The organism is Actinomycetota bacterium (assembly GCA_040754375.1).
Taxonomy (GTDB): domain Bacteria; phylum Actinomycetota; class Acidimicrobiia; order Acidimicrobiales; family AC-14; genus JBFMCT01.
On sequence record JBFMCT010000030.1, the window covers coordinates 1 to 40,991 of the forward strand.

Consider the following 40,991-nt stretch of genomic DNA (forward strand, 5'->3'; position numbering starts at 1 on the left):
GCCCAACTGGAGGCCATGGGCCACAAGGTCACCCTCGAACCTGCCGCCTGAGCCGCAAACCAAGGTCAACCCCCGCCTTGTTGGCGCGCGCCCATGCGGCGGTACCAGCGAGTGATTCACACCTCAGCCGCCGGGCCACCTCCGCTCGCGATCCAGCCCGAGCCCGATGGCGCCACGGCACGGACGGCGATCCCGAACGTGTCCCACGTTGGCTTGATGGGGAGGTCGAACGCCGATGTCGACGCCAGCCAGTCGCGCCCGTCGGTCGATGACCATATGGTCGGGTGAGCCCGGTCCCCCGTACGCTCGTAGCCGGCGATCAGGAAGCCATCGGGTGTGCGGACGAGGGTTGCCGGATGACCCTCGGCCGGGTTGCCGGCGAAGGTGGCCCGGTGCCACTGGTCGCCTTCGGCATACCAGGCGGCGGCCTCGGCGCCCGATCGGCCGATCACCAGCGGGCCGTCGGTGGTGGAAAGCAAGGCGGCCACCGCCGAGCTTCCCTCGCCGCCGTTGACGGCCTGCTCGGCACCTGCCAACCTCTGCCACTGACGGCCGTCGGGTGACCGCCAGAGGGCCACGTTGCCGTCTACTCGCCCCCTGGCCAAGAAGCCGGCGCCTCCGCCGCCCTCCTCGCCGGTCACGCCCGTCATCGAGCCGTTGGAGCCGCCTTCGACCGCGGGCGTGAGCCGCACACGCACTGGGTCGCCGCCGCCCTCGGCCAGCCATACCGCCGCCCGCCCGGTGTCGGTCCCGCCCCGCTCCTCGCCCACGACCACGAGCCGGTCGCCCTGGCGGGCCGCGCCGTGGGCCACGAACCGCCCAGGCGAGCCCTCGAAACGCGTCGTCCACCGCACGGCGTCCGTCGACTGCCAGATCCCCAGGGTGCTCGCCCGTTGCGGGAGGGTCACCGTCCCGACGGCCAACCACGGGAACGGCCCCGAGGGCGGGAGAAGGCCGACCAGTTGAACGCTTCGCTGGGCCTCGGCCGCGATCGGCAACTCGACCTTCTGCCAACCCATCGAGTGCCCGACATCGCGCCCCGATCCCGTCTTCACCTCACACCCGCTCGCCACCGCGGCGAGGACCACCACCGTCACCGTCCACCGCCCAGCCCGCCCCACGCTCTTTCCTTACCTTCCGCCCCCGACAACCGCTTGAATCTCCCGGGCCGGGAACCCATTGATGGTGCCAGTGGTGCGAAGCTCCCGCAGGGTGCCGCTATGGCCGGCGAGGGACCATGTCGCGGTCCACCGTTGGGTCACGACGATGTCGTAGGTCCCCGACCAGATGTAGTCGTGGGTGATGTGCCCGTGGGGCCAGGGCCCACCCTCGGCCCCGAACGGCCCGCTGGACTCGCCGTCGCCCCAGTCGACGTAGTAGCGCCCGGTGGCCTGGATCTCGAGCGGCCCGATCTCGGTGTCGTTGGTGTACACGTGGCTGGTCTGGCCCCGGGTCTCCAGGTAGACCGTCTTGCCCACGATGGCCCAGCCCGGTGCCGCATAAGGCTGGGGCTCGGGTAGCGGGATCCTCTCCCAATAGAACGCCGCCAATGCGTAGGGGCTTGTATCCCCCTCCCGTGCCGGGCAAGGGGGGACCAAGCCGTCCGGGACCCGGGTGCCACCATCGTACACATCGACGAGTTCTGCGAAGATCCCACCATCGCCAGGATCGGCATACCGAGTATGCATGCACGGCTCGCCATCATCATCAAACGAAATAGCATTGTACGGTACCCAACCGTCTGGAACCGTGAGAACCTGCGGAGCGCCAGAGTCAGGGATAAACAGGATCAGGCCGCCGCGGCAGTTCATGTAACGAGGGATCGTGGTCGTCCACGAAGCACCCGTCGATGTCGTAGTCGACCTGTGTCGGCTGCGCAGCGGATGGCCACGCTGGTCCCAGCTCGACCAGCAGAAGTAGCAGAACCGCTATGAGAACTCTGCGCACGGGTTGACCGTTGGCGGGCCGCCGCTAGGGGTTACGCCGTTATACTGGTAGCCCCAGCCAGTCGGATTGACGTGTGATACAGGCATAGGGCGGAGAGCTACCCATACCGGACGCCGGCCGGTAGTGTCCGGACCAAGCATACTGTTGTCCCTCTCAGCGCTCGCGTATATACATGAGCTAGTGGCTCGGATCAAGTCGACAACGTCGGTGGATCGGTTCCCCGGTGTCTCATAATACCCTGTGAAGTTGCGACCCATCTGAATCTGATAGAAGTTGATTAGTACCTCTGCGGTGGCGAGGTTGGTGTGGAAGGCCGTTATCCGGTCAATCGTTTCAAGGGTGAGGTTCTTTGTCGCGCGTACCTCGCGGAATATGTCGCCTTCGATGGCGTCGAGGCCGGCGAGGACGCGGTTGACGTAGGCGGCGTCGATCTGGTCGGGGACGGCGTAGGGGTTGGTGGTGGTCGTGGTGGGGGCGGCAGTGGGGACGGTGGCGCCCTGCAGGGGGGCCGTCTGCGGTTGGGCGTTGTTGGAACACGCGGTGACCACCGTCACCGCCACGCCGACCGCCAAGGTTTGCCAGACCTTCCGCCTACGCACTACCTACTTGGATATCGTGGTCTTTCGCACGAAGCAATGGGCAAGTCAGGAGAAGTTGTCGCCCCGGCCTACGAGGCTGAGGGCGGGGACCTCGACCCGGCGGTCGGGGCCGTCGACCACGCGGCCGATGACCTGGCCCTCGCCCATGGCCTCGATGGCGGCCTGGTCCGCGCCGGCGGGCACGACCACGCACAGGCCCGTCCCCATGTTGAAGGTGGCGTACATCTCGGCTGGGCCGATGCCGCCGGCCCGGGCCACGGCCGCGAACACCGCCGGTGGCTCGGGCAGGGCGTCGAGCACGTAACCCACGGGGGCAGCCAGCCGCAGCACGTTGAGCAGGCCGCCGCCCGAGATGTGGACCATGCCGTGCACCTCGACGCCCGCCGCCCACAGGGCGCGGGCCGCGCCCACGTAGATGCGGGTGGGCTCGAGCAGGGCGTCGGCGTGGGTGGCCACGCCCTCCTCGCCCAAGGCCCGGCGGGCCAAGGAGTAGCCGTTGCTGTGCAGGCCCGAGCTGCGCAGACCCACAACCAGGTCGCCGGGGGCCACGGCTGACCCGTCGAGCAGAGGACCGGCCTGCACGCCGATGGCCGTGCCTACGAGGTCGAACACGGGTGGGGCCCCGGGCGCCCGGGGCGCCAGCATGGACGCCACCTGGGCGATCTCGCCGCCCACGATGGCGATCCCGGCGGCCTGCGCCCCGATCGACATGCCCCGGGCCAGTTCGCCCATCACCGTCTCGTCGACCGAGTCGAGGGCGACGTAGTCGACCAGGGCGATGGGGTCGGCCCCTACGCAGATCAGGTCGTTGACGTTGTTGGCCACGCAGTCGATCCCGACGGTCTCGAACCGTCCCACCTGGCGGGCGACCTCGATCTTGGTGCCCACACCGTCGGTCGTGACGGCGATGGCCACCTCGCCGTCACCGCTGGCGACCGCCAGGACGGACGCGAAGTGGCCCGAGCCGATCCCCGCCAGCACCCGGACGCCGGGCCGGGCCACGGCCGTGCGTTCCAGCCAGGGCCTCATCGAGGACCCGAAGGCGGCCTGCTCGCGTTCCTCGTCGACCCCGGCGGCCGCGTAGTCACCCACGGCCGCACCCTATCCGGGCCGGCACCCAAGCCCCAGGAACGAGCAAGAACCGGCTCTGTGCCTGGCCCCCTCAGCGCCCGGCGGGCCCGGTCCACCCCACCCGGCCTGGCCCGGGAGGGAAAGAGTTGTCGGCGAGCCGCGTTCACGAAAGACTACGGCGCCCATGCTCGACGCCGTCTGGCTCATCCCGGCACTACCCCTGACTGGCTTCCTGGTGCTACTGGTGGCCGGGAAGCGCCTCGGTGACCCGCGCGCCGGCTGGGTGGCCACGGCCGCCATCGGCGCGTCGTTCGTCGTCACGCTGCTCGTGTTCCTCGACCTGCTGGGCCAGGACGGGGAGGCCCGCTCGTTCACCCAGACCCTGTTCACGTGGGTGCCGGCCGGTGGGCTGCAGGTGAATGCCGGGCTGCTGGTCGACCAGTTGTCGATCACGATGGCCCTGTTCGTCACCGGGGTGGGCAGCCTCATCCACCTCTACAGCGTGGGCTACATGCACGGGGACAAGCGCTACCCGACGTTCTTCGTCTACCTCAACCTCTTCGCGTTCTCGATGCTGATGCTCGTGCTGGGCGACAACTTCCTCATCACGTTCCTGGGATGGGAGGGCGTGGGGGCGTGCTCCTACCTGCTCATCTCGTTCTGGTTCGAGCGCGACTCGGCGGCCACCGCCGGCCCCAAGGCGTTCATCACCAACCGGGTGGGCGACTTCGGGTTCATGCTGGCCATGTTCCTGATCTTCACGGCCACCGGTTCGTTGACCTACACCACCGTGTTCCAGGAGGCCGAGACCCTCACCCGCACCACGGCTACGGCCATCAGCCTGCTGCTGTTCGTGGGGGCCTGCGGCAAGTCGGCCCAGCTGCCCCTCTACGTGTGGTTGCCCGACGCCATGGAAGGCCCCACGCCCGTGTCGGCCCTGATCCACGCGGCCACCATGGTCACCGCCGGGGTGTTCTTGATGTGCCGGGTCAACCCCATCCTCGACCTGGCCCCCACGGCCCTGACGGTCATCGCCGTGGTGGGGGCGGTGACGGCGCTGTTCGCGGCCACCGTGGCCTGTGCCCAGAAGGACATAAAGAAGGTCCTGGCCTACTCGACGGTGTCCCAGCTCGGGTACATGTTCCTGGCCGTCGGGACCGGGGCCTACGTGGCCGCCATCTTCCACATGGTGACCCACGCCTTCTTCAAGGCCCTGTTGTTCCTGGGGGCGGGCTCGGTCATCCACGGCCTCCACGACGAGCAGGACATGGGGCGCATGGGCGGCCTGCGCAAGTGGATGCCGATCACCTACGGCACCTTCATCGTGGGCTGGCTGGCGATCGCGGGGGTGCCGCCCTTCTCGGGCTTCTGGTCCAAGGACGAGATCCTGGCCGCCGCTTGGGACGTCTCGCCCGTTCTGTGGGCCGTCGGGCTGGTCACCGCCCTGCTGACCGCGTATTACATGAGCCGCCAGGTGTTCCTGGTCTTCTTCGGCGAGGAACGCTGGAAGAAGGCGCCCGCTCCCACCACCCAGGCGGCCGCGGCCACGCCCGAGCACGAGCCGGCGGCCACCGTGGGCCACGCCGGCGGCGACCACGACGGTCACGGCGTCCACGGCGACGGCGCTCACGGGGATTTCAAGCCTCACGAGTCCCCAGCGACCATGGCCGTGCCCCTGGTGGTACTGGCCGTCCTGGCCGCCCTGGGGGGCCTGCTTAACCTGCCCTTCGGGGGATACGTGCTCGAGCACTTCCTCGAGCCGGTGTTCGGCGACCGGCTCCACCACCTGGGCCTGACCAGCGGGGCCAAGGTGGTGCTGGCCATGGTCGCCATCGCCGCCTCGCTCACGGGCATCACGATCGCGGCGCTGACCTACCTCAAGGGAAGGTTGAGCCCGTTCGAGCCCAAGGTGCTGGAGCGGGCGTGGTACGTCGACGACCTCTACTCCGAGGTCGTGGGCGAGGGCGGGCGCAAGGCAGCCACGGCCACCGCCCGGTTCGACGCGGCCGTCGTCGACGGGGCCGTCAACGGCGCGGCCGCTGCCGTACGGGCCGCCGGGGGCCGCCTGCGTTCGGTGCAGACGGGCTATGTCCGCCACTACGCCCTGGCCGTGGCTGCGGGTACGGTCGGCATCCTGGCTTTCGTGGTGTCCCGCAGCTGATGTCGGGCCCGGGCTTCCCGCTACTCACGCTTCTCGTGGTGCTGCCCGCCCTGGGCGCGGCCGTCGTCGCCCTCGTGCCCCGGGACAGCGAGGGGGCGGTGAAGGGCGTGACCGCCGTGGCCTCGGGCGTCACCGCCCTGCTCAGCCTCTACCTGCTGGGGGCCTTCGACACCGGGGCGGGTGGCTTCCAGTTCGTCAGCGACCACGAGTGGATCGCCTCGTTCGGGATCTCCTGGAAGCTAGGGGTCGACGGGATCGCCCTGTTCCTGGTGGTGCTGACCGGCATCATCTTCCCGATCGCCATCTTCGGGCCCCACGTCCACCACGACTTCAAGGGCTACGCGGCGTGGATGCTCGTGCTCCAGGCGGGCTGCATGGGAGTGTTCCTCTCCCTCGACCTCTTCTTGTTCTTCGTGTTCTGGGAGGTCGTGCTCGTACCCATGTACTTCCTGATCGGCGGGTGGGGGTACGAGCGACGGGTCTACGCGGCCCTCAAGTTCTTCCTCTACACGATGCTCGGGTCGGCGCTGATGCTCGTCGGCATCCTGACGCTCGTCTTCCTGCACGCCCAGGCCACCGACAGCGCCGTCACCTTCGACCTGATCGCGCTGGCCGAGGGCCAGTCGGTCGTGGGTAACACCGCCCGGTGGCTCTTCTTGGCCTTCGCCGCCTCGTTCGCCATCAAGGTGCCGATCTTCCCGGTCCACACCTGGCTGCCCGACGCCCACACCGAGGCGCCCACCGGTGGCAGCGTGATCCTGGCCGCCATCCTGCTCAAGCTCGGCACCTACGGGTTCCTGCGCTTCGGGCTCTACCTGTTCCCCCAGGCGGCCGTCGACCTGGCGCCGTGGTTCCTCACCCTCGGGGTGATCGGCATCCTCTACGGGGCGATCGTGGCCACCATGCAGAAGGACCTCAAGCGCCTCGTGGCCTACTCGTCGGTGGCCCACCTGGGTTTCATCGTCGTCGGCATCTTCGGGTTCTCGACCCAGGGCCTGCAGGGCGGCGTGCTCCAGATGGTCAACCACGGCATCTCCACCGGTGCCCTCTTCCTTCTCGTGGGCATGATCTACGAGCGCCGCCACACACGGCTCATCGCCGAACTGGGCGGCCTGCAGAAGGTCGCCCCCGTGTTCGCGGCCGTGTTCATGGTGGTCATGCTGTCGTCGATCGGGCTGCCCGGGCTGAACGGGTTCGTCGGCGAGTTCCTGGTGCTCATCGGCACGTTCGTCACCCGCCGCTGGTGGGCGGTGGCCGCCACCGTCGGGGTGATCCTGGCCGCCGTCTACCTGCTGTGGGCCTACAAGCGGGTCTTCCACGGCGAGCCCACGGGCGAGAACGCCAAGTTCGCCGAGCTCACCATGAGGGAACGGCTGGTCATGGCCCCCCTGGTGCTGCTCATCGTGGTGATGGGCGTCTACCCCAAGCCGGTGCTCGACCGCATCGCCCCCTCGGTCGACAACCTGATCACCCACGTCGAGCAGCACTCCGATTACCGCCAGCCGGCCGTGGCCGTGGCCAGGGGGGACTAGGGCATGCCCATAGGACTGCCCGAGATCGTGTGGAGCCACCTTGCTCCCGAACTGATCCTCGTGGGCTCGGCCATGGTCCTGCTGCTGGCCGGGACGTTCTTTCGTGACCGCCACCTCGGGCCGGGGTACGCGGTGTTCACCCTCGCCGCAGCCGCGGCCGCCCTGGTGGCGACCTGGGCCCTGTGGGGTGAGGTTACGGGCAGCGAACCGGGCAGCGGCCCCCGCCTGGCCGTGGCCCAAGCCCTGGTCATCGACGGGTTCGGCCTGTTCTTCACGGTGGTCATATGCGCGGCCGTGGCCCTCGCCGTGCTGCTGTCGGACAGCTACCTCGAACGCGAGCGCCTCGACCGGCCGGACTACTACGTGCTCATGCTGCTGTCGGCCTCGGGCGGCATCCTCATGGCCAAGGCCAACGACCTCATCGTGGTCTTCCTCGGCCTGGAGATCCTCTCGATCGCCCTGTACGTGATGGCCGGCTACCAGCGCGACCGTCCCCGGTCGTTGGAGGCCTCGGCCAAGTACTTCCTGCTCGGCGCCTTCTCATCTGCCTTCCTGCTCTACGGGATCGCCCTCGTCTACGGCGCCACCGGTTCGACGAACCTGGGGTTCATCTCCGCCTTCCTGCGTGAGCAGACGGTCACCTCGGGCGTCTTCTTGGGCGGGATGGGCCTGCTGCTGGTGGGGCTCGGCTTCAAGGTGGCGGCCGTGCCCTTCCACATGTGGACGCCCGACGTCTACCAGGGCTCGCCCACGCCCGTGACGGGCTTCATGGCGGCGGCCGCCAAGGCCGCCGGGTTCGCGGCCCTGCTGCGCATCTTCTTCTCCACCTTCAACGACAACCGGCTCGACTGGCAGCCGATCATCTGGGCGCTGGCTGTGCTCAGCCTGCTCGTGGGCTCGGTCCTGGCCGTGGTGCAGACCGACGTGAAGCGCATGCTCGCCTACTCGTCGATCTCCCATGCCGGCTACGTGCTCGTCGGCCTCCAGGCCGGCACGGTCGAGGGTGTGGCGGGATCGCTGTTCTACCTGCTGGCCTACACGTTCATGGTGCTGGGCAGCTTCGGGATCGCCACCGTGGTGGGCCGCAAGGGGGACGACCGCCACAGCCTCGACGACTACAAGGGCCTGGCCGTGGCCCGGCCCGGGCTGGCCTTCACCTTCACCGTCTTCTTGCTGGCCCAGGCGGGGGTGCCCCTCACCTCCGGCTTCCTGGCCAAGTTCGGCGTGATCTCGGCGGCCGTGGAGTCGGGTTCTTACGCCCTGGCCATCATCGCCATGGTGGCTGCAGTTATCGCCGCCTTCTTCTACCTCCGGGTGATCGTGGCCATGTACATGTCGGGGCCGGCGGCCGCCGGGGCCGACGGCCTGGCCCTTCCGCGGCTGACCGTCCCCCTGGGCACGGGCGCCGCCCTGGGGCTGGCCGTGGTGTTCACCCTGGCGGCCGGCGTGCTGCCCGAGGCCTTCCTCGACTTCGCCCGCCACGCCACTCTCCTGCGCCTGTAGAGCGGGCGGCGGCGGCGCCCCGCCTCAGCTCAAGGCGCCGGGGTGGGCGAGGGCGGCGTGGTTAGACAGCCGGCTTCGCGACCCAGGGCACGGAGGCCGGCCAGGTCGCCGGAGTGGAACTCGGCCCGCCCCCGTTGCACGCCGAGATCGTCGTACATGACCTCCTGGGGGGAGCCGACGTGGCCCAGCCCCAGTAGGTGGCCCAGTTCGTGGATCATCACCCGGCCCCAACTGGCCCCCTCCCCGAAGCCGTTGGCCAGCCGGCGGCCGTCGGCGTCCACGGCGTCGACGTTGAGGATGAGCACGCCGCTCACGTAGACGTTGTCGACGTTGGTCGAACGGCCGCCGCCGGGGTTGTCGGGGTTGAGGCGGTGGGGGCGGCCCCGGTCCCAGGCGATCAGCACCGGCGCCCAGCGCGGACCGTAGCGGGGCTGGTAGGCGGGCCGTCCCGACAGCGGGGCCTCGTCGGTTGGGCCCTCGTTCACGAACGTCATGCCTGTGGCCTGGGCCAACTGGGCGAAAGCCGCCTCCAGGTCGTCGAGCGCGCCCGGAGGCGCCAGGGTCGCGTTGGTCACGTAGTAGACGGGCTCGCACGGGTTGAACCGCACCGGCTGGCAGCGGTCGTCGGTGCGCTGTTCCAGGAACGACCAGCGGTCGGGGACGGGCACGCCCGGCCGGCGTCGCCCCCCGAAGTCGGCGGCCAGGTGCCCGGCCATCGGGCAGTCGGGGCGTTCGGGGCCGGTCACGATCGGGTCCTCGGCGGGGCCGCCGGCCAGCGCGTCGTCGAAGCCGGCCTGCTCGTCCCCACCCCCCAGGACGAGCACGCCCACCCCGAGGGCGGCCACCGCCGCCACCGCGGCCACGACCTGCCACCGCCTCACCCGCTCACCCCACTGACCCCCGTTTGCGTGGGATCTCGACCGGTCCCATGACCATCTGTGCCCTCGTCTCGCCTCCGGGCGGGCGCCTTCGGTATTGTCGGGCGCGATGTCGGAGTTCCTTCGCCAGTACCTCACGGTAGCCATCTTCGGCCTGACCGCCGTGGTGATGGTCGGGGCCATGCTCGGGCTGGGCCGGCTGCTGCGTCCCGTCCGCCCCCAGCCCCAGAAGGGGATCAACTACGAGTCGGGTGTCGACCCCGTGGGGACGGGCTGGTCCCAGAGCCAGATCCGCTACTACGTGTTCGCCCTGCTGTTCGTGATGTTCGACGTCGAGGCGGTGTTCATCTTCCCTTGGGCCACCCGGCTCGAGGTCATGGGCCTGTTCGGCCTCGTCGAGATGGGCATCTTCATCGTCATCCTCGCCCTGGGTTTGGTCTACGCCTGGCGCAAGGGTGTCCTCCGTTGGGCCTGAGGGGACCATAACTTGGGAATCGTCGAGAAGGGGACCCTCAACAAGAAGGTCTTCAAGCCGCTCACCCACCTGCTCAACTACAGCCGGAAGTACTCGCTGTGGGTCTACCAGTGGGGCCTGGCGTGCTGTGCCATCGAGATGGGGGCGGCCTTTGCCTCCCCCCGCTACGACGTGATGCGCCTGGGGGTCATCCCCTTCCCGGCCGGTCCTCGCCAGGCTGACCTGGTCGTGATCTCGGGCACGGTCACCGACAAGATGGCCCCGCCCATCCGCCGGCTGTGGGAGCAGATGCCCGACCCCAAGTACGTCATCTCCATGGGCTCGTGCGCCAACTGCGGAGGCCCCTACTGGGACTCCTACTCGGTGACCAAGGGGGTCGACCAGATCATCCCCGTCGACGTCTACGTGCCCGGTTGCCCGCCACGGCCCGAGGCCCTGCTGGAGGGGATCGTGCTGCTCCAGCAGCGCATCCAGAACGAGGACATGGCCGAGCGCTGGAAGGGAGAACCGATTGTCGTCGGTTGAGCCTGAGACGACCGAGGCCGAAGAGCCCACCCCCGAGGCCCCGCCGCCCGACCCCTACCTCGACGTGCTCGAGGCCCTGCGGGCCGACCTGGGCGGCGCCCTCGTGGGCTCGCTCACCCAGAGGGGCGACCTGTGGGTGCGGGTCCACCCGGACCGGTGGAAGCGGGCCGCCGAGGTCCTGCGCCACCAACTGGGCTTCGACTACTTCTGCTTCCTGTCGGCCGTCGACTGGATGCCCCACACCTGGCCCAACCCCAAGGTCGTGGAAGGCGAGGGCGACGGCGACGGCGATGCGGAGCCCGAGCCCGAACCGGTGGCCGAGATGCAGACCGGGGTCACGGGCGGGGACAGCCGCTTCCAGGTGCTGGCCCGGGTCTACTCGACTACCCGCCACCTCGGGGTCTTCCTCAAGGCCGACCTCGACGCCGAGACCCCCCGGGTGGAGACATGGTCGGAGGTCTACGCGGGCGCCGACTGGCACGAGCGCGAGACCTGGGAGATGTACGGCTTCGACTTCGTCGGCCACCCCAATCTCTCCCACCTGTACCTCCCGGGCGACTTCGAGGGGTTCCCCCTGCGCAAGGACTTCCCCTTGCTGTCCCGTGAGGTCAAGCCCTGGCCCGGCCTGGTCGACGTCGAGGGGTTCCCGGCCGGCTACGGCGCCGAGGAAGCGGCCGCCGAAGGAGGCGCGAGCTGATGTCGGTCACCGAGACCCAACGCCTGTCCTACATCGCCGCCCAGGCGGCCGAGGCGCGGGTCAACGTCGAGCTCCAGACCGAGCAGATGACCCTCAACCTCGGCCCCCAGCACCCGGCCACCCACGGCACGCTGCGCCTGATCGCCAAGCTCGACGGTGAGCAGGTCGTGTCGGCCGACGTGATGTGCGGTTACATGCACCGCGGCTACGAGAAGCTGGCCGAGGTCCGCACCTACCCCCAGATCACGACGCTGGTCAACCGCATCGACTGGCTCTCGTCGTTCGCCAACGAGGTGCCCTTCATCCTGGCCGCCGAGCAGTTGATGGAGGTCGAGGCCCCACCGCGGGCGCAGTACATCCGCACCGCCCTGTTCGAGATGAGCCGCATCGCCAACATCACCCTGTTCATCGGGGAGATGGGCGTGCAGCTCGGGGCCATCACCCCGGTGTTCATGGCCTTTCGCGACCGGGAGTACGTGCTCAACCTCATCGAGGCGGCCACCGGTGGTCGCTTCCACCCCAACTTCGACCGCATTGGCGGGCTCAAGGACGACCTGCCCCGGGGCTGGGTGGCCGAGACCCGCCAGGTCATGGTCAAGATCCGCGAGTACTGCGACCAGCTCGAAGACCTGCTGATGGGCAACGAGATCTTCGAGAAGCGCACGAGGGGCGTCGGCGTCATCCCTGCCGAGGTCGGCTTGGCCTACGGGCTCTCGGGGGCCAACATCCGAGCCAGCGGGGTCGACTGGGACCTGCGCCGTGACGCGCCGTCGCCGCTGGTGTGGAAGGACCTCGACTGGAAGGTGTGGACCCACCCCGACGGCGACTCGTTCGCCCGGTACTGGGTCCGGCTGCAAGAGACCCGCGAGGCGACCAGGATCGTCGAGCAGTGCCTGGACGGGCTGCCCGCCGGGCCCATCCAGGCCAAGGTACCCCGCATCATCAAGGTGCCGGCGGGCGAGGCCTGGGTCGGCACCGAGAACCCCCTGGGCGAGATGGGCTACTACATAGTCAGCCAGGGCGGCCTCGGGCCCTTCCGGGTCAAGATCCGCTCGGCCTCGTTCAACAACGTCTCGATCATCCCGTGGGTCCTCAAGGGCGTGTACGTGCCTGACATCGTCACGATCCTGGCCAGCCTCTACTTCATCCTCGGCGACATCGACCGCTGACCATCCCCTCGTAGGGGGACGGGCCCGGGCGAGCACGGCTGCAGGCCCGCGTGCGCTCCGCGAGCATCTCGACGCGGTGAGGACCACCATCAACCTTGACGATGCCCTGCTGGAGCAGGCCAAGTCGTCGCCGCCCGCACTCACCCGGACCCATCGGGTCTACCGGGAGCCGACCCCGCCGTCCGCCAGTCTTCCGCGGGATCAGCCGAAGAAGGCTTCGATGGCGTACTGGTCCGGGCGGTGGTAGGTGCGGATGATCATGCCGTCCACCACTTCGTGGGCCAACACCTCGACACAGTCGAGGACCCGGTCGCCGGCGTGGGCGCGGACGTGCTGCACCTGCACCGCGCCCCAGTCGCTGCCCAGAGTGTCGATCAGCTCCAGGGCGAGGGTGCCACCTGACAGCTCGTAGGACCGGGCCAGGAAGCCGAGGATCTCGGCGCGGCCCTTGTACAGCCCGGCGATGCGGGATCGCCCTGGCAGGTCCCACGTCGCGTCGTCGGCGAAGTGGGCACCGACAGCGGCCAGGTCACCTCGGGTGAAGCTGTCGACGAGCATGCGAGCCAGCACGGCGTTGGGGTGTTCGTTCACGTTGGTCTCCTCTCACGTTGTGTGGATGGGAGAAGCATGCGCCGGGACCGCGCGCCCCACACCGGCCGGATGGCCGGTTTAGGCGATCGGTCGCCGCCCGATTCGCCTCGGGTCCGCAGCCCCCGAGGGAAGCTACGCGCGCGGGCGGACGGCCAGCGTGGCCAGCTGCGTGCGATTGCTGGCGCCGGTCTTGGCCAGGAGGCTCTCGATGTGCCCTTTGACGGTGCGGGGCGAGACGTACAGCCGCTCGGCAATGACGCGATTGGTGAGTCCCTCGGCAAGCAGTCGGAGAACGTCGACCTCACGGCTTGTGACACCCATGGCGGTGAGGTGGGCGGGGACGGCCGAAGCGCCCCGGCCGGCCCTCCGTTCGGGTACGCCCGCTCGCCGGGCGAGCGACCGGCATGCTCCCGCCGCTGTTACCAGCCCCCGCTCCCCGAACCAGGCGGCCGCCTCGACCAGCCACTCCGCCGGCTGTCCCCAGCCCTGATCGAGGGCGGCTTCGGCGGCCAGGCGCCGTCCCAGGTGGACGTAGCCGGCGAACGCAGGCACCAGGCGGAAGCAGGCGCCCGCCCGGTCGAGAGCGGCTTGCGCGGCCGGCGCGTCACCCGCTCGGCCGCGCGCCACCGCCTCCGCCATGTGCCACAGCCCGTCCGGGCCGGTGGCCAGGCGTAGGTCGGCAGTGTCAGTCTCCGCTCGCGCCCGGGCGCCGCCGTCGCCTTCGAGGTCGAGACAAGTGGAGAGCAGCGGCCAGAGGTACCAGGGGGGAAGGGGAGTCGGGCCGGGAAGCCGTCGCAGCGCTGCGATGGCCTCCCTCCACTCGGCGATCGCCCGGTCGCGGTCTTCGACGATGAGCGACGCCAGGCCCCGAGCGGTGCCGACGGCCACCCCGATGACCTCGGGGTCGTCGCCTGCAAGGGTGAGCGCCTCGGCGGCCGCGGCCGTGGCGCGGATGCGGTCCCCGGCGACGGCGTGGGCCTGGCCGATGAGGTTCCACGCCCAGGCCTCCTGGCGGCTGGCGCCCAGGCGCCGGGCGGTGTCGAGGCAACGACGGGCGGCCGCCAGCGCCGCCTCGGGTTCGAACCGCACGCCGTGGACGGCGGCGAGGTGGAACTCGACCGCCGACAGCAGCCCCGGCGCGCTGGCGGCGATCGCGGCCTGGCGTGCGTCTTCGAGCCCGGATATCGACAGCGTGCGCAGCTGGTCGATGGTCGCCAACTCGTGGTGCGCCCGGGCCCGCCAGAGGGCGAGGTCGTGCAGCTCGGCGGTGGCCGCGGCCCGTGAGAACCAGAATGCGGCCTCGTCGAGGTCGCGCCGGCGCCCTAGCCGGCCCAGCACCTCAGACGCCTCGCAGACCGCAGACGGCGGTGCGGAGCCGTCGGCCGCTGCACGTCGCGCCGACGCGTCGGCCTCCTCGAACCGCCCTAGCTCGAACGCCACCAAGGCTTCGAGCGAGCTTGCCGCACCGGGGACCTCGGCCAAGAGGGCGGCCGCCTCCGTCCAGCGCCCCGCATTGGCCGCGGCTCGCGCCATCGCCACGGTGCAGGCCCGGCGCCGCGCCGCGCTGGCGCCGGCGGTGGCCAGCTGGCGGCGGACGAGCTCTCCCTCGCTCCGGGCTCGCTCGGCGTCGCCGGCTAGGGCCAGGGCCTCGAGCAGCGCCTCTCGCCGCTCCAGCGAGGTGGCCGTCGGGGGGCTCAGCGCGAACGCCTGGTCGATGCACTCCACCGCGGCCGCCGGGTACCCCCGGTCAAGGTGGCGCCGTCCCGCCCGGTCGAGGAACGCTGCCGCCCGTTCGTGCTGACCGCCGGACGTGGCGAGCGCGGCGGCCAGCTCGAGGTCGCCGTCGCTGGGCGGGCGCGCCTCGAGAGCGGCCAGGAGCCGCAGCGCGATGGGTTGCAGCCGCGCCCCGGTCGCCGCCGCCAGCACCGCCTCTCTCACCAGGGCATGGGCGAACCGCAGCGGGCCGGTCTCCCCCGGGGCGAGAAGGCCCAGGGGAACGGCGGCGAGGAGCGCGTCGTCCACCGCCTCGGCCCCCCCGGCGATCGCGGCCGCGAGGAGGGTCGCGTCGAACTCCTGACCGAGCAGGGCCGCCGCCTCGACAACCACCCGGACGTCGCCATCGAGCTCCCGTAGGCGGGCGGCGACGTTCTCGCCGACGCTGGGAGGGAGGGCCGCGCGCCCCGGGCGGAAGGTCCACCTGCCGTTCTGGCGGCAGAGCTCACCGCGCTGCTCGTAAGCGGTGAGCAACTCCTCGACGAACAGGGGTACTCCACCGGCTACCGCCACGGCCTCCATGAGCCGACCCGGCGGGTCCGCGCCCAAGCACGCGCTCACCAGGTCTCGAACCTCCGCGTCCGCGAGGGGGCCCAGCTCGATGAGAGAAGCTACGTGCCGTTGCACGAGGCGGCGCACCGCCGGCCAGACAGGTCCTTCGGGGCGCAATGTGCACAGGAGCGTGACGGTGCTGCCGTGGAGGGCGTCGGCCAGCGACTCGACCACGGCGGCCGTCTGGTGGTCGGCCCAGTGCAGGTCCTCCAGTACGAGGAGGGAGGGCGCCTTGCGCCCGATCGAGTCCCGCAGGCGCAGGACTGCGTCGGCGACCTGCAGCGGCGAGACTGGCTCGGCATCGCCGGGCCCGCCCACCATCCCGGGAAGTAGTACGGACAGGGCGTTGCCGTGAAGCGCCAGGCGCGGGTCGAGGAGGTGCCCGCCAGCCCGGATGAGAGCCAAGGCGAGCTCGGCCAACGGCCGCAGGGCGGGCGCCGGCGGTGGTGTGGCTCGCCCCCCGGTGGCTTCGGAAGGATCGGACGCGGCCTGGCGGACGAGCGTCGACTTTCCCATTCCTGCCCCGCCGGCGAGAACGACCGTGCCTGTCGCGTTGGCGAGGAGTTGGAGCTCGCCTTGGCGCCCTACGACCCGAGTGGCGCGCAGCACTGCGCCTACCTGCCCCCGGGCCGGCCGGCGCGGGCCGGGCGTCCGGCCGGCGGCCGGAATGGCGAAGGCGCCGGAGCTCGGGCCGTCGTCTGCACCTGTTCATCATGGCCCGAGGCGGGGCCGACCGGCGCGGCGCCGACGACGACCGCCTCGAGCGCGAGCTGGCCTAGCGCGAGGCCCGCACCACCGGCCCGCCTCCGCGGTGATCGCGGCTTGGGGTACGGGCCGTAGTTCCCGTCGGCCTTCGACCTTGTACCCGCCGGGGGCCGTTCTGTAGGCTCCGCCGCGTGGCAGGGTGGAGGGGTCTGAGGATGCGCGGCTGATGCTCGCGCTCGACCTCAGTTACTGGCAGGCGACAGCGCTCAAGACGATCATCGTCTTGGCCATCATCCCTGGCAGCGCCGTTGTGATCGGCTATGTCTTCCTGCTGAAGATGATGGCCCACATGCAGAGCCGGCTGGGCCCGATGGAGCCGGGTGGTTACCACGGCTGGTTCCAGCTGATCGGCGACGGCATCAAGTTCATGCAGAAGGAGGACCTGATACCGGCCCAGGCCGACCGGCGGGTCTTCGCCTGGGCGCCGGTGGTGGTGCTGGCCTCGACGTTCCTGCTCTACGTCGTGGTCCCCGCCGGGCCGAGGCTGGTCGTCGAGGACCTCGACGTCGGCATCTTCTTCGCCCTGGCGGTGTCGTCGCTGTCGGTCGTCGGGATCCTCATGGCCGGCTGGGCCTCGGCCAACAAGTACTCGCTGCTAGGTGCCCTGCGGGCCGCCGGCCAGCTCATCGCCTACGAGCTGCCCCTCGTGCTGGCCGTGGTCGGGGTGGTCATCCAGGCCGAGACCATGAGCCTGCAGGGGATCGTGCGGGCGCAGGCCGACGGGGCCATCTTCGGGATCAGCGCCTTCGGCAACCCGTTCGTGCTGACCCAGATCGTCGGTTTCCTGCTGTTCGTGGTCGCCGCCCAGGCGGAGCTCTCGCAGTCGCCGTTCGACATGCCGGTGGCCGAGTCGGAGCTGATCGCCGGCTACATGACCGAGTACTCGGGTTTTCGGTTCCTGTTCTTCTTCATGGCCGAGTTCGGCACGGCCTTCGCCCTGGCGGCCATCGCCTCCACGCTCTTCCTGGGCGGGTGGTGGGTGCCGGGGATCGACCCCACGAGCGGGCTGGCCGACGTCTTGGGGCCCATCGTGCTGGCCGCCAAGATCATGTTCGTCTCTTTCCTGATCTTCTGGATGCGCTTCACGTTCCCGCGCTTCCGTGAGGACCAGCTCCAGACGATCGCCTGGAAGTTCCTGATCCCCATCTCGCTCGTCAACATTGTCGTCACCGGCGTTCTGAAAGTTGCCTTCTGATGCCTGAAATCCCCGGCAAGGGCCTCATCAAGGGCCTAGGCGTGACCTTCAAGACCATGCTCGAGGGCGCGGTCACCGTTCAGTACCCCCACGAGAAGGAGGCCCCGCCCACCCGGGCACGTGGGGTGATCGCCCTCAAGGAGGAGAACTGCACGGTCTGCATGCTGTGCGCCCGCGAGTGCCCCGACTGGTGCATCTACATCGAGGGCCACAAGGAGAAGCGCCCTCCCCGCCGGGCGGGCGGCAAGCCCCGCACGGTCAACGCCCTCGACCGCTTCGACATCGACTACGCCCTGTGCATGTACTGCGGGATCTGCGTCGAGGTCTGCCCCTTCGACGCCCTCTTCTGGAGCCCTGAGTACGAGTACTCCGAGCCCCGCATCGCCGACCTCCTCCACGACAAGGAGAAGCTGGGCGAGTGGATGGAGACCGTCCCCGAACCGCTGCCGCTCGAAGCCGGCGCGCAGAAGAAGAAGTAGGTTCGCCCCGGCCGATGGTTGCTCAGAGCATGGTGGCGCAGAGCATGGTCGCCCAGAACGTCGTCTTCGGCATCCTGGCCTTCGTCATGGTGGCCGCCGCCTTCCGGCTGGTGACGACCAAGAACGTGGTGCGGGCCGCCCTGTTCCTGGCCATCGTGCTGGCCGGCGCGGCCGGCCAGTTCCTGCTGGTGGCCGCCGAGTTCGTGGCCGTCGTCCAGATCCTGGTCTACATCGGGGCCGTGGTCGTGCTGCTGCTGTTCGGGGTGATGCTCACCCGTGCCCCGATCGGCCAGGACGCAGACCTCGACAACGATCAACGGTGGCTGGGAGGGCTCGTGGCCCTCTTCCTGTTCGGTGTGCTGGCGGCCGTGCTCACCGACGCCTGGGGGAGCCAGAAGATCGAGTTCGGCGAGATCCGCCGAGTCGACCAGGTGAGCGACGCCATCTTCGGTCCTTACCTGGTCCCCTTCGAGGTCGTGTCCGTCCTCATCCTGGCCGCTCTGGTGGGCGCTGTCGCCATCTCGAGGAGGGACTGAGGGGTATGTTCCTCAACCAGTTCCTACTTCTGGCGGCCGTGCTCTTCTGCCTGGGCGTCTACGGCGTGCTCTCCCGCAAGAACGCCGTGCTCGTGCTCATGTCGGTCGAGTTGATGCTCAACGCCGTGAACATCAACCTTCTGGCCTTCGGCGCCTTCCAGGACAACATCACCGGCCAGGTGTTCGCCCTGTTCGTGATCGCCGTGGCGGCCGCCGAGGTCGGCGTGGGCCTGGCCATCGTGCTCGTCATATTCCGCAACCGAGCGAGCATCGACCTTGACAAGGCCGATCTCATGAAGGGCTAGGCGGCCACCGATGCTCGAGAACGCCTGGCTCATCCCGCTCATACCAGCCATCTCGTTCTTCCTGATCCTGTTCTTCGGCAAGCGGATGCCCAAGAAGGGTTCGGAGATCGGGATCCTGGCCATCGCCTCGTCGGCCGCCATGGCCTTCGCGGCTGCCTTCGAGTGGATCAGCCAGAGCGATCCCCACGAGGTTCACCGCCATACCACCTGGTTCGAGATCGGGCGGGCCGACATCGGGGTCGGCATCCATGTCGACGGGCTCACGGTGATGATGCTCGTGGTCGTCACGTTCATCTCGCTGATGGTCCAGATCTACTCCTTGGGCTACATGCACGGCGACCGCCGGTTCACCTACTTCTACGCCGCCCTGTCGCTGTTCACGGCGTCGATGCTCCTGCTGGTCGTGGCCGACAACACCCTGCAGCTCATGATCGGCTGGGAGCTGGTGGGCCTGTGCTCGTTCATGCTGATCGGCCACTGGTGGGAGGAGGGCGTCAACTCCGACGCCGCCATCAAGGCGTTCATCACCACCCGCACCGGTGACGTCGGCCTCCTGCTGGGCGTGACCGTGCTGTTCTTCGCGGCCGGGCAGAACTTCGAGATAGCCAACCTCAACCGCCTGGCCCTGACCGAGGGCATCAGCCACGGTGTGCTGCTGGCCGGGGCCACCCTGCTGTTCATCGGCGTGATGGGCAAGAGCGCCCAGTTCCCCCTGCACGTCTGGCTGCCCGACGCCATGGCCGGCCCCACCCCGGTGTCGGCGCTCATCCACGCGGCCACCATGGTCGTGGCCGGCGTCTACCTGGTGGCCCGCCTCTACGGGGTGTTCTGGTCGGCCTTCTCGATCGACGTGGGGGGCATCAACCTCATCGCCCTCATCGGCGGGATCACGGTGATCATCGCCGCCCTGCTGGCCTTCGTGCAGGACGACGTGAAGAAGGTGCTGGCCTACTCCACGGTCAGCCAGCTCGGCTACATGGTCATGGCCCTCGGCGTGGGGGCGTGGGTGGCGGCCGTGTTCCACCTGTTCACCCACGCCTTCTTCAAGGCCAACCTGTTCCTGGGGTCGGGTTCGCTGATCCACGCCGTGCACTCCAACAACATGAGCGATATGGGTGGGCTGCGAAAACACATGCCCACGACCTTCTGGACGTTCATGGTCGGGTCGATCGCGCTGGCCGGCATCCCCCCCCTGGCCGGGTTCTGGTCAAAGGACGAGATCCTCAATGGTGCCCTGGCCGAGGGCTACCCACTGTTCCTGGTGGTCGGGCTCATCGGGGCCTTCATGACAGCCGCCTACATGACCAGGGCCTGCTACAAGATCTTCTGGGGTGAGTACCGGGGCCATGGCCACCCCCACGAGTCGCCCCCTTCGATGGCCTGGCCGCTGCGCATCCTGGGCGGGCTGTCGATCGTCGTCGGCCTGCTCAACGCTCCCGGCATCCTGCTGTTCGGCGACTGGGTCCACTTCCACGTCGAGGGCGCACCCGAGATCCTGCACCACCACGACTTCAACGTGGGGTTGGCCGCCACATCGGTCGTCGTCGCCCTTCTGGGCATCGCCGCCTCGGCCGCCTACTACATGAAGGGCTCGTTCAACGGGTTGACCCAGCGGGTGGGGGCCCTACGGACAGGGCACAAGGTCCTCGTCAACAAGTACTACCTCGACGAGCTGTTCATCGAGGGGATCGTCCGCAAGATCCAGTACCCGATCGCCAAGGCGGCCTACTGGGTCAACCAGAAGGTGCTCGACGGGGCGGTCAACGCCGTGGGCATCGGGGCCAAGCGGACGGCCCGGGTCACTTACGAGTACATCGACCAGATGGTCATCGACGGTGCCGTCAACGGTGCCGGGTTGTCGGCCGAGGAGGGCGGCGCCGCCCTCCGCAAGACCCAGACCGGGCGGGTCCAGCAGTACGCCGCCTACTTGTTTGGCGCGTCAGCCCTGCTGGCCCTGGTCCTGGTGTTCCTTACCTAGGAGACGGTGTTGAACGGATTCGATAGTTGGGCACTGACCCTGGCCATCTTCCTGCCGGCGGCCGGGGCGGTGTTCGTCGCCATGGTGCCCCGGTCGGAAGAGACGATCCTCAAGTCGGTGGCCCTGCTGTTCACGCTGGCCACGGCGGCCGTGTGCACCTACATGCTGGTCAACTTCGACTTCGACCAGACGGCCCGGCTGCAGTTCGTGGTCGACAACCGTTGGATCGAGGTCATCAACAGTCGCTACCACATCGCCCTCGACGGCATCTCCCTGCCGCTGATGTTGCTGTCGGCCGGGATCACGGTCCTGTGCGTCATCTACTCGTGGGACCACTTCCCCGAGCCGCACAACCCCAAGGCGTTCCTGATGCTGATGCTCATCCTCGAGACGGGCATGATCGGCACCTTCGCAGCCCAGGACCTGATCCTCTTCTTCGTCTTCTTCGAGCTGGTCCTGCTCCCGATGTACTTCATGATCGGGGTGTGGGGCGGGCCCAACCGCCAGTACGCGGCCATCAAGTTCTTCCTGTACACGCTGTTCGGCTCGGCCCTGATGATCCTGTCGTTCCTGGCCCTCTACTTCCAGGGTGGGCAGACGTTCGACATCCCCGAGCTCACGACCACTGGCGCGGCCATCGCCCGGAGCACCCAGATCCTGATCTTCGGCGGCCTCTTCATGGGCTTTGCCATCAAGGTGCCCATGTTCCCGTTCCACACGTGGCTGCCCGACGCCCACACCGAGGCGCCCACGGTCGGCTCGGTCCTGCTGGCGGCCGTGCTCCTGAAGCTGGGCACCTACGGCTTCATCCGCATCGCCATCCCCATCCTGCCCGAGGCGGCCCGGGCCTGGGCCCCGTGGATCGGGCTGCTGGCGGTGATCGGCATCATCTACGGGGCGCTCGGCTGTCTGGCCCAGACCGACATGAAACGGCTGATCGCCTTCAGCTCGGTGGCCCACATGGGCTTTGTGATGCTGGGCATCTCCACCCTGACCTCGTTCGGCATCAACGCCGCCGTGTTCGGCATGGTGGCCCACGGGCTCATCACCGGGATGCTCTTCTTCGTGGCCGGCTCGATCCAGGAACGGTTCAAGACCCGTGAGCTGGCCCGCCTGGGAGGGCTGCTGACCCAGGCCCCCAAGCTGGGGTGGATCCTGGGGTTCTCGGCCTTCGCCTCCCTGGGCCTGCCTGGGCTAGCCGGGTTCTGGGGCGAGTTCCCGGCCATCCTGTCGGCCTATCAACCGGCGGCCGGGCTGAGCGAGCCCATCTTCCGTACCTACATGGCGGTGGCCGCCATCGGCACGGTGTTTGCCGCCGGCTACCTGCTGTGGATGCTCCAGCGGGTGGCCTTCGGCACGGTCAAGACCGAGTTCGAGGCCGAGCACATCCACGACGTGCACGGCCCCGAGTGGATCGCGTGGACGCCCATCCTGGTCCTCATCTTGGTCTTCGGCATCTTCCCGGGCCTCATCTTCGACATCACCGACGGGGCCGTCCAGCTCGTGACCCGGGGCGTCGACGCCATCGGCGTCGCGGCCGGGCGTTGACGGGGAGCATGTCGCGCTGATGCTGGCTTTCACCGCCCCGACGCTCGACTACCACGCGCTGGCGCCCGAGATCATCCTGCTCGTCACGCTGTGCACGGTGTTGCTGGCCGACCTGTTCGTGAGCCGCGAGCGCAAGTGGATCGTCGTCAACCTGGCCAGCTTCGGCCTCCTGGTCGCCTTGGTCCCCGTGGTCACCCTGGCCGTGAGCGATGCCGACGCCCGGTCGATGTTCGGCGGGGCCTTCGTGGTCGACCAGTTCGCACTGGTGCTCAAGGGCCTGTTCCTGGTGACGGCCTACATCGTGCTGCTGATGTCGGCCCGTTACATCGAAGAGGGCGACTACTACGAGGGGGAGTACTACTTCCTCGTCCTGTGCTCGGTACTGGGCATGGTCGTCATGTCGTCGTCGCGTGACCTCATCACGATCTTCGTCGCCCTCGAGACGCTGTCGATCCCCGGCTACCTGCTGGCCGGCTGGCGCAAGCGCGACCTGAAGAGCAACGAGGCCGCCCTCAAGTACTACCTGCTGGGCGTGCTGGCCTCGGCCGTGATGCTCTACGGGATGTCGCTGGTCTACGGGTTCACGGGCTCGACCCTGCTCACCGATATCGGCAGCGCGGTGGCCGGCTCGGTCGCCGCCCAGCCAGTGGTGAGCGTGGCCATCCTGTTCATCGTCGTGGGCTTCGCCTTCAAGGTGTCGGCTGTGCCCTTCCACTTCTGGGCGCCCGACACCTACGAGGGCTCTCCCACTCCGGTCACCGCCTTCCTGTCGGTGGCCTCCAAGACGGGCGGGTTCGTCGCCCTCTTCCAACTCATCTACGTGGGCTTCTTCGGACGCGACGACGTGTGGGCACCGGTGTTCTGGGTGCTGGCCGCCCTGTCGATGACCGTGGGCAACCTCATCGCCCTGCGCCAGACGAACATCGTGCGCATGCTGGCCTACTCGTCGGTGGCCCAGGCCGGCTACATCCTGGTGCCCTTCGCAGTGGCCGCCACCAACGAGACGGCCGCCCGCTCGGCGTTCACCGCATCGGTTGTCTACCTGTTGGTCTACGCGGCCATGAACCTGGGGGCCTTCACCGTCATCATCGCCGTGGCCCGCAAGACCCGCTCGGGAGAGATCTCGTCCTATGGCGGGTTGTTCGAGTACGCCCCCGGGCTGGCCGTGCTCATGACGCTGTTCATGTTCTCCCTGGCCGGCATCCCGCCCCTGGCCGGTGCCTGGGCAAAGATCTTCGTGTTCCGGGCCGTGATCGACGCGGGGACGGCGTGGGCCATCGTCCTGGGTGTGATCGCGGCCGTGAACTCGGTCATCGCGCTGTTCTATTACGCGGCCGTGGCCAAGGAGATGTGGATGAACCCCGTGCCCGACGGCGACAAGACACCCATCGCCGTGCCGACGTCGCTGACGGCCGCCCTGGGCCTCACCGCCGCCGTGGTGCTGGTGATCGGGGTCTACCCCCAGCTCTTCGCCCGGCTCGGCGACCTCGCACCCTTCGTGCGCTGACCCTCCCATGGGGGAGGAGCTGACGGTCGCTCGGGCGGTGGCCGAGCGGGCCCGGCGCTCGGGGCCGTTGCGCTTCGACGAGGTGCTCGACCTGGCGCTCTATGGGCCCGGGGGCTTCTACTCGGCCGGTTCGGGCGCCGGCCGGGGCGGGGGTGACTTCATCACCAGCCCCGAGGTGGGCCCGCTGTTCGGCCGGGTCGTGGCCCGGGCGCTCGACTCCTGGTGGGCGGCCCTGGGCCGGCCTGACCCCTACGTGGTCGTCGAGGCCGGTGCCGGTGCCGGCGCGCTGGCGGCCGCTGTCCTGGCCGCAGCACCCGAGTGCTCGCCTGCCCTGCGTTACGTGCTGGTCGAGCGCTCGGAGGCATGGCGGCAGGCCCAGTCCCGGCGCCTGGCCCTCGAGCCCGCCGGCCTCGTCCTCGGCCCGGTGGTGGCGGCCGACCCCGACCTCGGTCCCCGGGCCGTGCCCGGGAGCGGGCCACTGGTCACGGCTTTGGCCGAGCTGCCGGCCGGGCCGTTCGAGGGCGTGGTCATGGCCAACGAGCTGCTCGACAACCTGCCGTTCCGTCTACTCGAACGTTCGCCCTCGGGGCGCTGGTCCGAGATCAGGGTGGGGGCCGACCTGGCCGAGGTGGTGGTGTCCGCGCCGCCCGACGTGGCCTCCGAGGCGGGCGAGCTGGCCCCGGACGCGCCCGCCGGGGGGCGCCTACCGCTCCAGCACCACGCCCGGGCCTGGCTGCGGGAGGCCCTGGCCGCCCTCGAACGGGGCCGGGTGGTGGTGGTCGACTACGCCGACACCACCGCCTCGATGGCCGCCCGGCCGTGGTCGCAATGGCTGCGGACCTACCGGGGCCACGGCCGGGGTGGCCACCCCCTCGAAGCCCTGGGCGCCCAGGACGTGACGTGCGAGGTGGCCGCCGACCAGTTGGCGGCCGTGGCCCGTCCCGTGAACGACCGCAGCCAGGCCGAGTTCCTACGGGCCCACGGGCTCGACGAGGTGGTCGACGATGCCCGCCGGCGGTGGGAGGAGCGGGCCCACGTCGGCGACCTCGAGGCCCTCCGCCACCGCAGCGTCCTGTCGGAGGCGGCCGCCCTCACCGATCCCCGGGGCTTGGGGGCCTTCCGGGTCTTGGAGTGGGAGGTTGGGTAGCTTCGGCCCCGTGGAACCTCCGTCGCGCGATCCCTCCGACCGACCGCCTCCGCCCTCGGTCCCGCCCCCCCCGCCGTCCTCGTCGTCCGACGGGCTCCCGGCCCCCGACGCCCGCCAGGCCGCCGACTGGCCGCCACCCCCGCCCGACGCCGCCCCCTCCAAGGTCGGGCAGCCGGCGGCGTGGTGGCGACGGGTCATCGCCTACTTCGTGGACGGGCTCATCGTGGGCGCGCCCCTCGTGGTACTGGGTATTTCGCTGGGCTTGGCCGAGTTCGTACGCGACGGGGACATGGTCCGCTTCGAGGCCCAGCCCCTGCTCCTGATGCTGTCGGTGGCCGCTACCGTGGGCTACTCGGCCCTCATGGACGGGGGCCCGCGCCAGGCATCGGTGGGCAAGATGGCCATGCGCGTGCTGGTGGCCGACGCCGACACGGGCGGGGCCATCGGCCCACGCCGGGCCGCCCTCCGCCGCCTCGTGTACCTCGGTCTGTTCTACGCCTTCGTGATCCCGGGAGTGGTCAACGCCCTGTCCCCGCTGTGGGACCGCCGCCGCCAGGCCTTCCACGACCGGGCCGTGCGCAGCGTGGTCGTCAACGCCCCGGCCTAGGCTCGGCAGTCCGGACGCGTCGCCCCAGGAGGTTCAGCCAGTGGCGGAGGACCAGGTCACGATCGAAGACCTCTACGTCGAGGACCGGACGTTCCCGCCGCCCGAGCACTTCAAGGGCCAGGCCCTGGTCGTCGACCAATGGATGTACGACGACGCCAACCGAGACTATGAGGGCTTTTGGGCCCGCCAGGCGGCTGACCTGCTCGACTGGTACGACGACTGGCACACGATCTTGGACTGGGCCCCGCCCTTCGCCCAGTGGTTCGTGGGCGGCCGGCTCAACGTGGCCCACAACTGCCTCGACCGCCACGTCGATGCCGGCCGGGGCGACCGCGTGGCCTACCACTGGGAGGGCGAACCGGGTGACACCCGCACGATCACCTACGCCGAGCTGCGCGACGAGGTGGCCCGCTTCGCCAACGTGCTCAAGGGCCTGGGGGTCAGCCGGGGTGACCGGGTGGCCATCTACATGCCGATGATCCCCGAGCTGCCGGTGGCCATGCTGGCGTGTGCCCGCATCGGGGCGGCCCACTCGGTGGTGTTCGGGGGGTTCTCGTCCGAGGCCCTGCGCGACCGCATCAACGACGCCGACGCGGCCGTCGTGGTGACGGCCGACGGCGGGTGGCGGCGAGGCCGGTCCGTCCCCCTCAAGGCCAACGCCGACGCCGCCCTGGAGGGCACGCCGTCGGTGCGCCACGCGGTGGTCGTGCGCCGCACCGGTGTGGACGTGACCATGGTCGACGGCCGCGATCTCTGGTACCACGACCTGATGGCCGGCGCGTCGGCCGACTGCCCCCCCGAAGCGATGGACAGCGAGGACCTTCTGTACCTGCTGTACACCTCGGGGACGACGGCCAAGCCCAAGGGCATCATGCACACGACGGGCGGGTACCTGACCCAGGTGGCGTTCACGCACCGCTACGTGTTCGACCTCCACGCCGACACTGACGTCTACTGGTGCGCGGCCGACATCGGATGGGTCACGGGCCACAGCTACATCGTGTACGGCCCCCTGGCCAACGGCGCCACCTCGGTGATGTACGAGGGCACGCCCGACCACCCCGGCCGTGACCGCTGGTGGCAGATCGTGGAGCGCTACGGGGTGACCAAGCTGTACACCGCGCCGACGGCCATCCGCACCTTCATGAAGTGGGGTGTCGAGCACCCTGCCGCCCACGACCTGTCGTCGCTCCAGCTGCTGGGGACGGTGGGCGAGCCCATCAACCCCGAGGCCTGGGTCTGGTACCACGAGAACATCGGCGGGGGACGGTGCCCGGTCGTGGACACGTGGTGGCAGACCGAGACGGGCGCCATCATGATCGCCCCCCTGCCGGGGGCCACCACCCTCAAGCCGGGCTCGGCCACCTTTCCCCTGCCCGGCATCGGCGCCGAGGTCGTGGACGAGGCCGGCCAGCCCGTGAAGGTGGGCGGCGGGTACATGACGCTCACCCACCCGTGGCCCTCGATGCTCCGCGGCATCTACGGAGACCCCGAGCGCTACCGCCAGACCTACTGGTCGCGTTTTGAGGGTCGCTACTTCGCGGGCGACGGGGCCAAGCTCGACGACGACGGCTACGTGTGGTTCCTGGGCCGGGTCGACGACGTGATGAACGTGTCGGGCCACCGGGTGTCGACCACCGAGGTCGAGTCGGCCCTCGTCGACCACCCGTCGGTGGCCGAGGCGGCCGTCGTGGGGGCCAAGGACGACACGACCGGCCAGGCCATCGTCGCCTTCGTGACCCTCAGAGGGGGTGAGCTCGGCGGCACCGAGCACGGAGAGGCCCTGCGGCGCCACGTAGCCGCCAAGATCGGGCCCATCGCCCGGCCCAGGACCGTCATCTTCACCGACGACCTGCCCAAGACCCGCAGCGGCAAGATCATGCGCCGCCTGCTGCGAGACGTGGCCGACGGGCGCGACCTGGGCGACACGACGACGCTGGCCGACCCGGCGGTGGTCGAGGAGATCCGCGAGCGCGCCCACGTGGCCCCCGCCGAGGAATGAGCCCCGAACCGGTGGCCGTCCCCTCGCACTGGCGGTGGCGTGAGGGTGCCCCGAGGCCGGCCGGGCCAGCCGTCGTGTTCGACATGGACGGCGTGCTCTCGGACGCCACCGGCCGCCAGCACTTCCTCGCCGGCCCGGGCCGCAAGGACTGGAACGCGTTCTTCGAAGCCTGTGGCGACGACCCGGTCGTCGAGGAGGTCGCCCGGCTGGTCGAGCTCATCGACCCGGCCGTCACCGTCGTGCTCCTGACCGGCCGCCCGGTGCGCGTGCGCCGCCCGACCCTCGAGTGGCTCGACCGCCACAAGCTCCCCTGGGACCTGCTGGTCATGCGCCCCTACGGCGACTACGGGGCGTCCCTCGAGTTCAAGCGGCGAACCGTGACCGACCTGCGCGAGCTGGGGTTCGACCCCCGCCTGGCCATCGAGGACGACGCCCGCAACCAGGCCATGTTCCGCGACGAGGGCGTCCCCTGCATCTACCTCCACTCCGGCTACTACCCATAGCCCGAGGTCCGAGGTCCGTGGCCCGCCACGGTCTGCCGGGAGCCGTCCGGTCCGGGGCTCACCGGCGGGTGCGGGCGGGGGTGGCGGTGGCGATGTGGACGGGGTTGTGGAGCCACGGGTCGTCGCCCGTCGCCCGCTCGCCGAGCATGCCGTCGAGCACCCGGGTCACCTCGGAGCGCTGTCGGGCGGTGAGGCGGTTGACGAGGTCGGTCCCGATGGGGTTGCTGTTGGCGACGACCTCCACCAGCTCGGCCCCGGGCACCGGGGGCGAGAGGGGGACCGCGTGGTCCACGGTCTCGATCCTGATCTCGTCGAGCCCGGCGTCGGCCATGTGGCGGTGCAGAGCCTCCCGGTCGGCCAGGCGGAAGGGGGGCAGCAGGCTGTCGGCCGGCAGCGCCTCGAACGACGGGAGGACGCTGCGCACCGCGGCCACGAAGAACGAGATGAACTCGACCTGGTGGGGGAGGGCACCGAACACGACGAGCATCACCGTCCCGTCCGGCCTGGTCACCCTGGCCATCTCGCCGATCCCTCGGGCCAGGTCGGGGAACAGCATGACGCCGAACTGCGAGGCGGTCACGTCGAACGTCGCATCACCCAGGTCAAGGTCCTGGCCGTCCATCACCAAGGGAGTTAGGCAGGCCAGCCCCTCGGACTCGGCGCGACGGACCAGCAAGCGCACCATCTCGGGGGAGAGGTCGACAGCCGTGACATCGGCCCCGGCCCGGGCCGCGGGGAGGGCGAGCGCCCCCGTTCCCGCGGCCACGTCCAGCAGCCGGGTGCCGGGCCCGACCGGGACGCGGCTCAGGGCCAGCCTCCCGAGCTCGACGTTGCGGTCGGTCACATGGGTGTCGAACCCGGTCGCGATGCGGTCCCAGGCTGTGCGGGTCTGTTCGGTGAGCGTCGTAGCAGGCATGTACCGGCACTCCTTCGGTTGGTTCCCTTACCCCTGGACCGTAGGGAACCGCCCACCGGGGCCGCATCGGTGGTGACACCCATTCACCGGCCCAGCCGCCAATGGGTGGTCTCACCCAACCCGGGGCCGGAGGCCTACACGACGCCGTGCTCGTAGGCCCAGGCGGCCGCCGCGGTGCGCGACGACAGGCCCAGCTTGGTAAGGATGTTGCTGACGTGGCGGTCGACGGTTCGGTCACTCACGAACAGCTGGGCGGCGATCGCCTTGTTGCTCGTCCCCGCGCACAGGAGGCGCAGCACCTCGGTCTCCCGTGACGTCAGCGGATGGTCGGGCGCCCGGCTTGCTGGTGGCGGCCCACCCCCACTCGCGAGCTCGTCGAGCGCGGGTCGCGCGCCTAGTCCCTCGTAGACGCGGCGGGCCGCTTCCCGCTCGACCGCGGCCGTGTCCCCGTCGCCCAGGGCCTGGTAGGCGCGCGCCGTGAGCGCCCGCGCCCGAGCCGCCTCGAACGGGGCGTCGAGGTGCTGCCACGCCCCGCTGGCGGCGCGCAGGTGCTCGAGCGCGACCTCGGTCTCGCCCGTGGCCAAGCGGACCGAGCCCAGGGCGAAGGCGGCGCGGGCACGTAGGAGGGGCGCGCCGAGCTGGCCGGCAACCCGGTCGAGCTCCTCGGCTGCCTGCCCGGCGCCGGTCACGTCGCCGCTGGCGAGGAAGGCATCGACGGCCGCAGGGAGTAGGCGGGCGCGGTCGGCAGGGGTCGTGGCTTCGGCCAGAGCCCGGCGCACAGCCGCGCCCGCGGCTGCCGGGTTGCCTTCGGCCAGGCGCAGCTGGGCCAGCCCGGGCTGAGGGTCGTGGCCCCAGCCGCTCGCCTCCAGGTAGCCCCGTTCGGCGGCCCCCAGCTCACCGCGCAGGCGGTGGAGCTCGGCCCGCTGGTACCAGGCGGCCCCGAGGGCGGGGCGAGGCTGGGGACGGGAGAGCTGGTCGCGGGCCGCCTCGGCGTCGTCGATGGCGTCGTGCCAGCGGCCTTGGAGGAGCATCACCTGCGACCGGTGCACCAGGCATGCGCCTCGGTAGGCGACCAGTCCCGGCTGGGCTGCGCACCAGCGCGACAGGGCCATCGTCCACTCCCGGGCTCGCCCGTGGTCGAAGCTCCGGTTGCAGGCCTCGATCACCGCGCAGTAGACGAGTCCCGCGACCAGGGGCGAGACCTCGCCGGCGGTGACTGCCACCATGGCCTCGTCGAGGAGGGCCAGGCCCGCCGGACCATCGCCCTCGGCGATCCGCGCCTGGCCCATGCCGACCCGTCCCAGCGTGGTCAGGTCGGTGTCGCCGTGGCGCCCTCCTATGCCGGCAACCCGCTCGAAGGTCTCGCGTGCCTCGGCCGCGTGGCCGGCGTCGAGCTCGCGCAGGCCCACAGGAACGAGCACGTAGCCGTTCTCGACGCAGTCCGAGCCGCATTCGTCGAGGACGCGCTGGGCGCGGGCGATCCAACCTCCGGCCTGGGCCAGCTCGCCCCGGGAGGCGAGGCTGAACCCGATCCAGAATGCCTGGCGGGCGGCTCGGGGGAGGTCACCCCGTGCGAGGGCCTCGTGGTGCGCAGCGGTCAGGAAGCGGTCGCTGTCGGCCTCGGCCCCTGCGAGATAGGCGGCCGTGGCCAGCCGCTCGAGGTCGTCGAGGTCGAGGGGGGACTCGCGGTGCGCCTCGGCCAGGAGGTCCGCCGCCTCGGGCCATCGCCGTTGCTCGAAGGCCTGGCGCCCCGTGAGTACGTTCGCCCGCACGCGTCTGCTTTCGTCGCTTCCGCTGGCTTCGGCCTGAGTCTAGGTCCGTGCCCCGGCCCAACCCGGCCCAACCCGGCCCAACCTGGGCCGAAGGGCCGTGGACCAGCGCCGCCTGCCAGATCATGTTCACAGCAGGTCCGCAGCCGGGGCGGAGCGGCGGCGGAGGAAGTCGGCCACCTGGTCGGCCAGCCACTCGGGCGCATCGCGGCCGGGGAGGTGGTCGAGGACGAGGACGGGCTTGTCGTCGAGGTCGGGGACATCGGCGGCGCTCGCGGCCAGAACCACGGCGTTCACCCTGTCGGGGTGGTCGGCGGCAAAGCGGGCGACGAGCTCGCCGCCGGTGCCGGTGCCCACCAGTGTCACCGAGGGCAGGACCAGCCCCCGGAGGAGCTCGAGCAGGTCCTCCACGTGCTCTTCCACCCCAGCCGCCTCGCTCCGCATCTGGGGGGCGATGGCCCGCACTCCGTCGGCCGCTAAGGGCGACAGCGCGCTGTGCCAGGCGTCCTGTGGACCAGCGAGATCGTGGACGAGGACGACCGGCTCGCCCGTGCCCTGCTCCTGATAGGCCAGCGTCCGGTCCCCGGCGGTCACGGTGCCGTCCACAATCTCGTACAGCTCGTCGCCCGCGCCGTCGGCCATTGTGGCGATGGTCATCGAGCTCCCGACGGGCACGGGCACGTAGCTGGCCCGCTCCGCTTCAGCGGCGGGTGCCCGCCGGGTGATGCGGTAGAGGGCGTACACAGCCACCACCGAGTAGGCGGAGGCCAGGACGGCGAACATGGCCACCGGCCCCGACACCTCGATGGTGGCCGCGACGACCAGCGGGCCGGCGATTGCGCCCATCCCGTTCATCAGCACCATGCGGGCGCCTGCGGCCACCCGGGTGCCGTCGGCCAGGTAGTCGTTCAGGTGGGCGTTGGCCAGGGAATAGAGCGGGAAGGCCATGCCCCCGGCCACGGCCATGAGCATGACAAGAGGCACGAGCCGGTCGGGGCCGGCGAAGGCGGCGGCCACCGCCGCGACGGTCCCGGTCGCACCGGCGGCGACGATCACGAGGCGGCGGTCGGTGCGGTCTGACCAGCGCCCCAGAGGGAACTGGAGAAGCAGGGCGCCGGCCAGGGCCGCGAAGATCAGGGCCGACGTGGCTCCCTGGCGCAGGCCGGCCTCGGCCGCGAAGATGACCCCGCCGCTGACCACGGCCGCACCGAGGAACCCCGACAGCGCGGCCCCGACCCCGGCCAGGGGGGCCGCTCTCATGAGGTCCCGCAGCGACAGGGGATGGGGGTCGGGCACGTCGGGGGCGTGCACGTTGGCCAGCGCCACCGGGACGACGGCCAACGAGACCAGTACCGACGCCAGCACGAAGGCCGCGAACCCGCCGGCGTCGGCCACCGAGAACAGGAGCTGGCCGGCGGCCATGCCACCCGTCACCACCACCATGTACCCGGCCAGCATCCCCCCCCTGGTGGAATTGGTGGCCACGCCGTTGAGCCACGTCTCGGTGACGACGTAGAGGCCCGAGAGGCACACGCCCGAGACCACCCGCAACACGAGCCAAGGAAGCGGGTCAGCTCTGACGACGTGGACGAGCACGGCGGCCGAAGCCAGCGAGGCCAGGCCCGCGAAGACACGGACGTGGCCCACCCGGCGGATCGTCGGGGCTGCGGCCAGCGAACCCACCAGGAACCCGGCGTAATAGCCCGACAGCACCAACCCGGTGGCCGTGGGCCGGAAGCCCTCGATGCCGGCCCGGATCCCCAGGAGGGTCGACGTGAGCCCATGCCCGGCCATGAGCAGGCCCATGGCCGCGAACAGCGGGAGGGCGTCGACCATCGACCGCCGGAACCCGGGATGGACGCCCTCGGTCCAGGTCAAGGTGGCGACGAGATCACCCCCGCGGGGGCCCGGCAAGACCGCTCCAGGGGACGGCCGGGCGTCGTCGAAGTGGTGTCATGGCTGGTCGGCGGGTGCGTGGGGCGACGTGTTGGCGCCCGGCCCCGGCGACCCACCCTAACGTCGGGCCCTGCCGGGGTCGGCGCCGGCCCGGTGCGCCCCCCGGTCTGGAACGAAACCGGGCGTCCGAAGCGTTTAACTGATGGCTATGAGCAAGAACACGTTCAAGACCTACACGCTGCTCGCCTTCCTCGGGGGCCTGCTCGTTCTCGGGGGCTCGTTCTTCGGGCGGGGCGGGATGTTCATCGGGCTGCTGCTGGGCTTGGCCTTCGTCGGCGCCTCTTATTGGTTCTCCGACAAGATCGCCATCAAGTCGGCCCGGGCCGTACCGGTCACCGAGCAGCAGATGCCGGAGTACTACCGGATCATGCGGGAGCTGACGGCGGCCGCCGGCATGCCCATGCCCAAGCTGTACGTGACCCCTGACCGCCAGCCCAACGCCTTCGCCACCGGCCGCAACCCCGACAACGCAGCCGTGGCCGTCACCCAGGGCATCCTCGAGATCTTGGACTGGAACGAGTTGCGGGGAGTGCTGGCCCACGAGATCAGCCACATCGGCAACCGCGACATCCTCATCGGTTCGGTGGCCGCGGCCGTGGCCATGGGCATCACCTTCGTGGCCCGTATGGCCATGTGGGGCGCCATGCTGGGCGGCGGCCGGGGTGACGACCGCAACGCCAACCCCATAGCCCTGCTGGCCATGGCCCTGCTGGCCCCCATGGCGGCCGCCGTCTTGCAGATGGCCCTCAGCCGCAGTCGGGAGTACGAGGCCGACCGCACCGGGGCCCGGCTCCTGGGTGACGGGGAGTCCCTGGCCCGGGCCCTGTCGAAGCTCGAGCAGGGCGCCCGGGCCGTTCCGATGGATGTCGACCCCGTCCAGGCCGGCAAGTACATCGTGAACCCGCTGACTGGCCGCCGGGTCCAGTTTGCCAACTGGTTCGCCAGCCACCCGCCCGTCGAGGACCGGGTCGCCCGCCTGCGGGCCGGCGAGTGGAGGCGATAGAGCGCCGCCAGGCAGGAATCGGGGTGGCGATGTCGAACAGAATGGGGACGTGCCGAGACGAGCCCGCTCAATGCTCGCCCTCGTCCCCACCCTGGCGGGACTGATCACGGGAGGGGCGCTGACGGCGCGCGCCGACGTGGGGCCGCCCGCACCGATCGCGGCCCAGCAGTCACCCCCCACCACGGCCGGCCTGCTTGACGACTTGTTGGGCAGGCTGCTGCCGACCACGACGACCGTGCCCGCACCTCCGTCGACCGAGGCGCCTCCGCCCCCGCCGGAGGACCACGCGCCGTCGCCTCCCACGGCCGGTGAGCCGTCGTCGGGCAGTGGCACCACGGCGCGCACCGTGCCAGCCGACGCCCAGCGGGTCGTCAATTCGGTGGTCCGCACCGGAAGCAACAACAGCCTCGCCCTCCTCGAGGCACTGCGGCCCTTGACAGACCAGGGTCTCACCGACGAGGAAGCGGCAATCGTTGGCATGGGCCAGTTCCCGATCGCGGGCGAGGTCTACTGGACCGACGACTGGTTGATGCCCCGGTTCACCCCCCAGTTCCACCTCCACATGGGGACCGACCTGTTCGCGGCCCGGGGTACACCCGTGAGGGCGCCGGTGGCCGGCCGGGTCGAGTTCGCCTCCGAGGGAGCCGGGGGGCTCGCCGCCTACGTCACCACGTCCGACGGCACCTACTACTACCTGGCCCACCTCGACCGGTTCCCCAAGGACGTGCGGTCGGGCCAGCACGTCGAACAGGGCCAGGTCGTCGGGTTCGTCGGCTCGACGGGTAACGCGGACGACAGTGCTCCCCACGTCCACATCCAGATCCATCCTCGGGGCGGGGCGGCCGTCAACCCCAAGCCGATCGTCGACCGGTGGCTGGCCGAGGCCATCGCCGGCGCCCCCGCCGTGCTGGCCTCCTACCGGGTCGGTCTCCCCCGGCCGTTGACGGCCGCGGGCGTGCTCCGGCGTATGGGCTCGGGATCGCTCGGCGGCCCCACCTCCAGCGACGGCCCCCAGCTGTGGGCCCGCAGCGTACGCCGGGAGAACGGCTCGGTGCGCCTGACCGCCGCGGCCGCCACGCAGTCCTCCCCCCCGATGGCCACGGCCGAGGACATGCGGGCCATCGACCTGGTCCGGGCCCGGCAGGTGACCCACGAGCTGCTCTCGCCCATCACCCCCCGGGTGCTGGCCGCTCCGACGAGGCCCCTGATCAGTCCCTGAAGTTCTTGAACTGCAGGGGGATGCCGAAGTCATGGGCCTTCAGGGCGGCGATCGTCCCCTGAAGGTCGTCCTTCTTCTTGGCCGTGACCCGTACCTGTTCGCCTTGGGCCTGTGACGACACGCCCTTGGCCGCCTTGTCCTTGACCAAGCGGTTGATCTCCCGGGCCTTCTCGTCGCTGATACCGGCGGCCAGCGTGATGGCCTGGCGGACCGTCCCCTTGGAACCTTCCTCGACCTTGCCGTAAGTGAGGGCTTTCAACGAGACCTGGCGGCGGACCAGCTTCTCCTCGAGGACCTGGGTCAGCGCCCGCAGGCGGTCCTCGCTCGCTGACCGCATCCGGATCTCGCCGTCGGCCAGCTCGACGGCCGACCCGGTGTCCTTGAAGTCGAACCGGGTGGACACCTCCCTCTGGGCCTGGTCCACGGCGTTGCGGACTTCCTGCAGGTCGAGCTCGGAGACGACGTCGAAGGACGGCATGACCAACGCTAACCCGACCACCGGGCCGGAGGCGTAACCCCTCAGTGGTGGTGCCGGCGCAGGGTAACCTGACCGGGTTACCCCTGGGTCGGTACCCAAGTGGCCAAAGGGAGCTGACTGTAAATCAGCCGGCAAAGCCTTCGCAGGTTCGAATCCTGCCCGGCCCACTCAGGACAAAAGTGCTGGTCAGCATGCCATCCGCCTCGGCGACAGCGCCCACGGTCGGCTGGTCCAGCACTCGGCGGTGGTCACGGTTTGGTCACGGCCGGCCTCCGTGAACCATCACCGCGCGCTCTCGGCGAACGGACCGGACGTGGTGCTCGTTGAAGGGCAGTGTGACGGAAGCCGACCCTAACCTTAGAGATGAAACAGAGAGCAAGATACAGGCTGCGTCACATTTGCATCAGGATGCCATCTAACTACAGCAGCTTCTGCATCAGGACGACGTCCAGCCAGCGGCCGAACTTGCGCCCGACCTCCTTCTCGACGCCCACGACCCGGAACCCGCAGGCCTGGTGGAGGGCGATCGAGGCCTCGTGGCCGTCGACGATGCGGCCCATGACGGCGTGGAAGCCGTGGAGCGTGCCCAGGCGGAGGAGATCCTCGAGCAGAGCCCGGCCCACGCCCTGGCGGTGCTGGTCGGGGTGGACGTAGACCGAGTCCTCGACGGTCGTGGCGTAGGCCGGACGGGGACGGTAGGGGCTCAGCGACGCGAAGCCCACGACCTGGCCCGATGGGCCGGTGGCCACCACCGCCGGGTGGGCCCCGGAGTGCTCGGCGATCCACTGTTGCTGCTCGGCAAGGGTGCGGGGGACCAGGTCGAAGGTGACGGTCGTGGCGGTCACGGCCGGGTTGTAGATAGCCCGGATGGCCTCGGCGTCGTCTTGGCGGGCCAGGCGGACGTCAATGGGCTCGCGCACGGCGTGAACCCTACGAGCACCGCTGGGGGCTCCGATAGCATGGTCGGCGCAGTGAAACGCCCCCTTAGCTCAGTCGGCAGAGCACAGCCATGGTAAGGCTGGTGTCGTCGGTTCGATTCCGACAGGGGGCTCGCCAGAAAGACCCTGGCGGCGTAGCTCAGTTGGCAGAGCGCTCGGCTCATAATCGAGTGGTCGGCGGTTCGAGTCCGCCCGCCGCTACCATTGCCCGTCCCGCCGGACGAGAGAAGTGTTGAGAAGGAGCGACGAAGATGGCCAAGGGTGAGAAGCGGGTCAAGGTCACCTTGGCCTGTGAGCAGTGCAAGCGGCGCAACTACATCACCATGAAGAACAAGCAGAACGACCGTGAACGCATGGAGATCAAGAAGTACTGCCGCTGGGACCGCTCGCACACGGTCCACCGCGAGACCCGGTAACCAGTAGCTCCCCCGCGGGGTCTGAGCAGGCAGTGGGTGCCACCGAGCAGGAGGCTGCGCTAGTCGCAGCGGCCAAAGAAGGCGACCGCGCCGCCTTCGACGAGCTCGTGCGCGCCACCCACGCCGACATCTACACGCTCGCTTACCGGCTCACCGGGGATGAAGAGGACGCACGAGACGTGCTCCAGGATGCTTACCTACGCGCCTTCCGAGGCATCAAGCGGTTCAGGGGCGACGCCCGGTTCTCCACGTGGATGTACCGGATAACGGCCAACTGCGCCGCCACCTACCTCTCCAAGCGGACCAAGAACCGCACCGAGGAGCTGTCCGACGACGAGCCCGTGGCCGACACCAGGCCCGAGATCGACCCTGAGGCGGTGGCCGAGGCAGGCATGCTGCGGGACCGGGTCACCGAGGCCCTGGGCGAGCTACCGCCCCGCCTGCGGGCTGTGGTCGTCCTGCGGGACGTCTACGACCTGCCCCACGAAGCGATCGCGTCCGAGCTCGGCATCACCGAGGCGGCGGCCAAGGTCCGGCTCCACCGGGCCCGCCGCAAGCTGCGGGAGCGCTTGTACCCACTGCCCGGAGAGGAGAGGGCCCGTGCCGTCTAGAGGCTCCAACGTCGGGAACCCCACCCGTAACGGGTCGGGCTTGACCTGTGCCTCGGTGGCCGCGGCCCTGCCCGGCATCGTGGAGGGCGTGGCCGTGGCCGACCTCGAACTGCGCCGCCATGTCGACGCCTGCCTGCGCTGCCAGGCCGAGCTGGCCCAGTACCGCAAGCTGCTCAAGGCCCTCCACCAGCTGCGGACCGAGGTGCTCGAGCCCGCCCCTGGGGTCCTGGCCGACATCTTCACCACTTTGGAGGCGGCTAGCGAGCGCCGGGCCATGAGGTTCCTTCTTGGCGGCCGCCGGGCCGCTTATGTGGGGGGCATCGCGGCCGCCACCGCCGCCGGAGCGGCTGGCGCCTTCGTGCTCGCCACCCGTGCCCGCCACCGCAACAAGCTCCGCCTGGCCAGCTAGTTCCTCTCCTGAACGGGGCCCCACGTCTGCCCGGGGGGCGGACCCCTGGCCCGCGAGGTATCCTCGACGCAAGCCCAGGGACCGAACCCCGAAGGGCAGTAGCTCAACTGGTAGAGCACCGGTCTCCAAAACCGGCGGTTGGGGGTTCGAGTCCCTCCTGCCCTGCTCGAACAGAACTGCTCGAACAGAACGTTCCAGAAGCTGATCGCACGCTGTCGTGCCAGAGGTCGCCGTGAACCGAGAAATGAAGCGGATGATGCAGCGCCAGGGTCAGGTCGACCGTGAGGGCGCGCCCGTCCGGAAGGAGGGCGCGGGCCGCCCCGCGCCCAAGCCGCCCGACCAGCGGGTCAAGGCCCGGGAGTTCCTGCGTCAGGTACGGGCCGAGCTTCGCAAGGTGGCGTGGCCCAACCGCAAAGAGGTCATCCACTACTCGACGATCGTGCTGATCGCCCTGCTGCTGCTCACCGCCCTCATCTTCCTGCTCGACCTCGCCTTCGGTAAGGGCGTCATCTGGCTGTTCAGGACATGAGCGACGCCACCCCGGCCGACGACGACCAGCCCGACGAGAACGCCGAGGTCTCCGCCCCATTCCTCACCGAGGACGAGCTGCTGGGCGTCCCCGACCCCGACGACGCCGTTGCGGCCGCCTTCGACGGCGACGGCGACGGCGAGGACGAAGCCGACGAGGTGCCGGCCCGGGTCGAGAGCCCCTACGACCGGCCCGGGGCGTGGTACGTCGTGCACACCTACGCGGGCTACGAGAACAAGGTCAAGTCCAACCTCGAGAGCCGTATCGCCTCCATGAACATGGAGGACCTGATCTACGAGTGCGTCATCCCCATGGAGGACGTGATCGAGTTCAAGGGTGGCAAGCGGGTGGTCGTCCAGAAGAAGGTCTTCCCGGGTTACCTGCTCGTTCGGTGCGTGCTCGACGACGACTCGTGGCGGGTGGTGCGCAACACCCCGGGGGTGACCGGATTCGTGGGCCTCGGCGCCCGCCCCACGCCCCTGTCCCGCAAAGAGGTCGAGAGCATCCTCCAGGTCCAGCCCGAGGGCGTCGAGACGGGGCGCAAGCCCATGCGCCGGCCCATGTACGAGGCGGGCGAGAGCGTCCGGGTGAAAGAAGGGCCGTTCGCCGACTTCTCGGGCCAGATCGCCGAGATCAACGAGGACCAGCTCAAGCTCAAGGTGCTCGTCAACATCTTCGGGCGCGAGACACCCGTCGAGCTCGAGTTCAGCCAAGTCGCCAAGCTTTAGGAGAACAAGATGGCCAAGCGGCGCGTCGCCGCGGTCGTGAAGATCCAGATCCCGGCCGGCGCGGCTACGCCCGCGCCCCCGGTCGGGACCGCTCTGGGCCCTCACGGCATCAACATCATGGAGTTCTGCAAGCAGTACAACGCGGCCACCGAGTCGCAGCGGGGCACCGTCATCCCGGCCGAGATCACCGTCTTCGAAGACCGGTCGTTCACGTTCGTGACCAAGACGCCGCCCACGCCCGTGCTGCTGCGGGCCGCGGCCGGGGTCGACAAGGGCTCCCAGAGCCCGGGCAAGGAGGCGGCCGGGTCGGTGACCGACGAGCAGGTCGCGGAGATCGCCCGCACCAAGCTGCCCGACCTCAACGCCAACGACCTCGAGGCGGCCAAGCGCCAGGTGGCGGGCACGGCGCGCTCGATGGGCATCCGGGTCAACTAGGGGAGCGGGGCATGGGCAACAACAACAGGGACAGCAAGCACTACGAGGACGCCATCCGCCGCCTCGACCGCAACCGCCACCACTCGCCGGGCGAGGCCGTCGACCTCGTCAAGAGCCTGTCGTTCGCCAAGTTCGACGAGACTGTGGAGCTGGCCGTGCGCCTCGGGGTCGACCCCCGTAAGGCCGACCAGATCGTGCGGGGCACCGTCGGGCTGCCGGCGGGCACGGGCAAGGCCGTGAGGGTGGCCGTCTTCGCGGCCGGGGCCCAGGCCCAGGAGGCCCGGGAGGCGGGTGCCGACGTGGTCGGGGCCGACGACCTGGCCGAGCGGGTTCAGGGTGGGTTCCTCGACTTCGACGTGGCCATCGCCACCCCCGACCTCATGCGGGCCCAGGTTGCCCGGCTCGGTCGGGTCCTGGGCCCCCGCGGCCTGATGCCCAACCCCAAGACGGGCACGGTCACCGACGACGTCGGCCGGGCCGTCCGGGAGTTCAAGGGTGGACGGGTGGAGTACCGCACCGACCGCTACGGCAACATCCACGTGCCGGTGGGCAAGGTCAGCTTCGACCGGGTGGCCCTGCTGGAGAACGTCCGGGCTGTGATCGAAGAGCTGAACCGGGCCAAGCCGGCCGCAGCCAAGGGCCGTTACATGCGGGGCGTCACCCTTTCGTCCACCATGGGCCCGGGCGTCAGGGTCGACCCCAACCCCATGCGGGCCCTCGACGACGAGCTGGCGGCCGCGGCCGCTTCCTGAGTTACGCTGTAGTTCACAACCAGTCCTGTTGCCGTAGACATCCGGTGCGCCCAGGCGCATAAGGGGTGGTCCGAAAGGCCACCCGCCTGACGAGGTGACGCTCTCCTCGACAGAGGCGTCGCGCGTCGCCCACGAGGAGGAAGATGGCTGCCGAGAAGCCGAGACCCGAGAAGGTCGCAGTGGTCGAGGAGGTGCGCGAGCGCCTGTCCTCGTCCAGCGCCGCCCTGCTCACCGAGTACCGGGGCCTCAACGTCCGTGACCTGGCCAACCTGCGCAACTCCGTGCGGGCAGCGGGTGGCGAGTACAAGATCTACAAGAACACCCTGGTGCGCCTGGCCGCGGCCGACCTCGGCCTGTCGGGGCTCGACGACCTGCTCACGGGGCCCACGGCTGTGGCCTTCGTCGAGGGCGACGCCGTGTTGGTGGCCAAGTCGCTGCGGGACTTCTCCCGTACCAACCCCAACCTGGTCATCAAGGGCGGCCTGCTGGGCGAGTCCGTCCTGAGCGCGGCCGATGCCGGCGCCTTGGCCGACGTCGCGCCCCGGGAGGTACTGCTGGCCCAGTTCGCAGGCGCGCTGGCCGCACCCCTGCAGAAGATGGCTGGCCTCCTGGCCGCCCTGCCCCGCAACTTCGCCTACGGGCTGAAGGCCCTGCTCGACCAGCAGGGCGGCGTCCCCGCCGATGCGGCCCCGGCCACCGACGAGGCCCCCCCGGCCACCGACGAGGCCCCCCCGGCCACCGACGAGGCCCCCCCGGCCACCGACGAGGCCCCCCCGGCCACCGACGA

At 70.1% G+C, this 40,991-nt stretch carries 39 protein-coding genes, 4 tRNA genes and 1 pseudogene; 32 read left to right on the forward strand and 12 right to left on the reverse strand.

Annotated features, from left to right (window positions below):
- Positions 1–116: 116 nt before the first annotated feature.
- The 4 genes from AB1673_12485 to purM form a co-directional block, all read right to left on the reverse strand.
- Positions 117–1,121 carry a hypothetical protein gene (locus tag AB1673_12485; protein ID MEW6154793.1) on the reverse strand — a complete coding sequence of 335 codons (1,005 nt, stop codon included), beginning with the start codon at positions 1,119–1,121 and terminating at the stop codon, positions 117–119.
- A 9-nt stretch (positions 1,122–1,130) separates the two neighbouring features.
- Positions 1,131–1,550, reverse strand: coding sequence for a hypothetical protein (locus AB1673_12490; GenBank protein MEW6154794.1), 420 nt, complete (start codon positions 1,548–1,550; stop codon positions 1,131–1,133).
- A 378-nt stretch (positions 1,551–1,928) separates the two neighbouring features.
- A complete protein-coding gene (locus tag AB1673_12495; GenBank protein ID MEW6154795.1) occupies positions 1,929–2,519 on the reverse strand; it encodes a hypothetical protein in 591 nt (196 codons plus the stop codon).
- Positions 2,520–2,591: 72 nt separating this feature from the next.
- Positions 2,592–3,638 carry a phosphoribosylformylglycinamidine cyclo-ligase gene (purM, locus tag AB1673_12500; protein MEW6154796.1) on the reverse strand — a complete coding sequence of 349 codons (1,047 nt, stop codon included), beginning with the start codon at positions 3,636–3,638 and terminating at the stop codon, positions 2,592–2,594.
- A 163-nt stretch (positions 3,639–3,801) separates the two neighbouring features.
- On the opposite strand from purM, the gene nuoL (AB1673_12505) reads away from it, so the two are divergent.
- From nuoL (AB1673_12505) to AB1673_12515, 3 genes are read left to right on the forward strand one after another with little or no spacing between them, the layout of a single operon-like run.
- Positions 3,802–5,778: an NADH-quinone oxidoreductase subunit L gene (nuoL, locus tag AB1673_12505; GenBank protein ID MEW6154797.1), complete on the forward strand. Its 1,977-nt coding sequence runs from the start codon at positions 3,802–3,804 to the stop codon at positions 5,776–5,778.
- On the forward strand, positions 5,778–7,310 hold the full coding sequence (locus AB1673_12510) for an NADH-quinone oxidoreductase subunit M (GenBank protein ID MEW6154798.1): 1,533 nt from the start codon (positions 5,778–5,780) through the stop codon (positions 7,308–7,310). The genes nuoL (AB1673_12505) and AB1673_12510 overlap by 1 nt, the downstream gene beginning before the upstream one ends.
- Positions 7,311–7,313: 3 nt before the next feature.
- Positions 7,314–8,813 (forward strand): NADH-quinone oxidoreductase subunit N, encoded by a 1,500-nt coding sequence (locus AB1673_12515; GenBank protein MEW6154799.1) that lies wholly within the window; start codon positions 7,314–7,316, stop codon positions 8,811–8,813.
- A gap of 29 nt (positions 8,814–8,842) precedes the next feature.
- Here the strand turns inward: AB1673_12515 and AB1673_12520 are convergent, their stop codons facing one another.
- The gene (locus AB1673_12520; GenBank protein MEW6154800.1) at positions 8,843–9,694 is read right to left on the reverse strand and encodes a matrixin family metalloprotease; all 852 of its coding nucleotides are present in this window, start codon (positions 9,692–9,694) and stop codon (positions 8,843–8,845) included.
- 106 nt (positions 9,695–9,800) lie between these two features.
- On the opposite strand from AB1673_12520, the gene AB1673_12525 reads away from it, so the two are divergent.
- Genes AB1673_12525 through AB1673_12540 form a run of 4 tightly spaced genes read left to right on the forward strand, consistent with a single transcriptional unit; the run spans position 9,801 to position 12,557 of the window.
- On the forward strand, positions 9,801–10,166 hold the full coding sequence (locus AB1673_12525) for an NADH-quinone oxidoreductase subunit A (GenBank protein ID MEW6154801.1): 366 nt from the start codon (positions 9,801–9,803) through the stop codon (positions 10,164–10,166).
- A gap of 12 nt (positions 10,167–10,178) precedes the next feature.
- Positions 10,179–10,691, forward strand: coding sequence for an NADH-quinone oxidoreductase subunit B family protein (locus AB1673_12530; protein ID MEW6154802.1), 513 nt, complete (start codon positions 10,179–10,181; stop codon positions 10,689–10,691).
- Positions 10,678–11,388, forward strand: coding sequence for an NADH-quinone oxidoreductase subunit C (locus AB1673_12535; GenBank protein MEW6154803.1), 711 nt, complete (start codon positions 10,678–10,680; stop codon positions 11,386–11,388). Before AB1673_12530 ends, AB1673_12535 begins: the two co-directional genes overlap by 14 nt.
- Entirely contained in the window at positions 11,388–12,557 is a 1,170-nt protein-coding gene (locus AB1673_12540; protein MEW6154804.1) for an NADH-quinone oxidoreductase subunit D 1, read from the forward strand. Before AB1673_12535 ends, AB1673_12540 begins: the two co-directional genes overlap by 1 nt.
- Before the next feature lie 201 nt (positions 12,558–12,758).
- On the opposite strand, the gene AB1673_12545 is transcribed toward AB1673_12540, so the two are convergent.
- Together AB1673_12545 and AB1673_12550 are read right to left on the reverse strand one after the other, a co-directional pair.
- On the reverse strand, positions 12,759–13,148 hold the full coding sequence (locus AB1673_12545) for a nuclear transport factor 2 family protein (protein MEW6154805.1): 390 nt from the start codon (positions 13,146–13,148) through the stop codon (positions 12,759–12,761).
- Between the two features lie 132 nt (positions 13,149–13,280).
- Positions 13,281–16,082: a LuxR C-terminal-related transcriptional regulator gene (locus AB1673_12550; GenBank protein ID MEW6154806.1), complete on the reverse strand. Its 2,802-nt coding sequence runs from the start codon at positions 16,080–16,082 to the stop codon at positions 13,281–13,283.
- Between the two features lie 322 nt (positions 16,083–16,404).
- Between AB1673_12550 and AB1673_12555 the strand changes: the two genes are divergently transcribed.
- The 11 genes and pseudogenes from AB1673_12555 (at position 16,405) to AB1673_12605 (ending at position 28,045) form a co-directional block, all read left to right on the forward strand.
- A complete protein-coding gene (locus AB1673_12555) occupies positions 16,405–17,433 on the forward strand; it encodes a complex I subunit 1 family protein (protein ID MEW6154807.1) in 1,029 nt (342 codons plus the stop codon).
- A pseudogene (locus AB1673_12560) lies at positions 17,433–17,909 on the forward strand (NADH-quinone oxidoreductase subunit I). The gene AB1673_12555 and the pseudogene AB1673_12560 overlap by 1 nt, the downstream one beginning before the upstream one ends.
- Before the next feature lie 32 nt (positions 17,910–17,941).
- Positions 17,942–18,448 (forward strand): NADH-quinone oxidoreductase subunit J, encoded by a 507-nt coding sequence (locus tag AB1673_12565; GenBank protein MEW6154808.1) that lies wholly within the window; start codon positions 17,942–17,944, stop codon positions 18,446–18,448.
- Positions 18,449–18,453: 5 nt separating this feature from the next.
- The gene (gene nuoK / locus AB1673_12570; GenBank protein ID MEW6154809.1) at positions 18,454–18,753 is read left to right on the forward strand and encodes an NADH-quinone oxidoreductase subunit NuoK; all 300 of its coding nucleotides are present in this window, start codon (positions 18,454–18,456) and stop codon (positions 18,751–18,753) included.
- 10 nt (positions 18,754–18,763) lie between these two features.
- On the forward strand, positions 18,764–20,731 hold the full coding sequence (gene nuoL / locus AB1673_12575; GenBank protein MEW6154810.1) for an NADH-quinone oxidoreductase subunit L: 1,968 nt from the start codon (positions 18,764–18,766) through the stop codon (positions 20,729–20,731).
- A 9-nt stretch (positions 20,732–20,740) separates the two neighbouring features.
- Positions 20,741–22,279 (forward strand): NADH-quinone oxidoreductase subunit M, encoded by a 1,539-nt coding sequence (locus AB1673_12580; GenBank protein MEW6154811.1) that lies wholly within the window; start codon positions 20,741–20,743, stop codon positions 22,277–22,279.
- 19 nt (positions 22,280–22,298) lie between these two features.
- On the forward strand, positions 22,299–23,786 hold the full coding sequence (locus tag AB1673_12585) for an NADH-quinone oxidoreductase subunit N (protein ID MEW6154812.1): 1,488 nt from the start codon (positions 22,299–22,301) through the stop codon (positions 23,784–23,786).
- Positions 23,787–23,793: 7 nt separating this feature from the next.
- A complete protein-coding gene (locus tag AB1673_12590; protein ID MEW6154813.1) occupies positions 23,794–24,933 on the forward strand; it encodes an SAM-dependent methyltransferase in 1,140 nt (379 codons plus the stop codon).
- A 10-nt stretch (positions 24,934–24,943) separates the two neighbouring features.
- The gene (locus AB1673_12595; GenBank protein ID MEW6154814.1) at positions 24,944–25,540 is read left to right on the forward strand and encodes an RDD family protein; all 597 of its coding nucleotides are present in this window, start codon (positions 24,944–24,946) and stop codon (positions 25,538–25,540) included.
- A gap of 40 nt (positions 25,541–25,580) precedes the next feature.
- Positions 25,581–27,542 carry an acetate--CoA ligase gene (gene acs, locus AB1673_12600; protein ID MEW6154815.1) on the forward strand — a complete coding sequence of 654 codons (1,962 nt, stop codon included), beginning with the start codon at positions 25,581–25,583 and terminating at the stop codon, positions 27,540–27,542.
- Positions 27,539–28,045: a hypothetical protein gene (locus AB1673_12605; GenBank protein MEW6154816.1), complete on the forward strand. Its 507-nt coding sequence runs from the start codon at positions 27,539–27,541 to the stop codon at positions 28,043–28,045. Before acs ends, AB1673_12605 begins: the two co-directional genes overlap by 4 nt.
- A gap of 58 nt (positions 28,046–28,103) precedes the next feature.
- Here the strand turns inward: AB1673_12605 and AB1673_12610 are convergent, their stop codons facing one another.
- From AB1673_12610 to AB1673_12620, 3 genes are all read right to left on the reverse strand, one after another.
- Entirely contained in the window at positions 28,104–28,961 is an 858-nt protein-coding gene (locus AB1673_12610; GenBank protein ID MEW6154817.1) for a methyltransferase domain-containing protein, read from the reverse strand.
- 134 nt (positions 28,962–29,095) lie between these two features.
- Positions 29,096–30,733, reverse strand: a complete 1,638-nt coding sequence (locus AB1673_12615) for a response regulator transcription factor (protein ID MEW6154818.1) — start codon at positions 30,731–30,733, stop codon at positions 29,096–29,098.
- A 126-nt stretch (positions 30,734–30,859) separates the two neighbouring features.
- Positions 30,860–32,608 (reverse strand): MFS transporter, encoded by a 1,749-nt coding sequence (locus tag AB1673_12620; protein MEW6154819.1) that lies wholly within the window; start codon positions 32,606–32,608, stop codon positions 30,860–30,862.
- Positions 32,609–32,834: 226 nt separating this feature from the next.
- Here AB1673_12620 and AB1673_12625 point away from each other — a divergent pair, with 226 nt between their 5' ends.
- Positions 32,835–33,689, forward strand: coding sequence for a zinc metalloprotease HtpX (locus tag AB1673_12625; GenBank protein MEW6154820.1), 855 nt, complete (start codon positions 32,835–32,837; stop codon positions 33,687–33,689).
- 70 nt (positions 33,690–33,759) lie between these two features.
- On the forward strand, positions 33,760–34,908 hold the full coding sequence (locus tag AB1673_12630; GenBank protein MEW6154821.1) for a M23 family metallopeptidase: 1,149 nt from the start codon (positions 33,760–33,762) through the stop codon (positions 34,906–34,908).
- Here AB1673_12630 and AB1673_12635 read toward each other — a convergent pair.
- Positions 34,898–35,386, reverse strand: coding sequence for a YajQ family cyclic di-GMP-binding protein (locus AB1673_12635; GenBank protein ID MEW6154822.1), 489 nt, complete (start codon positions 35,384–35,386; stop codon positions 34,898–34,900). The genes AB1673_12630 and AB1673_12635 overlap by 11 nt on opposite strands.
- An 85-nt stretch (positions 35,387–35,471) precedes the next feature.
- Here AB1673_12635 and AB1673_12640 point away from each other — a divergent pair.
- A tRNA-Tyr gene (locus AB1673_12640) sits at positions 35,472–35,553 on the forward strand.
- Positions 35,554–35,805: 252 nt separating this feature from the next.
- Here AB1673_12640 and AB1673_12645 read toward each other — a convergent pair.
- Positions 35,806–36,306 carry an N-acetyltransferase family protein gene (locus AB1673_12645; protein ID MEW6154823.1) on the reverse strand — a complete coding sequence of 167 codons (501 nt, stop codon included), beginning with the start codon at positions 36,304–36,306 and terminating at the stop codon, positions 35,806–35,808.
- A gap of 58 nt (positions 36,307–36,364) precedes the next feature.
- Here AB1673_12645 and AB1673_12650 point away from each other — a divergent pair.
- The 11 genes from AB1673_12650 to rplJ all read left to right on the forward strand — a co-directional run.
- A tRNA-Thr gene (locus AB1673_12650) sits at positions 36,365–36,437 on the forward strand.
- A 15-nt stretch (positions 36,438–36,452) separates the two neighbouring features.
- Positions 36,453–36,528, forward strand: a tRNA-Met gene (locus AB1673_12655).
- A 47-nt stretch (positions 36,529–36,575) separates the two neighbouring features.
- Entirely contained in the window at positions 36,576–36,740 is a 165-nt protein-coding gene (rpmG, locus tag AB1673_12660; GenBank protein MEW6154824.1) for a 50S ribosomal protein L33, read from the forward strand.
- Between the two features lie 32 nt (positions 36,741–36,772).
- Positions 36,773–37,351, forward strand: coding sequence for an RNA polymerase sigma factor (locus AB1673_12665; protein ID MEW6154825.1), 579 nt, complete (start codon positions 36,773–36,775; stop codon positions 37,349–37,351).
- Positions 37,341–37,760, forward strand: a complete 420-nt coding sequence (locus tag AB1673_12670) for a hypothetical protein (protein MEW6154826.1) — start codon at positions 37,341–37,343, stop codon at positions 37,758–37,760. The genes AB1673_12665 and AB1673_12670 overlap by 11 nt, the downstream gene beginning before the upstream one ends.
- 92 nt (positions 37,761–37,852) lie before the next feature.
- Positions 37,853–37,925 (forward strand) — tRNA-Trp (locus AB1673_12675).
- Positions 37,926–37,992: 67 nt separating this feature from the next.
- Positions 37,993–38,289: a preprotein translocase subunit SecE gene (gene secE / locus AB1673_12680; GenBank protein ID MEW6154827.1), complete on the forward strand. Its 297-nt coding sequence runs from the start codon at positions 37,993–37,995 to the stop codon at positions 38,287–38,289.
- On the forward strand, positions 38,286–39,017 hold the full coding sequence (nusG, locus tag AB1673_12685; protein ID MEW6154828.1) for a transcription termination/antitermination protein NusG: 732 nt from the start codon (positions 38,286–38,288) through the stop codon (positions 39,015–39,017). The genes secE and nusG overlap by 4 nt, the downstream gene beginning before the upstream one ends.
- 9 nt (positions 39,018–39,026) lie before the next feature.
- Positions 39,027–39,452 (forward strand): 50S ribosomal protein L11, encoded by a 426-nt coding sequence (gene rplK / locus AB1673_12690; GenBank protein ID MEW6154829.1) that lies wholly within the window; start codon positions 39,027–39,029, stop codon positions 39,450–39,452.
- A gap of 11 nt (positions 39,453–39,463) precedes the next feature.
- Positions 39,464–40,204, forward strand: coding sequence for a 50S ribosomal protein L1 (gene rplA, locus AB1673_12695; GenBank protein MEW6154830.1), 741 nt, complete (start codon positions 39,464–39,466; stop codon positions 40,202–40,204).
- A gap of 143 nt (positions 40,205–40,347) precedes the next feature.
- On the forward strand, positions 40,348–40,991 hold a 644-nt coding region (gene rplJ / locus AB1673_12700), incomplete at its 3' end, for a 50S ribosomal protein L10 (GenBank protein ID MEW6154831.1).

Coding starts and splice junctions, on each gene's coding strand:
- nuoL (MEW6154797.1), top strand. CDS start 3,802: ATGCTCGACGCCGTCTGGCTCATCCCGGCACTACCCCTGACTGGCTTC.
- AB1673_12510 (MEW6154798.1), top strand. CDS start 5,778: ATGTCGGGCCCGGGCTTCCCGCTACTCACGCTTCTCGTGGTGCTGCCC.
- AB1673_12515 (MEW6154799.1), top strand. CDS start 7,314: ATGCCCATAGGACTGCCCGAGATCGTGTGGAGCCACCTTGCTCCCGAA.
- AB1673_12525 (MEW6154801.1), top strand. CDS start 9,801: ATGTCGGAGTTCCTTCGCCAGTACCTCACGGTAGCCATCTTCGGCCTG.
- AB1673_12540 (MEW6154804.1), top strand. CDS start 11,388: ATGTCGGTCACCGAGACCCAACGCCTGTCCTACATCGCCGCCCAGGCG.
- AB1673_12555 (MEW6154807.1), top strand. CDS start 16,405: ATGCTCGCGCTCGACCTCAGTTACTGGCAGGCGACAGCGCTCAAGACG.
- AB1673_12565 (MEW6154808.1), top strand. CDS start 17,942: ATGGTGGCGCAGAGCATGGTCGCCCAGAACGTCGTCTTCGGCATCCTG.
- nuoK (MEW6154809.1), top strand. CDS start 18,454: ATGTTCCTCAACCAGTTCCTACTTCTGGCGGCCGTGCTCTTCTGCCTG.
- nuoL (MEW6154810.1), top strand. CDS start 18,764: ATGCTCGAGAACGCCTGGCTCATCCCGCTCATACCAGCCATCTCGTTC.
- AB1673_12585 (MEW6154812.1), top strand. CDS start 22,299: ATGCTGGCTTTCACCGCCCCGACGCTCGACTACCACGCGCTGGCGCCC.
- AB1673_12590 (MEW6154813.1), top strand. CDS start 23,794: ATGGGGGAGGAGCTGACGGTCGCTCGGGCGGTGGCCGAGCGGGCCCGG.
- AB1673_12605 (MEW6154816.1), top strand. CDS start 27,539: ATGAGCCCCGAACCGGTGGCCGTCCCCTCGCACTGGCGGTGGCGTGAG.
- AB1673_12610 (MEW6154817.1), bottom strand. CDS start 28,961: ATGCCTGCTACGACGCTCACCGAACAGACCCGCACAGCCTGGGACCGC.
- AB1673_12625 (MEW6154820.1), top strand. CDS start 32,835: ATGAGCAAGAACACGTTCAAGACCTACACGCTGCTCGCCTTCCTCGGG.
- AB1673_12630 (MEW6154821.1), top strand. CDS start 33,760: ATGCTCGCCCTCGTCCCCACCCTGGCGGGACTGATCACGGGAGGGGCG.
- AB1673_12635 (MEW6154822.1), bottom strand. CDS start 35,386: ATGCCGTCCTTCGACGTCGTCTCCGAGCTCGACCTGCAGGAAGTCCGC.
- rpmG (MEW6154824.1), top strand. CDS start 36,576: ATGGCCAAGGGTGAGAAGCGGGTCAAGGTCACCTTGGCCTGTGAGCAG.
- nusG (MEW6154828.1), top strand. CDS start 38,286: ATGAGCGACGCCACCCCGGCCGACGACGACCAGCCCGACGAGAACGCC.
- rplK (MEW6154829.1), top strand. CDS start 39,027: ATGGCCAAGCGGCGCGTCGCCGCGGTCGTGAAGATCCAGATCCCGGCC.
- rplA (MEW6154830.1), top strand. CDS start 39,464: ATGGGCAACAACAACAGGGACAGCAAGCACTACGAGGACGCCATCCGC.